The sequence below is a fragment of the Providencia sp. genome, assembly GCF_040396775.1.
Lineage (GTDB): Bacteria > Pseudomonadota > Gammaproteobacteria > Enterobacterales > Enterobacteriaceae > Providencia.
In genome coordinates, this window is sequence record NZ_JBEBNT010000004.1 from 1 (window position 1) to 57671 (window position 57671).

Below are 57671 nucleotides of genomic sequence, written 5' to 3' on the forward strand. Positions count from 1 at the left end.
CTTGCTCTGCTTGTTCTTCCGCTAAACGTGCAGCTTCGGCGGCTTGACGTTCTTGTTCCGCTTGTTCTTCCGCTATGCGTGTGGCTTCGGCAGCTTGGCGTTCTTGCTCTGCTTGTTCTTCCGCTAAACGTGCAGCTTCGGCGGCTTGACGTTCTTGCTCTGCGTGTTCTTCCGCTAAGCGTGCGGCTTCGGCAGCTTGGCGTTCTTGCTCTGCTTGTTCTTCGGCTAAACGTGCAGCTTCTTGCAGTTCACGTTCTGCTTTGTCCTCAGCCTCTTGAATCGCTGCTAAATCGGCTTGACGTTGTTGCTCTGCTGCGTCTTGTGCAGCCTTGACCGCCGCCAATTCAACTTCACGCTGACGCTCCAGCTCTTCTTCCGCAAGGCGTTGAGCGACTTCTTCTTGGCGATCGCGCTCTGCTTGTTCTTCCGCTAGGCGCGCGTCTTCTGCTGCAAAACGCGCTTGTTCTGCTTGCTCTTGCGCCGCTTTAATCGCCTCTAACTGAGCCTTACGTTCAAGTTCTGCTTGTTCTGTTGCAGCTTCTATTGCGGCTTGTTGCGCTTCATATTGGCGCTCAGCTTCATCTTCTGCTGCTTTAATTGCAGCTTGCTCCGCTTGGTATTGACGTTCCGCTTCTGCGGCAGCGGCATCTTCTACGGGGTGTTGATTTTCAACTTCGTTTGCAGTTTCTGCCTGCTGAGCTTGTTGTTTTTGAGTCTCTTCTTCATCTTTACGACCAAAACCTAGCCATGAAAAAAAGCCTTTTTTCTTGTCTTTAGCCATCTGCCACTACACTCCTCGCGGTAAAAATATGGCGCTCGATAATCAAATCGCAATCAAATTACATGCAGTCTATCATTTCATCGCTCTGCAACACATATCTGAACGAAAAATCCTGACAATTTAATCGGAATTTTTATGTTAAAACTGTGAAAACGACACGCTATAATCGAAATTCAGCCAATTAGGGGTAACAACACTGCAACTTCTCCCCTGACAGGTATACAATGGTAACAATCATTTTTAAGTAAACAATAAGCTAAGTAGCAATACACATTATGGCAAAAAAACCACAATCAGCGCCTTTAGGGCAAATTCGTATCATTGGTGGGAAATGGCGAGGGAGAAAGCTACCTGTCCGTGATAGTGAGGGCTTACGTCCAACCACAGACCGCATCAAAGAAACGTTATTTAATTGGTTAATGCCTGTTATTCGGGACGCACGCTGCCTTGATTGCTTCGCAGGAAGTGGTTCATTAGGTTTCGAGGCGCTTTCTCGCTTTGCTCAAAATGTGACATTTATTGAGCTAGATAAACAAAACGCGCAATTGCTCACTGAAAATAAGGCCCGTTTACAAGCGGATGATGCAACCGTTATCACCAACAGTAGCCTGACTGTGTTAAGCCAACAGGGAACCCCTTTTGACGTGGTATTTATTGACCCACCATTTCGCAAAGGCTTACTCAACGAAACAATTCAATTGCTCGAAAAAAACCAATGGCTAGCAGACGAAAGCTGGATATACGTTGAGTCAGAGGCGGAGTCACCACTTACTGACCTCCCTACAAACTGGCAGCTTCATCGCGAAAAAATTGCTGGCCAAGTTGCTTATCGCCTGTTTATTCGAACCTCTCTTTAGGAAAAAAGTATGTTAATTAATGTTGGTCGCCTACTGATGATTTGCGTTTGGGGTTTTATGGTGTTTAATTTAATACACCCATTCCCTAAACCATTGAAATATTTTATGGATATTGCAATGGTCTTTATGATTTTCATGCACGCATTACAAACTATTTTCCTAAAAGCCACTTTGCCTAAAGGTGAAAAAGTTTCTGGTTTAGTGCAAACGCGCATCTTTTTCTTTGGTGTCTTCGAAATGTTAGCGATGCAGAAAAAAACCAAAGCTGCTTTAGAAGAAGCAAAAAAAAATAAGTCAGAACAATAGATTATTTGGGCTCAAAACGAATATACCGCGTTCCTTGTAGAGTAAGTTTACCTTCACGCTCTAGCTCAACTTCGCGGTATTGTTCTTCTGTTACAATGGTTTTAATCACCTCACCGCTGGCTAACGTTTTAAAATAAATTTCGTAGCGGAAAGTTTCAGGTGAAACGACATCCCGTTCGCGAGAACGCATGTTAGGATAAGGGTAATCTTTTTTGCTATCGACCTTAACTAAGTAACTAACAGGCAAAGAATTATCGTTAATTTCATTTTGCTTGCGTTGGTCAAAAAAACGTTTAGTGGCAAGCACGGCGATAATCGCAATAACGATAATTAATAATATTGGCTTATTCATAATTTGTGCATTTCGCTTAAAAAGATCCTAACTATAGTTTATCTTATTTGTAGAAACAGAACACGTTATCTCAGTGAACGGCTTATTACCGTTTCATTTATTGAACTTATAAGGATATGTGTATGATTAGTTGGCCATTTCTCGCAGTACTCTTCTCTGGCTGGTTATATGTCGATGCTGCCTACCGCGGCCCAGGATGGCAACGTTGGTTATTCCGCCCTATTACACTGTTACTATTACTCTTTTGGGGTTGGAGTTCGGATGATTTAAATCTACAAAATTACCTTATTCTTGGCGGATTATTAGTTTCACTGATAGCTGATCTCTCGCGAATGTTTTCAAGTGAACACTTACTAGCTTCTGTCGCCCTCATGTTCCTCAGCTACCTAATTTATGCAATTAGCTTTGGCATGCAATTAAACTTTGGTCTATTTTTACCTTGGTTAGCAGCACCGTTGATTATTGCGGCTATCACACTAGTTCTTATTTGGGGTAAGTTGGAAAACCTACAAGCCATTGTTTTTGCTTCTTTAATCATGTGTATGATTATGGCTTGGGTCGCTGGCGACCAATATTTTGGCCTTGGGCGCGAATATAACTTTTCCATCATGGTGGGGGCATCGTTACTCTTTTTATCTCACTGTGTATGGTTAATTGCCCATTTCCGCTTGCCGTTCAAAGCCTCAAAAGCAGTTGTCGCTGCATTATATTTCCTTGGGCAATTCTTTATTGTCCGCGCAATTTATTTATAATATTTCCTGCAATAAGTGCCAATTGATTAAAAATGCTATCTGAGAATTTTATCAATTGGCTCCCCTCTTTTTGTTTGACTCTGGAGTAGACTCCAAAGTGTAGACTTATCAACAATCAATGATAGAACTCATTATAGTTGGATAAGGGGGCGCTTATGCACTCACACTCTCATAAAGAAAATCATACACATACAAGCTCTTGCTGCTCAAGCACAAGCGCATGCTCATCCACAGTAGTACAAAACAGTACACAGGCAAGTAATGACTCACATACTCATGAGCATAGTGATATAAAGAAACACCCTGATGATGATGAGGAAACTCATCGACACAGTGATAATAGCCATTCAAGTCATGATCATTCGAATCATGATCACCAACATGGTGGAAGCTGCGGGCTAACTGCGGACACAACGAATGAAGTTGAGCCTTTGCAGGCCGCTGGGCAGCGTTTTAGCTGGATAATTCGTGGGATGGATTGCCCAAGCTGCGCCAATAAAATTGAAAATGCGGTAGGCCAAATCGGCGAAGTTAAACAAGCCAAAGTATTGTTTGCGACTGAAAAATTAGTGGTTGATGCAAATACAGACATCAGTGCGGCAGTACGTTCTACCGTAGAAGCTGCTGGCTATGAATTACTCGAAGTCGGTAGTAATAATGCGGCGTCTATTGCCCCACCACAAAGCTTACTGAGTGAAGCTAAACCGGTCATTATCTTAGCAATACTGATGGCAATCAGCTGGGGAATTGAGGCATTTAGTCCAAAAGTCGGGAATATTGCCTTTATTTTAACGACGTTATATGGGTTATATCCAATAGCGAGCAAATCATTACGCTTAATTCGTACTGGTTCTCCTTTTGCCATCGAAACATTAATGACCGTTGCTGCTGTAGGGGCAATTTTTATTCAAGCCACAGAAGAAGCCGCCATGGTTATCTTACTGTTTATGTTAGGAGAAATGCTCGAATCCTACTCGGCAGGTCGTGCTCGTCGCGGGGTCAGCGCATTAATGGCATTGGTTCCAGAAGATGCAATTCTCATTAAAGATGGGCAAAAAACCACCGTCCCTGTTGCACAACTACGCCCTGGGGACATTATTGAAGTCGCGCCAGGCGGGCGTTTACCAACAGATGCCGTGTTAGTTTCAGATTTTGCCAGCTTTGATGAGAGTGCGTTAACAGGGGAATCTGTTCCTGTTGAACGAACTGCTGGTGAAAAAGTCGCTGCGGGTTGCTTATCCGTTGACCGTGCAGTGCAAATGAAAGTCGTTTCAGAGCAAGGCCAGAACGCGATTGACCGTATTTTACAACTGATTGAAGAAGCTGAAGAACGCCGAGCACCCATTGAGCGCTTTATCGACCGTTTCAGCCGTATTTATACGCCAATTATCATGTTAATTTCAGCGTTAGTGATTATTATCCCACCAATTTTCTTTTCTGCACCTTGGGAAACATGGATCTATCGCGGTTTAACATTGCTATTAATCGGTTGTCCGTGTGCGCTTGTGATATCAACGCCTGCAGCAATCACCTCAGCCCTTGCGACAGCAACACGTCGCGGTGCATTGATTAAAGGTGGCGCAGCACTTGAACAGCTTGGCACAATTACCACGATCGCATTAGATAAAACAGGGACGCTGACGGAAGGTAAGCCCCATGTCACTAACTTAGTTCCTGTTGATGGAATGACCGAAAGTGAATTAGTGCAAATCACAGCGTCTGTTGAGGTTGGTTCACACCACCCATTGGCAAAAGCGGTTGTAAATAAAGCGGAAGAGCTGTCTTTGTCAGTGACTGAAGCACAAGACCGCAAGGCACTTGCAGGTAAAGGTGTTGAAGGTGTTCTTAACAATAAACGCATACTGGTTAGTGCTCCAAATCGCTTAGAGATCCCATTAGAAAATGAATGGCAAAGCAAAGTTGAAGCATTGGAAGCTGAAGGTAAAACGGTCATTGTCACATTGGAAGATAACCGCGTTATTGGTTTAACTGCGCTGCAAGACACACTGCGCACAGATGCCAGTGATGCGATGAGCATGCTCAAAGCGCTCAATGTTAATGCCGTGATGTTAACGGGTGATAACCCGCGTGCTGCTGGGGCAATTGCAGGTCAATTAGGTATGGAGTTCCGTGCGGGTTTACTCCCAGAAGATAAAGTGACCGCAGTTATGGAGCTAAACCGCAACCATAGCACCATGATGGTCGGTGATGGCATTAACGATGCCCCTGCAATGAAAGCCTCGAGCATCGGTGTGGCAATGGGCAGTGGTACTGACGTTGCATTAGAAACAGCGGATGCAGCTTTAACTCATAACCGTTTAACAGGCTTACCAGAAATTATTGCGCTATCCCGTGCAACGCGGAAAATTATCCGTGAAAACATTACGATAGCGCTTGGGCTAAAAGGCGTATTTTTAGTCACCAGTTTACTCGGGATCACTGGACTTTGGGTAGCAGTGCTTGCGGACTCAGGTGCTACCGCGCTTGTAACCGCGAATGCTGTACGGTTACTTCGAGTAAAATTACCTCAAGTGAAAAAGTAGTGTTTCATCAACTAAGCAAAGCGCCCAATGAGGCGCTTTTTTTTTCGAATCACAACTTAATATAATAAATTATTACAATTAGTTAATTGTCATCTCATGCGTAATTTTAGGACAAACTTTTTATCTGTGAGTCCGAAAGTTGCGTAAAATTGCCCACGTAAACAAGCTATCTGTTGAGTGGGAAATCGATATGGTAAAACAGCGTAATTCAACACCCCATGACGCCGCCTTTAAAGGGTTTATGTCTAAAGTTGACAATGCGCGTGACTTTTTTGATATCCACCTTCCCACCAATATTAAGCAATTATGCCATTTCGACACATTAGCAATAACCAACACATCTTTTATCGATAAACAGCTGCGTTCGCGTTTCTCAGATGTGTTGTATACCGTCGAAACACAGCAAGGTGATGGGTATATTTATATGTTAGTTGAGCACCAATCATCGCCTGATAAGCTCATGGGATGGCGGTTGATGCACTATGCGTTTTTAGCCATGAATCAGCATCTACAACAAGGCAATAAAGACTTACCGTTGGTTGTGCCTGTATTATTTTACCACGAAAAAGTGAGCCCTTATCCATATGCTCAACCTTGGACGCATTGCTTTCATTGGCCGGATGTCGCATCAGATTTATATAGCAAAACATTTCCCATTGTTGATATCACGGTTATTGATGACAATGAACTCGTCAATCATCGCAAAGTCGCCGTCATGGAGCTTGCAATGAAACATAAGGACTTACGCGATGAGCTTCAACGGGTTGTTCCCTTGTTGGCTCAAGCGCTCAACCAGCACTATAATAATGACGATGACATCATCACGATCCTTAATTATCTCTATTACCGTGGACTCTATTCATTTTGAATATATTGTTCAGCAACTGAGTGAAGCAACAGAAAAACATCAAGGGGTTATCATGAATATTGCGCTGAGATTACAAGAAAAAGGCCGTAAAGAGGGCATTGAAGAAGGTATTGAAAGAGGACGAAAAGAAGCTTATGAACAACAACTTACCACTGCTCAATATCTTTTAAAAAGCGGTATCGACTTGGAGTTAGTCATTAACAGTACAGGCTTAAGCCGTGAAGACCTCATGTCCTTGCAATAACTGAGCAGCATACTTTATTGCAAATTGATTAAGTTAGCCTCAATTCATTTTGAATATAGTGTTCAGCAACTGAGTGAAGCAACAGAAAAACATCAAGGGGTTATCATGAATATTGCACTGAGATTACAAGAAAAAGGCCGTAAAGAGGGTTTTGAAATAGGTTTTAAAGAAGGCTTTGAAATAGGTTTTAAAGAGGTTCATGAAGAATTTCGTAAACAACAACTGACCACTGCTCAAGATCTCTTAAAAAGCGGTGTCGACTTAGAATTAATTATTAACAGTACAGGCTTAAGCCGTGAAGAGATGAATTCGACGTCAAAATAGATTAAGCAATTTAAAAACAATCAATTAAGCTATTTTTGAAAAAACGTTACCTTTCATTGTTTAACTCTATGCATACGCAAAAACAGCTGCCGCCCTTAATGGCAACGGCCGCACTGTTTCTCACACAATAGGCTATAACCCGCTGGCTTTTTTACGCAACAAATAACGGTAAGGGGCGCTTTCCGCTTCAACTGCCAGCAAGTCATGTTCCATAAAACGACAAAAACCGGGAATATCACGGGTCGTCGCGGGGTCATCGGCAATAATCAGTAACGTCTCGCCTTCTGCCATATTCCGCACAGTTTTACGTACTAACATCACGGGCTCTGGGCAGCGTAAGCCAAGAGTATCAAGGGTTTTAGTTGCGTTGGTAAATAAATCAGACATATAAACGACTTCTTAAAGAGATCAATAGATTGATTATATAATAAAACGCGCGTTGATGAATGAACAGTTTTGCTTTTGTTGCGCAACAGGCGTATGATGCGCTACTCCCGATTTAGGGATGAATTTCATGGGTTCCCTCACCCCATTGCGACTAAAAAGGTACAATATGTTTGATTTTACTGTGCAGCAAAAAGCCACTGCGTTAATTTGGCTATCTTTATTTCATATTTTAATTATTACATCCAGTAACTACCTTGTGCAGTTGCCGATTAATATTTTCGGCTTCCATACAACATGGGGCGCGTTTACCTTTCCCTTTATCTTTTTGGCCACTGACTTAACCGTGCGTATCTATGGTGCACCGCTTGCTCGGCGAATTATTACCGCAGTAATGTTGCCTGCTCTGCTGATTTCTTATGTTATTTCTGCGCTATTTTTCCAAGGTGAATGGCAAGGTTTTACCGCACTCTCTGAGTTTAATGTATTTGTTGCGCGTATTGCTGCCGCAAGTTTTATGGCGTATGTACTTGGGCAAATTTTAGATGTCAGCGTTTTCAATAAATTACGTCAAAATGCACGTTGGTATGTTGCACCTGCTTGCGCCATGTTTTTTGGTAATTTAATTGATACCATCGCATTCTTTTTTATCGCCTTTTTCCGCAGTAGTGACCCATTTATGGCGGCAAATTGGGTGGAAATCGCGTTAGTCGATTACGTCTTTAAGTTACTTATTTGCATGCTGTTTTTCTTACCTGCTTATGGTGTTTTACTGAATTTTATCTTGAAATACTTCTTTGCTAATTCAGAAAAAAAACAATTTGTTCGTCAGCATTAAGCATAAAAAAGAGATAGCGAATGCTATCTCAGACTGCTGACAAACCGATAAACCGATTAGGTTTGGCGGCAGATTGAATAGGTTTTGAAAACAAATTAGGAAAATCAATATATTGATTTTCGGCTGATAACACAAAGCAGGAAAAACCACGTTTTTATCCTGCTTTGTTAACAACCTCAGGAGATAGCGAAATGCTATCTCCAACTGGGTTAAACTGAGCTAAAACAAAAAATAACAACCCTACAATTCAGTTAATTATAATGCCCTTGCTAAGAGTGAAATCGGGTGCTCGCATTTTTTACTTGTGGACATCTCTATTTGCCATTTACAGGTTTCACAGTCTGTAATAACCATATCAGCTCCGCTTTCCTCTATCTGACGGAAGAGCCCCGCACCAATACCTTGTGAAACTTCATAATTCTCTTTCTTAAACCCGTAAGTCCCTGCAATACCACAGCACTGGGAATCAAGCACGATCAACTCAACACCGGGTACACGTTTGATTAGTTCTAGCGTGTAGGATGTCCACCCCATTTTTTCCATATGGCATGGCGTATGGTAGGCCACTTTTAACGGGGTATGTTTCAGTTTGAGTTCACGCCCTTGCTCTAACAGGCGATAAATATAGCGTGTTGCGAGTTCAATGTTGTCACGCATTTCTGAAGTGTCTACATCCAATACATGGGTGTATTCATCACGGATTGTAAATGTACACGTCGATGACGTCGCAACTACAGGTATATGTTTTTCGAGGATGGTTTCCTGAAGTGACTCTAAGTTAACATTGGCTTGGCGTTTTGCTTGCTTCATAAACCCGTTAGCAATCAATGCAACACCACAACATTTTTCACGTTTAAGTAGTTGTACACCAATGTTCATGCCATTAAAAACTTTGATTAAGTCTTTCCCTAATTGCGGGTGGTTGTAATTCACATAACAACCATGGAAAAAAGCGACTTGTTCTTCAAATTTAGCTTGCTCTACTGCTTGTTTAGAATACCAACGGCGGAATGTGCCGAATGAATATTTTGGCAGTTCACGGCGATGGTCAATTTTTAATGCTTTATCCAAGATTTGGCGCACTGGTTTTAACCCAGTGATGGTATTTACCACAGGGGCAAACGGCGTAGAAAGCGAGCCCATTAAATCTGTATGGCTGAGGATTGCATCGCGAATTTTCGGTTTTTGCTGGCTGTAGGTATTTCTTGCTCGCGCAATAATATCACCAATTTTCACATCCGATGGGCAAGCGACTTCACAGCGCTTACAATTAGTACAATATTTGAGTGCTTCATCGTAGAGCATGGGGTCTTTTAAGCGTAAACGCTCACCGTCTGGCCCCGCTTGTTTTGGGCCTGGATACAATGGATTCACTTTCGCGACGGGGCAATATGTCGTGCACACCGTGCATTTAATACAGCTTTCAAAGCTTGCATCTTGAATACTCATTGTGCCACCTCCACCTGCATCGCTTTGTTTTTACTCACTTCATGGATGATTTCATTCGCAGCAAATAATGCGCTAATGATTGAAACCCCCGCACCGCAGCCTTGAGTTAGTGGGTCAAAACCCCCGAGTACCGCACCTGCGACATACAGGTTTTCAATCGCTGCACCTGCTTTTTGAGCTCGCAGTTTTTCGTCTGTTTTCACGCCAAAGGCCATATAAGGCTGGGAAGCAAAAAACTCTTTATTGGTCCACTTCGCTCGCTCTGCGATTTCACATAAATCTAAATTCATCAGCGGTTCATACACACGGTCAAACTCAGCGACCAAACCATTATTAAAGAAGCTCCCCGTTGCCAACACAAAGTGTTTAGCCTTGAGCGAAATATCCCCGTGATTACGTGTCTGCACAGATGCAATACGGCCTTCTGAATAATTTACCGATGTCACTTTGTCCCCTGGCATGACAATGCCGCCTTGGCGACGAAACTGGCGTAATAACATCTCATGTAGACGAATACCTAATAATGATGGTGGTAAAGTCGGTAATAAATACAGTTGCTTACCTAACCGTCTCTGTAATTCCAACATCGGTTGTTCGCTGTCCAGTCCTATACAAGCAGGCATAAAAACAGCTTCGGCATCAGTAATTAATGGCGAAATTTCCTCAACGATTTGGTCCATGTTTTCGGGTCTATCGAGCCAGCGAGCGACATTAATCGCTCTAAATTCACTTGGGTTTTCGCGTAGGCGGTCAAGTAGTGGCAAATGCACATAATGGGCACTTGCCTGTAGCCCTTCGCGCTGTAACTCATCAGCCACCATTTGCGGCTGAAAATCCAAGAACCCTTCAATACCGACAACGGCAATTTTGCTGACATCCATTTTTTGATGTAAGCCAACCGTAGGAACTGACTCAGGGCTCAGCCACGTCATACGTTTATGGCCTAACGGTGTGATGCGATAATGATTTTCTTCGCAAGAACCTTTTAAGCGAATTCCCGTTTGCTGCAAGATGGATTCAGCCATTCTAGCCAGTTCGGCAACGTGGTTTTCCCCCATCAAACTATAAGGGTGAAAAGGCGCTTGCGATTTTAACTCACCAAGCATTGTCAGTGGTTTTTCTGCAATTTGGCCATCGGGTAAATGGGTTAACAAATCCAATGAACCCGATGAAAAATGCAGTGCATTTTGCCCTGCACTCACCATTGCGCAAGACAAACCAGACTGGGTTAGGCGAATACCGCAAAGCAGCCCTGCAAGGCCGCCTCCCATCACAACGACATCATATTTCATTATCCGCCTCCTTCTGAGATGCTTTGCCCAATGTGGCTTCATTCATCCCACATAACCCATGATAAACCCAACTGGTAAACTCGCTTTCGCGCAATGCATCCCCCCAAGCAATAGGGCGTACGCCCTTCCAACGCTCATTGAGGAAATGACCAAGTTGCTGCTCAGTTTCATGCGGTGTCGTGACATTAAATCGATTGAGTAAACCCGCGGCCCGACATGCGCACAGCTCCCCTTGGCAAGTTCCCATTCCTACGCGTGTACGGCGGCGTAAATCCAATAAATTGTTTACAGTGAGTGAATTGACGGCATAACGCACCTCTCCTGCGGTTACCGCTTCACATTCGCACACTAAACTTTTATCTAAGCGGTCAGTACTTAAAATGGCAGATGCACGGTCACCGTGGCGGTAAACCGCAGAGCCACGAATTGGCGCAGGAATGGATACCACGTTGCGCAAGGCTTCTTCTGCACTGTGTTGAGAACCTGGAAGTGGTGCTTCAGCCGTTGTGCATTTTGCAGAATGACCGAGTTTTTCACAGACTTTATCCGTTGCCCACTCCGCCATCAGTCGATAAGTCATTAATTTACCACCTGTAATGGTGATAAAGCCTTCCATTCCATCGCGTTTTGCATGATCTAGAAGGACAATGCCTCGGCTAACATTTCGCCCTGAAGGGTCATCATCACTAGCCACTAAGGGGCGAACCCCTGCATAGGCGCGTAAAATGCGCGTTGTCGCCAATGCGGGTGATAACATCGAACCTTCACGAATAAGAATATCGACCTCTTCTGGGGTGACGTACATATTGTCGATTTGGTCATATTCAATATGTGTGGAAGTGGTACCTATTAGTGAAATCGTATCACCAGGCACTAAAATATCCGCATCCGCAGGCTTACGGCAGCGGTTGATCACCATGTTATTTAACCGATGACCTAAAATGAGCAATGCCCCTTTTGCAGGGAACATTTTGATTTTTAGCTCGCCATATTCGGCAATTTTCTGCCCCCAAATCCCACCTGCGTTAACGACAATTTCGGCGTAAATGTCATACTGTTTTTTTGCCTGATGGTCGTACACAGTCACTCCGCGAACAGTATCAGCGTCGCGAATAAGGCCGATAACCTCATGGTAAGTCAGTACCTTTGCACCATGTTCTCTGGCATCTAGCATATTTGCAGCGGTTAAGCGAAATGGGTCAACGGTACCATCCGGTACGCGAACCGCACCAATTAAGGCAGGGTTGACTGATGGCTCAAGGCGGATAGCCTCTGCGGGGTCAATGGCATTTGCGTCAATACCAGCATTTTGGCAAGCCGCAATAAATTTTTGCTGATAATCGAGGCTATCTTCAGGCAAAGTAATAAATAAGCCATCCGTTCGCTCAATACAATGATGGGCGATCCGTTTTAAGATTTTGTTCTCTTCAATACATTCTCTTGCGGATTCGCTATCGGTTACCGCATAACGCGCGCCACTATGGAGCAAACCGTGGTTTCGCCCTGTTGCGCCAGTCGCGATGTCGTGCCTTTCAAGTAAAACGGTTCTTAGACCTCGGCGAGCGCAGTCACGAGCGACTCCTGCACCTGTTGCGCCACCACCGATAATGATGACATCCGTTTCAGTCACAGATGAGCCATTCATGTCGCATCCCTCACATTAATAAACATTTCTATAATCGATAAGTATAGATTCTATTTTTATAATCTATTATTAAATATAGAGCAGAAACGCGATCAATGTTTGATAAGGAACAAAAACGAAAGCGATTTGTACATTTTTAGTGTTATAAAGAACAATATCGTGATGAAAGTCACAAAATAATTAACATTTCTAGTTCCATTCCATTCACAAATGTCATTTACTATGCAACTTCATAAACAAAATCAATAATTGTGCGTTGGATTACAGATAAAATGTTTTCTTATGGATACAATTTAGAGCAATTAAGAAAATAAAAAGCTCTTAAATTACTCGATTGTTTTCGTTTTTGTTACTTCACCAATAATAAACACTCAATCTTTCTCAACATTGAGAGCGATCAAGTGTAAATAAATATTAGCATGCCATCGGAGGCGTATATGTTAAGCATTTTTAAACCAGCACCTCATATAGAGAGGCTGCCAGCTGATAAGGTAGACCCAGTCTATCGTAAGCTTCGTTGGCAGATCTTCATGGGTATTTTCTTTGGTTACGCAGCGTATTATCTCGTCCGAAAGAACTTTGCCTTAGCAATGCCATACCTTGTTGAGCAAGGGTTTTCTAAAGGTGACTTAGGTTTCGCCTTATCAGGGATTTCAATTGCTTACGGTTTTTCTAAATTTATCATGGGGTCATTCTCTGACCGCGCGAACCCACGCTATTTCTTACCCGCTGGTTTGATACTGGCCTCTGCGGTGATGCTGATCATGGGCTTCGTGCCATGGGCGACATCGAGCATCATGGTAATGTTCGTGTTACTGTTCTTTTGTGGTTGGTTCCAAGGTATGGGTTGGCCTCCTTGTGGACGTACCATGGTTCACTGGTGGTCACAAAAAGAACGTGGTGGTATCGTTTCTGTTTGGAACTGTGCCCACAACGTTGGTGGTGGCCTACCGCCATTATTATTCCTACTCGGTATGGCATGGTTTAACGACTGGAAAGCTGCTCTCTATATGCCTGCATTTGCCGCGATCCTTGTTGCCCTAATCGCGTTTGCATTAATGCGCGATACGCCGCAATCCTGTGGTCTTCCGCCAATTGAAGAATACAAAAACGACTATCCAGCTGACTATAAAGCGTCCGATGAAGAAGAGTTAACAGCAAAAGCTATTTTCATGAAGTATGTTTTCCCTAACAAACTTCTGTGGATGATCGCAATTGCCAACGTATTCGTATACTTACTGCGCTATGGTGTGCTTGACTGGTCACCAACTTACCTGCGTGAAGTGAAGCACTTTACGATGGATAAATCCTCATGGGCATACTTCATGTATGAATATGCAGGTATCCCAGGAACACTGCTGTGTGGTTGGATGTCAGATAAAGTTTTCCGCGGTAACCGTGGTGCAACAGGCGTGTTCTTCATGATCCTAGTGACTATCGCCACTATCGTATTCTGGATGAACCCAGCGGGTAACCCGAATGTTGATATGGCATGTATGTTGATCATCGGTTTCTTAATCTATGGTCCGGTCATGTTAATTGGCTTGCACGCACTTGAATTAGCACCGAAAAAAGCGGCAGGTACTGCAGCTGGCTTTACTGGCCTATTCGGCTACCTCGGTGGTTCGGTCGCGGCAAGTGCTATCGTCGGTTATACCGTTGACTACTTCGGTTGGGACGGTGGTTTCGCCGTCATGATTGGTGGTTCAGCCCTTTCTGTTGTTCTGCTGTTCATCGTGATGCTTAGCGAAAGCAAACATAAACGCGAATTAGCGAACTCTCAATAAACACTTCGTTTATGAATAAACGCTAAACCTGAGGGCTATATCATCATGATATGGCCCTTTTTTTATCCAAAAAGTGCCAAGGAGATATAATCATGACCTTTCCATTAAAAACGTTGGTGGCAAGTATGGTTTTAGTGATGTCAGTGTCCGCAGCCGCGCAAGCGACAAACAAGGTGGTCATTGCCCATCGTGGTGCAAGTGGTTACTTACCTGAACACACCTTACCGGCTAAAGCGATGGCTTATGCACAAGGTGCCGATTTTCTAGAGCAAGATTTGGTGATGACGAAAGATAATGAGCTGGTTGTGTTACATGACCATTATCTTGACCGTGTCACAGATGTGGCTGAGCGTTTTCCAGACCGAGCGCGTAAAGATGGTCGTTATTACGCGATTGACTTCACATTACCTGAAATCAAGTCCCTGAAATTCACAGAAGGGTTCGATATTGTTGATGGCAAACAGGTACAAAGCTATCCGAATCGCTTCCCAATGGGTAAATCAGACTTTCGCGTTCATACCTTCCAAGAAGAGATTGAATTTGTTCAAGGTTTAAATAAATCCACGGGGAAAAATATTGGTATTTACCCTGAAATCAAAGCCCCTTGGTTCCATCACCAAGAAGGCAAAGATATCACCAAAAAAACGCTGGAAGTGCTAAAGCAGTATGGCTATGTTGAAAAAGACTCCAACGTTTATCTGCAATGTTTCGATGCGAACGAACTAAAGCGCATCAAAAATACATTGATGCCAGAAATGGGGATGAACCTGAAACTCATCCAGTTAATCGCTTACACCGATTGGAATGAAACCGAAGAGCAAAAACCTGATGGGACTTGGGTTAATTACAATTACGATTGGATGATGAAACCAGGTGCAATGAAAGAAATTGCCACCTATGCAGATGGTATTGGCCCTGATTATCATATGCTAATCAGTGAAGAATCCACGCCAACCAATATCAAAGTCAATGGCATGGTAAAAGAAGCCCACGAAAACAACATGGCAGTTCACCCATTCACTATCCGTGTCGATAAACTGCCTAAATACGCAAAAGATGGGCAACAGCTTTATGACATCATCTACAACCAAGCGGATGTGGATGGTGCATTTACTGACTTCCCAGATTTAGGCGTACAGTTCTTACAAAATCAAAAATAATTTATTTGTCTTGTAAAAACGATAATGCAGCCATTTGGCTGCATTATATAACGAGCTATAAGTTTGATAATCGTTATGCAATCGTGACGGGAAAAGCAATCACATCACTGATCCTTTCGGCATTTAACGCAATCATAATCAAACGATCGACCCCGACAGCAACCCCTGAGCAATCAGGCAAGCCATGCTCTAATGCGGCCAATAAGTGCTCATCAATTGGCTGAACTGATAACCCCATCGCTGCACGCTTACGGTTATCTTGCTCAAAACGTTGACGCTGTTCGCTCGCATCCGTCAATTCATGGAAACCGTTCGCCAGCTCCATTCCTTTATAGTAAACCTCAAAGCGTTCTGCGACACGGTGGTCTTCGGTGCTAATCACCGCTAAAGATGCCTGAGTGGCAGGAAAATGATACACAACCGCCGGTTTTTCTTTACCAATGTGCGGTTCAACACCCATGGTAAATAGCAACTGTAAAAGCGTATCTTTATCTTCTTCGTGATCGGCAATATTGCTTAAATCAAGGCGTGCCGCGACTTCACGCAGCTCACTTTTTTCTGCAGATAGCGGGTCAATATCTAAATGACGTAAAAAGGCTTGCTGGTAGGAAAGTAATTCCGCACTTTCGCATTCCAGCACTTGTTGTAATAAGTCATCGACTTCATTAATTAAGCGATACATATCAAAGTGTGGGCGGTACCATTCCAGCATCGTAAATTCTGGGTTGTGGTGCCTACCCGCTTCTTCATTACGAAAGCTTTTACCAAGTTGATATATCGGCCCACTACCAGCCGCAAGTAAACGTTTCATATGGTATTCAGGACTGGTCATCAGGTAAAGATTGATGCCTTGCGCGGCACCAGGGCCAACAAAACGTGTTTCAAATGGCACAAGATGGAAATCAGTCACAGTAGCCTGACTCATAGCGGGGGTTTCGACCTCTAGTACACAGCGATCAGTAAAAAAACGTCTGATTTCCGCAATAATTTTTGCGCGCTGTAACAGGTTAGCGATGGGGGCGGTTGGCTGCCAATTCGCTATATCACTCATTAAGATGACTCCAAAATAAACATAGTCGTGCAGTGTACCCACCTGTCAAACAACGCACAATGCATTCCTATGCGTAAAAGCACATTTATCTGGTGCGAAACACCACTAGGAAATAATCACGGTTATCCGCACTACAGGTGAGTAAAGATGGCATGATTATCCTCGGCTTTACTCGATTAAGCAAACCTTTGCGAGTGACTGACTTTTTCACTGAAAATAAACAGGTTTAACCCTGCTAACAACTAACGGAGGAGGGACATAAAACATGATTATTTCTTATATTATGTGACTTTTTTGTTAACGATAAAGTAAAACAATTCGCTTTCTCAATAAGTAACAAAGCATAAATTGGAAAATAAAAAAGTGCATTTAAATAAAAAGTGAAGTAAGTCCCAATTTAATATTCAATATGAATTAAAATCTTCACAGCAAATAACAGTATTATTCTCTTGGCACGAATAAAACCTGACCAATTTACTTGGTTTTTAATGCTGATTTTTTATGTAAAAATAATGATAATCATTTGAAATTTCTTTTTATTCATTATTAACACACTAAAAAAACTCTAATTGTAAAAACATTTTACAAAAAGATGATTCACCTCACACTTTAGGGGTAAATTCACCCAAAACCCCCCTCTATATCAAATTTATTTCGAAGACTATTCGTTATAATTCACAGCATGATAAGTCATTATTAGCTATTATATTATTTACTATTAAAAAAGAGAGATTTGACAATTTGACATTAGGTTGAATTGAAAATGACCTAGCTAATTATCAAAAGTATTTAAAAGAATTTATCAATTTACACTTGAACAATGGAGAAGCGCAGTGCAAACCTTCAATGCCGATTTAGCGATTATCGGGGCCGGGGGCGCAGGCTTACGTGCAGCGATTGCTGCCGCTGAAGCAAATCCCAACATCAAGATTGCTCTGATCTCGAAAGTATATCCAATGCGTAGCCACACCGTGGCAGCAGAGGGTGGATCAGCCGCAGTTACTCAGGCTCATGATTCCTATGACTATCATTTTAATGATACTGTCGCGGGTGGGGACTGGCTGTGTGAGCAAGACGTCGTCGATTATTTCGTCGAGCATTGCCCAACAGAAATGACCCAACTCGAATTATGGGGTTGCCCGTGGAGCCGTAAACCAGATGGTTCAGTTAACGTTCGCCGCTTTGGTGGGATGAAAATTGAGCGTACATGGTTTGCAGCCGATAAAACCGGCTTCCACATGCTCCATACACTCTTCCAGACATCATTAAAATACCCTCAAATTCAACGTTTTGATGAGCATTTTGTTCTAGATATCATTGTTGATGAAGGTCAAGCTCGTGGACTCGTTGCACTCAACATGATGGAAGGTACGAAAGTTCAGATTCGTGCAAACTCTATCGTGATGGCAACAGGCGGTGCAGGCCGTGTTTATCGTTACAACACCAATGGTGGTATTGTTACGGGTGATGGTATGGGTATGGCGTTCCGCCATGGCGTGCCACTGCGTGACATGGAATTTGTTCAATATCACCCAACTGGGTTACCAGGTTCAGGTATCTTAATGACCGAAGGTTGCCGCGGTGAAGGTGGTATTTTGGTTAACAAAGATGGCTACCGTTATCTGCAAGATTACGGAATGGGCCCTGAAACACCACTGGGCAAACCAGAAAACAAATACATGGAACTCGGTCCTCGTGACAAAGTTTCTCAAGCTTTCTGGCACGAATGGCGTGCAGGCCGCACCATTAGCACACACCGTGGTGATGTTGTGTATCTGGATCTTCGCCATTTAGGCGCAGAAAAACTCCATGAGCGTTTACCGTTCATTTGTGAATTGGCAAAAGCTTACGTGGGTGTTGACCCAGTAACAGACCCAATTCCTGTTCGTCCAACCGCTCACTATACTATGGGTGGTATCGAAACAGATCAACGCACTGAAACACGCATTAAAGGCCTGTTTGCTGTGGGTGAGTGTTCTTCTGTTGGCTTACACGGTGCAAACCGTTTAGGTTCTAACTCACTAGCAGAACTGGTGGTATTTGGTCGTTTAGCGGGTGAAGAAGCGGCACGTCATGCGGCTGAAGCAACCCCTGCCAATGCCAGCGCCATAGAAGCACGTACCCGCGATATCGAAAATGACCTGCAAAAACTCATGAACCAAAAAGGGAAAGAGAGCTGGTCGAAAATTCGCGATGAAATGGGTATTTCAATGGAAGAAGGTTGCGGTATTTACCGTACTCCTGAATTAATGCAAAAAACCGTTGATAAGATTGCCGAACTAAAAGAGCGCTTCAAACACGTCGAAATTACCGACCATAGCAGCGTCTTTAACACTGACCTACTGTACACCATTGAATTAGGCTTTGGCCTAGATGTGGCGGAATGTATGGCTCACTCTGCAATCAACCGTAAAGAATCACGTGGTGCGCACCAACGTCTCGACGAAGGTTGTACTGAACGTGATGATGTGAATTTCCTTAAACATACTTTGGCATTCTATAACCCAGAGGGCTCCCCTCGTTTAGAATACAGTGACGTGAAAATCACGAAATCTCAGCCAGCTAAACGTGTTTACGGTGCCGAAGCTGAAGCTCAAGATAAGGCAAAGAAGGAGCAAGCTAATGGATGATATGAAACACCTAAAAATGGAGATCATGCGTTACAATCCGGAAACGGATAGTGAGCCCCATTTGGTGACGTATGATGTCCCTTACGACGAGCAAACTTCTTTGTTAGATGCATTAGGCTATATCAAAGATAACCTCGCTCCAGACCTGTCTTACCGTTGGTCTTGTCGTATGGCGATTTGTGGTTCTTGCGGCATGATGGTTGATAAAGTACCTAAACTGGCATGTAAAACATTCCTGCGTGAATACCCGCAAGGCATGAAAATTGAGCCATTAGGTAACTTCCCAATCGAACGTGACCTTGTTGTTGATATGACTCACTTTATTGAGCGTTTAGAAGCTATCAAGCCGTACATCATCGGTAATGATCGTAAACCTTCTGAAGGCCCGAATAAGCAAACGCCTGCGCAGATGGCAAAATACCATCAGTTCTCAGGCTGTATCAACTGTGGTCTGTGCTATGCAGCTTGCCCACAATTTGGACTGAACCCAGAGTTCATTGGCCCAGCCGCTATTACATTGGCAGAGCGCTACAATTTAGATAACCGAGACCATGGTGCGAAAGAACGCATGACCTTATTAAATGGGGACAATGGTGTTTGGAGCTGTACGTTTGTAGGCTACTGTTCTGAAGTCTGTCCTAAGCATGTCGACCCTGCTGGCGCTATTCAGCAAGGGAAAGTTGCCAGCGCGCAAGACTTTGTTATCGCCATGCTGAAGCCACGATAAGGAGAATTGAAGTCATGACTACGAAACGTAAACCCTATGTCAGAGAAATGAAGGGCGACTGGTGGCAAAAGCTGGGTTTTTACCGCTTTTACATCATGCGTGAAAGTACCTCCGTCCTTCAGGTCTGGTTCAGTATTTTAGTCCTGTATGGGGTATTTGCGCTAAAAAGCGGTCCAGAATCATGGGCTGGTTTTGTTGGGTTCTTAAGCAACCCAATCATTCTTATCATTAACATCATTACATTGGCTGCGACATTGCTGCACACCACAACATGGTTCAACCTTGCGCCAAAAGCCGTTAGTATTATTGTGAAAGATAAGAAAATGTCTGATGAGCCTATCGTTAAAGGCTTCTGGGCTCTCACGATTGTTGTTACGGCGGCAATCTTAGCAATCGCATTGTTATTTTAATCTAAGGAGAATCTGATGAATCTAACGCCTAAACGTTCCGATGAGCCGATTTTCTGGGGATTATTTGGTGCAGGTGGTATGTGGAGCGCCGTGATTGGCCCTGCAATCATCATTCTGTTAGGAATTTTAATTCCACTGGGTGTTGCACCAGAAATGCTGAGCTACGAGCGCATTATGGCCTTTAGCCAAAGCTTTATCGGCCGTGTTTTCTTATTACTGATGATTATCCTGCCAGTTTGGTGTGGTATGCACCGTATCCACCACACACTGCACGATTTTAAAATTCATGTCCCAGCGACAAAATGGGTTTTCTATGGCGGCTCGGCAATTATTAGTGTGATTGCCCTGATTGGTGTATTTACCTTGTAATCACGCAATAATCTAAAACAAATCAATACCCCATACGTAAAAACGATGGGGTATTTTTTTATGGCTAGGAAATTAAATTTTAATCATAAAAATTTAATAGAAAATAATCCTTAAACTACGCAAAAATAGATATTATCTGTTCTAAAATGGCGTTTATCTTAAATCCAGAATATTCAGACTAACCTTAGTTGTTATAAAAAACCGTCTTGTTATGATAAATGAAAGATAATAAAAAATTAATTTATCTAAATTAAATCAATAAGTTAAATTAATCACATTTACTTAAACAAGTAAGAGACTACCCCTCTCTATTTTTATATCACTCATGGTAAGAGAAAATAAAATGAAATTTAAAGGATTGTTTATTTCGCTGTTTCTTTCTGGAGTCATAATATTACCCGCCCATGCCAATTCATTTTCCACAGGAAATGAAAGCGCGAATGAACTACCAACCGAAAAAGATTTCTATAATGAATGTGTTAGCACAAATACCTACAGTTATTTGCCCATGGCAGGGGAAGCACAATCTTCAGTAGATAAAAAACGGGCAAAGCAACGAGCAGCGGTTGAAAAAAAATGCAAGTGTGTTGCACCGCTTGAGTATAAATTGTTCTATGAGTTAGTGGGGAATAACCCTCAAGCATTCGCAAAAAGAATGCAAGCAGACCAACAATTGGCGATGCAAACGGCACAAAAAGCGGTCGATAGAAAACGCCAAATAGATAAGCAATGCTCTAAATAGTTTTCTATTGTTTAAGGTATGGCTCTGTGCATATTTGCCATACCTTAAATTTAAGATTTAAGCCCTTGAATTAACGCGTCTAAACCAAATAAAAAAGCCTCGGTTCCATCATCATTATCCATGATTTGAAGCACTGATTTTAATAACGGAGGCATTGCATTCTCGTCTGCCGTTTCGCGTTCACTCAGGGCAGCACTATGTTCTTGCTGTTCAAGCACACTTCCCAATGTAAAGTGCCCTACTGCACTGATCGCATATAAACCCTTTTTTAATGAAAAACCGTTATCCACCATAAATTGCAGCTGCGTTTCTACCGTGGAATATTGTTCCTCGCTAGGCCGGGTCCCTAAGTGTACTTTCGCACCATCACGGTAGCTCAATAGCGCTCGACGAAAGCTTAACGCATTATTTCGTAAAAATGCCTGCCATGTTTCACCCTCTTTCGGCAACGAGTGGTCATGGTTTTGTCTTAGCATTTCAACAGATAACTCATCCAATAAAGCCCGCTTATTTTTCACATGCCAATACAGTGTAGGTTGTTCTACGCCTAGCTTTTGAGCTAGCTTTCGCGTTGTTACCCCTTCCATACCGACTTCGTTCAACAAGTCTAAAGCGGCTGTAATAATGGTCTCTTTATTTAATCGTGCCATAAATCTCACCTTATTTTTTATTGACACTCTATCACTGATAGGGATATATTCCAACTCTATCACTGATAGAGAAATAAAAAATGAATAAATTCGCCATTACAGCTCTAGCTATTACCGCCCTTGATGCTATGGGAATTGGGTTGATCATGCCTGTATTGCCTGCATTATTGCGGGAATATGTGTCTGCTGAGAATTTAGCCAATCATTACGGTATCCTACTGGCGCTATACGCCATCATGCAGGTTTTTTTCGCCCCTATATTAGGGAAATTATCAGATAAACTGGGGCGTCGCCCGATATTATTGCTCTCTCTCGCAGGTGCCGCTGTTGATTACACCTTGCTCGCACTTTCTAGCACATTGTGGATGCTGTATTTAGGACGGTTAATTTCAGGGTTAACTGGCGCAACAGGCGCAGTCGCAGCCTCCGTAATTGCGGATAATACCGAATCTCATGAGCGCACGAAGTGGTTTGGGCGGCTAGGTGCTGCTTTTGGTGTTGGTCTTATCGCAGGACCCACGATTGGTGGATTTGCAGGTGAGTACTCCCCCCATTTGCCGTTTATCATTGCCGCCATTTTAAATGCTGGAGCTTTTATCGGAACCTTTTTGATCTTCAAGGATAGAAAAGCTCAAAGAGAACAAGAAAATGCCTATAGTACTCCGACAATATCCAACTCATTTATACAAGTTATGAAGCCAATCATATTGTTAATATTTGTCTTTTTTATGGCGCAATTGATAGGCCAGATCCCCGCGACAACTTGGGTATTATTTACCGAAAATCGCTTTCAATGGGGCAGCATGGAAGTTGGGTTATCGTTGGCGGGACTTGGTGTGATGCATGCGTTATTTCAAGCTTTCGTCGCGGGGGCAGTAGCGAAGAAATTTAGCGAAAAAACAACGATTTTACTGGGCTTCATGGTAGATGGCTGCGCATTTTTGATTTTATCACTGCTCACACAAGGCTGGATGATTTACCCAACGCTAATTCTGCTAGCCGGGGGCAGCATCGCCCTTCCTGCACTTCAAGGGCTAATGTCTACGCAAGTGAGCCAAGAAAACCAAGGTAAACTGCAAGGTATTCTTGTCAGTTTAACCAATGCCACAGGCGTTGTTGGCCCACTGTTGTTTAGCTTTATTTATGGCCAAACATTATCGTTTTGGGATGGCTGGGTGTGGTTAATTGGGGCGTTAATGTATTTATTTTTGATCATCGCTTATTTACTTTTTCAGCAAAAAGTAACCTATAGAACCAAGAAGGCCATACTTTCAATGGACTAACTTTTAACACATCGCCTTTCAATGCTATGATGCATTATTCCTACTGTTTTTTAGAACAAGACATTAAGAGACAAACCCAATGACACAACCACCTAAGAAGCCAAGAACAAAACCTGCAGAAGAACGGCTTGATGACCTGATGAATGCAGCGGAAGAGCTCTTTCTGTCTAAAGGGTTTGTCAACACAACTGTCAGTGAAATTGTGCGCTCTGCGGATGTGGCGAAAGGGACGTTTTACCACTACTTCCAGTCAAAAAATGACATCATGGAAGCCTTACGCACTCGCTATATGGATTGGTATTTAGGAAATATTGATGACGCGCTCGCCCTGCAAAAAAGTGCGGCGCATAAACTCCAGTCTTGGTGCGAAAACAGTGTCAAATATTACGTTGAAAAACAACAGGTTCATGACATGCTGTTTCATGATGAATATCACGGTCGCAGTAATGACCATGAAACGCGCGCAGTCCTGCAAATCAAAGCAATTTTAACCCTTGGCGAAAAAAACCAAGAGTGGTCAGCCCTTCCTCCAGACCTTCTTGCCACCATGATTTACCACTCTATGCATGCCGCCGTGGACAACCTCGCCAATAGCCATGAATATACTCAACAAAATTTAGGCGAAATTTTGTATAAGCGATTTAGCCAACTGATTAAATAAAAAATACAGCGAGTGAATCGCCCAGACGAGCTCGCGTTGTTTTAATCTCACAAAAAAAATATTTCGAGCGCTGTCATATTTACTTTTAATATCAATACGATAAATAATTTCTCACTCACCCTACGAATTATCCCCCCCAACATTAAATGCAAATGATTATCAATCATATTGACTGATGGTCAGTCGTTGGTCTATGCTAGTGACATAAAATTTCACTTTTACTTTATTGGCTAAAATTGCATGCATAATTTCTCTCATCGAACCTACTCGCTTTCCACGCTAAGTTTATTGGTCTCAGCATTGATTTGCCCAAATACCGCAAATGCAAAGCCTAAAACAGACATTTTGCTCGTCACCGCCGCAGAAAGCCAAGGCCAAGAACCTATTGGCTATGCCAGTAAAACTCAATCTACTGCCACAAAAAGCTCAGCCACCTTATTGGAAACGCCGCAATTTGTTTCGGTGATTAAACGCGAGCAAATGGATACTCTGCCTTCTGAATCAATCAGCCAAGCCTTACGCTACAGCGCAGGTGTAACCAGTGAGAAATTTGGCGCCTTTGGTGGCGGTATCGATTTTTCAAAAATTCGTGGTTTCGATGCTGATTACTACTTGGATGGATTACGGGTTATCGGCAACAGTGGGATCTGGGGACCGCAAGTCGATTCATGGACACTCAATAGTATTGAAGCCGTTCATGGGCCGTCATCTGCACTGTATGGTCAAGGAGGGGCTGGGGGGGTTATCAATATGCAATCACGCCGCCCAAGTGCCAATGAATCACATCAAATTCAGTTCCAAAAAGGCAATTTTGATAACAATGCCGTCAAATTTGATACCACTGGCGCCATGAATGACGATGAAACATTGCTATATCGAATGAATGGATTAGCGCTGTCAACGGATTCACAAGTGAATTCCTCGAAGCAATCTCGCTACTTGCTGGCCCCTTCTATCACATGGCAACCCAATGAAAAACTCAATTGGACAGTATTAAGCCAATATCAACATGACCCACACATTGGCCACTATAATACCTTGCCCGCTCAAGCAATTGGCTTGCTACCGAACCCAAATGGAAAGCTGGATTTCACTCAAAACTACAGTGACCCCAAACATGAAAAATCCACACGTACACAGTGGTCAGTGACCTCATTAGTTGACTACCAAGTCAGCTCGTCCGTCACACTGAAACAAAATATGCGCTACTCTGATGTAGATACCCACATTAAACGAGACTTCACGCGCGGCTTCTTAGCGGGAGATCGGCTACTCACTGCGGTTTACCAAGATTCACCAAGCAAATCAAAAACCTTTGTGGCTGATAACCAACTGGTTTATAAAGTTAAAACAGGCGATATTCGCCACGAGTTACTCACTGGGTTTGATTATCAAACCGGAAAACTGGATAAAGACTGGTGGGGCTCGCAAACCGTCAGTTTCGATCCATGGGTGAAACCTCATCACCCTGAGTTTAAACCTTACCCCGTTTCCCGCACATCAACGACCCAACATTTTGATCGCTATGGGGTGTATCTACAAGACCAACTTAGTTGGCAGCAATGGGATTTGATCCTCAGTGGGCGCTATGATTGGTCTTATTTAGATACGGATAATAACCTATCTCACACAACGCAAAAAAATGACACTTCCGCTTGGAGCCAACGTGTTGGGCTGACCTATGCTTTTGAAAATGGCTTTTCGCCATGGATCAGTTTTTCCGATAGCTTTGACCCCGTTTTAGGGACGGATGCGGATGGAAAATCCTTTATCCCAACTGAATCAAAACAAGCCGAAGTGGGGCTTAAATACCAATCGGGTAACCTCATGGCAAGCGTGGCCGCGTATGAATTAGAACAAAAAAATGTCACCACCCATAACCCACTAAACCCAGATTACTATAATCAAACTGGGAAAATTCGCTCCCGCGGGGTGGATTTTGAAAGCCGTATGGCGTTAACACCTTCAGTAAATGTCATGGTGAATTATGCCTTTACTGACAATAAAATCACCGAAAGCCAAGACCTTTCAGTCTTAAATAAACACCCTGTTCAAGTCCCTAAACACAGCGGCTCCGCATGGGTTGACTACCGTTTTCACTCCCCTTACCTAGAAGGCGCTTTAGTCGGCGTTGGCGTGCGTTATCTAGGTGAAACATGGGGTGACAACACCAACACATTTAAAGTACCAGCAGTCTGGCTTGGCGATATCAGCGCAAGGTACCAAATGGATGCATTAGTCCCTGAACTCACGGGGATGGAACTGGGCTTAACGGTCAGTAATGTGACCAATAAATCCTATGTTGCCAGCTGTACCAGTTCCACCTATTGCAGTATTGGCACGAATAGAACGTTACTTGCCACACTTAATTACTACTTTTAATTCAATAGGTAAGCCAATTATGGAAAGCGCTAAAAGACGTTTGATCAAAGCTGGATTAGCGATGGCGACGTTAAGTGCAATTCCTTGCCCTGTTGTCGCAGCCGCAATGCCCGAGGTGACAGATATTCTTGGGCGCTCTATTGCTTACCCAGAAAATGCACAGAGAGTTTATTTGGCTGACCCATCACTGGTTTTTCTCTTTGCCACATTGGGAATGCCCGATTTTGTAGAAAAACTTGTCGCTGTTCCCAGTAACTTTCGTACTGCTGATTTACGCAGCTACCAACAATACTGTGCGACGTTTCCTAAGATTGAACAGTTACCCCACCTCCCCGCAATTGGCGGTGCTCAGGCTAATTTGGAAACAATTTTAGAGCTCAAACCTGACATTATTTTTACGACAACGAGCACATTTTCGGGTCTACAAGCCAATGGGTTTCTCACGCTTTTACTGCGCGCTAATGTCCCTGTGATTGCCCTTGATATGAGTGTTAATCCACTCACCAATACGCCGAAAAGTATTGCGATTATGGGGGAAATCTTTGGTTTACAAGAAAGGGCTCATCGCATCAATCGATTTATTAAAACGCAACTAGATAATATAAAAACTCGCCTCGTTAATGTAAATCCTATAAAACCAAAAGTACTCCTTGAGCGTGCTGCAGGTTTTACTGAAGAGTGTTGCTTAGCCTACGGAAACGGAAATTTTGGTCAGTTTCTCTCGTTTGCGGGTGGAGAGAATATTGCTAACCAATACATTCATGGAACATATGGTGTTCTAAACCAAGAGACGATTATTCACACCCAAGCTCAAATGGTGATTGTCACCGGCACCGATTGGAGTGGCTATAACCCGAAAGGCAATTGGGTAGGATTAGGCCCTGGAGCGGATTTACTGATTGCGAAACAAAGGCTTAAAATTTTAATGCAACGTAATGCCTTTAAAACATTGCATGCAGTCAAACAGCAGCATGTCCATGCTATTTGGCACACTTTTTACGACAGCCCATTTGGCTTTATCGCCACGCTAAAATTTGCGACTTGGTTGCACCCTCGCTTATTCCCTGATCTGGATGTTAATGCGGTTTTCAAAGATTTTATTGAACAATTCTTACCCATCAAGTGGCAAGAAGGCTACTGGGTTTCCCTTTAAAACAGAGGTTTATGATGACCACAATTTATTCCCCTGATCCACTACGAACCCAAGTTGAAAAACAAAGCCATGGGCAACGAACCATTATTTATAGCCCTAAAGGGCAGCCTAACTATGTCTTTATCGTACCTCAATTTGATTTACAAGAAATTAGCTCCTCTCTAGGCACAGGTATCCATCCTGCTTTTATTATTAATGAGCACCCTATTGATGCCTTTTTCTACGCCTGTTACAGCGCAAGTTTGCGAGATGGTGAATTAGTTAGCCAGCCCAATCAACCACCTGCATGCAACCTAAATTTAGCGCAATTTCAATCATTAGCGCAGCAATCAGGTAAAGGCTGCCATATCAGTACTAACGCAGAGTGGAGTGCCATCTCAGCCTTAACCAATCAATATAATTACCTTGTTCAAGGTAATACGGATTACGGCCGTAATTACTTTAGCCATGATGAATTTATTCCACGAATTGACGGGCAAGCTACAGGAGATTTGCAAGGCACCCCGACAACCCCAACCAATGCACAATGGGAAAGCTGGCACCATAATCACCAACTTTCAGGGGTAAGCGATTTGGTTGGTAACCTTTGGGAGTGGCAAACAGGTGCACGCCTAGTCGCGGGAGAAATTCAAATCATAAAAAACAATGATGCCGCAATTAATGTTGATGACGCATTGTTAGATTGGCGAGCTATTGATATGAGCAGTGGTGAGTTAATCCCCCCTAATAGCCCATCAAGTGCAAAATATGATTCACCAATAGCCAAACTTGATGGCAATGCTGGCACGCCGATAATCTCGACACAGATCCATCATTTTAATGGTGACCCAACGGATTCAGGCTACCCACAGGGCCTGTTAGATAGCCCGTTTCGATTGGTTGGAACGACCGAAGGTGAACAAATTCCGTCTTTATTGAAGGTATTAGGCCTCGCCCCTTACAAAATTAAACAATCAGATGATCAAATCTATCTGCGTAACTATGGTGAACGTGCCTTAATGCGTGGTGGTGCGTGGTATTCACAACATAGCGCAGGCATTGATGCATTTTGCCTTAGCCATACTCAATTACATAAAAGCACCACCGTCGGCGCTCGAACAGCATGGGTTTTGTAGTGGTCTTGTTATTCTAAAAAATAATGCTCATCCCCTCATTCAACTCATTGAACGAAGGGATGAATGGAGAAAAAGCTAAGTATGAGCGTGCTTTGGTAATAAATAGGCAATAAAATACGATAACCCGCAAACAGCGATAAATGCCCCAACGTAAGCTAGGTGATATTGGCTGAGGTAACTGACAATTAAAGGCGTGATCCCCCCAAGAGAAGCCGAAGCACCGTTATAACCAATGCCTAAAATTGCCGCCTGCCCATTTGACTTACTGATGAGAACTGCTGATAAATTACACAATATCATTGCTGAATAAACAGACATTATTAGTTGAGCTATTAGTACGAGTAATAAGTTATTCGTTTGCAATATGAGATAAAGCGGTGCAGAACAGAAAACCATTAATATGACGCCAATATTAAAAATCTGCTTAGCTGAACTGTATTTATCCGTTAGCCAACCGCATATTAACATGAGGAGTAAAAGTAAACTTGACGATAAAATTGCGTAATAGTTTTTTATTTCTTCAATCTTTAATTGCTCTATTATCAATGATGTTGATAGGTTTTGAGAATAAAATGTAACAGTTCCAGGAATTGTGAATAAAAACACCCAAAACACATTCTTCCAATTAATTGATTGTTTATCTTTATAAATCACTTGATAATTTGGAAGATTAAACCTAAACCAAAAACTCATTAAGATATTTGCGACTCCAATGAATAAAGGGATTCGCCAACCTATTGATTGCATCACATCTTCATTCAGTGTGTTTTTTAACACCAAAACAATACCTAAAGAAGCTATAACACCAAGTAAAGAACTGCCAACAATAATAGACGAGACTCTAGCTTGCTCTCTAACATGTGCATCTTTAAATAAATAGGTAATTAAAGATGGATACTCCCCTGCAAAACTAAATGACAAAGCGAGTTGTAATATTAATATAGCAACTGGTGTATAGTTACCTAATAGTTCAATAGGTAATATAGCCATCATTAATGTTGCAATACCTGTAATTAAACTTGTTAATATTAAAGCAGGTTTTTTCCCAACCGTATCTGCATAGCGCCCTATAATATATCCGCCTAAGGGCCGTATTAAAAAACGTAGTGCAAATATCCCCCAAACCATTTCTGTTGCTTGCTCATAACCTAACTTTGTTAGTTCAGCGCTCAAATAAGTTGATATTGCAGCAAATACAGCAATATCATAGTATTCAAGTGCATTACCTGCGACGGCACCAAACCTGAATTTCCATTTCATCTTTTTATCCTTATCATCCCTAAGACTTTATACGCCAGCTATCTTATGCATTGAAAATTAAGGATAATTGACTAAAGTTTCTAAGCAAGCGAGTGTAATTCCATTTTCTTTTAATGCACTAAATAAGCCACTTGAAGATGCATGAGGGCAAGAAAGTTTCTCTTTAATCCTTTGAATTCGTTTGTGTTCACACACCTCTGAACATCCCTGCGCATAACTAATTTCTTTTACTTTACAATGGGATAGCAAAAGTCTTATTGTAATAATTTCTTTTCGAGTAAAGCGAATATTTCCAAAACGCATATACTGATGAATATCTAAAATTTCACTTTCTAAGTCATTAATACTATTCTTACCTTCTATTGGTATATCTAAACGACTTCTTAATGGTAAATAATTTTCATCACTTTGTTTCCATACTCCGTGAGTATAATCAGAAATAATAGGTCGGCATTTATATATTGCCATTATATCTTTTATCGATAACTTTCGTTTAGAATTAATTGACGTAATTTCATATACACTTCCATATTTAGCACAAAAATCCACTTTTAGTTTACACTTATCTGTTCTTAATAAGGTGTTCATATATTCTTTTGAGTAGTTACTCCAGTACTGTATCCCTGTCGATAGCCGCTCACCAATCGCTTTATCCAAATCCGCATCCCAATACATCAAAACCCAATCATAATTACTCGATGTAGTATAGACCTGCCTATTTAAAACATCTACTTTTGAAAAAGACAAGTCAATATCATTCCAATCAAAATAATTAGCAAAAGTACTTTTTAAACCCGAACACGTATTTTCTAAAAGGTCGCCCTTAACATCCATAATAATTCCTTTTAATATAATTAAATGTTAATGAAGAACAAAAATCAAAAGATATATATGACTATCACAGAATAAAAAACATTCAAAGTATAATTTAATAATAGTATTAAAAAAAGAAAATAAAAAATACAGTAATATTAATCTAAAAGCGAATAGATATTAATTAATCAATAACAACTGGAGATATTATGAAAAAAGATTGGCACCCTGCTGATATCATTGCAGCAATAAAGAAAAAGGGATCTTCTCTTTCCGAAATATCACGTTCTGTTGGCTTAAATTCGTCCACATTGAACAACGCACTTTCAAGACGCTGGCCAAAAGGAGAAAGAATTATTGCTGAATTTTTAGGTGTCACGCCAGCTGAAATTTGGCCATCTCGCTATCATGACCGAGAGCAAAAGGACTAAGTATTTTATGCCTGACGATGTATCCAAAAAACAGTAAAGGCGGTTGGCTTATAACCTCACCGCCTGTTTTTATATTAAATCATTAACTCGATACTTTGAGACCAATTAACCCAGTGATAATCAAGGCAAGGCTTAATAAGCGGAATATATTGGCGGATTCACCAAGGAAAATAATCCCGACAATTGCTGTACCCACTGCACCAATCCCCGTCCAAATTGCGTAAGCCGTTCCGACAGGTAAATCGCGCATTGCATAGGCTAATAAACCCATACTGGCTATAATCGCGATAATCGTAATAATACTGGGTGTTAAGCGTGTAAAGCCATGGGTATATTTTAACCCTACAGCCCAAACCACTTCGAGTAAACCTGCGAATAAAAGGACGATCCATGCCATGGTCGTTGCTCCCATGAATAACTCGGGGTCGTCCCCATAATTAAATGACGTGATTCAGGTCGTCCTGAATACGTGTGATGTGTCTCTCATTATAAACATTCGCCAGCACAGACTCAAGCAACGAAAAATAACAAATAAGCGTAAATTAACGATCTTCTTTAACCTATTTATTCTGTTTTTCGCCAATAAGCATCATTGTCATCGCACTTAGCGTCTAGCAAAGGTAAAGTAGGAAATCTTATCGGCCCTATTCATCGAGAAAATAGCATGAGTTTCAAAGACATATTACTTGCCCTCTGTGTGGTAATCATTTGGGGCGTTAACTTCGTGATTATCAAACTGGGTGTAACCGCGCTTCCCCCATTACTCCTTGGGGCATTACGCTTTGTTTTTGTTGCCTTCCCTGCCATTTTTATTTTCAAGCGGCCTAAAATTCCGTTCAAATTATTATTGTTGTACGGCTTGACCATCAGCTTTGGCCAATTTGCCTTTTTATTCTGCGCTATCCGCGTTGGTATGCCAGCGGGGATCACCTCCGTTATTTTGCAATCTCAAGCTTTTTTCACCTTATTGCTTGGGGCCATGATTTTAAAAGAAACGCTACAACCAACACACTTTATTGGCATGTTTATCGCTATCGCAGGGCTGACCGTGTTAGCCAATGGTGCAACAGCAGGTGGATTAGATGATATCCCAATGCTCGGCTTAGCCTTCACATTAATTGCTGGTTTATCATGGGCTTGTGGAAACATTACCAACAGAATTATCATGCAACACGAAGGGACAGAAAAATGCAGTGCTTTGTCACTCGTGAGCTGGAGCGCATTGATCCCCATTATTCCATTCCTAATTAGTTCATGGATCCTTGAAGGTGAAGATGCCATTGTCGACGGGCTATCTGGCTTTAATTGGTCTGTATTCGGTGTGATTTTGTATTTGGCGTATTTGTCCACGTTTGTCGGCTATGGCTTGTGGGGCGTACTGCTTGGGCGCTATGAAGCATGGCGGGTTGCACCGTTTTCATTATTGGTGCCCGTGTTCGGTTTAAGCAGCAGCGCATTATTCCTCGGTGAGCACATTAATGGCATACAAGTCGCTGGTTTAATTTTGATCATGTTTGGTCTTATTACGACGCTTTTTGGCAAAAAAATCATCCAACGTTTAAGACACGCCTAAGATAATGCATTTGATTACCGAAGGTTTTTCACTTTCGGTAATCAATGCCCTCACGTATTTTCACCCGCTGACTTTCTTTTCTCTCTCCAGCATATAATACTAATTAAAAACCATAATCCAGATAACCCGCTAACCGATCAGCTATTCGCTAGTCCAAAACCAAATAAAATCCAATAAATAATCTTAGATTAGTGATATTCACTGCAATTCTCGAATTTATCTCAAATTTCAATTAGGTGTCTCGTTTTAGCTACTTTTTCTTTAACTTAACTATGGCTATATCTTCCTCAGTTTTACTTAAATAAATAACTAATATCATTCATTGAACAGATGGGGATGGCTATGGGTAAACAATTTATTTGGATTGCGCTCGCTCTGCTCGGTGCTTTTTCACTCGGCTACATCGCCTTGTATCGTGGCGAGCAGATCAATGCGCTGTGGATTGTCGTCGCAGCCGTGTGTATTTACTTGATTGCATACCGCTATTATGGGCTGTTTATCGCGAAAAAAGTCCTGCAAGTTGACGAAACGCGCATGACTCCCGCAATTCGCCATAATGATGGATTGGATTACGTACCAACGGATAAAAAAGTGTTATTTGGCCACCATTTCGCAGCGATTGCAGGCGCAGGTCCTTTAGTTGGCCCCGTGCTTGCTGCGCAAATGGGTTACCTGCCGGGTATGCTGTGGTTACTTGCTGGGGTAGTATTAGCAGGTGCCGTTCAAGACTTTATGGTGCTGTTTGTTTCTACGCGCCGTGATGGTCGCTCGCTTGGCGAGTTAGTCAAAGAAGAAATGGGCAATACTGCTGGTGTGCTGGCGCTAATTGCCTGCTTTATGATCATGGTGATCATCTTAGCAGTACTCGCGATGATCGTAGTAAAAGCCTTAACTCACAGTCCATGGGGAACCTACACGGTCGCCTTTACTATCCCCTTGGCGATTTTTATGGGAATTTATACCCGTTATATTCGCCCAGGTCGCATTGGTGAAGTGTCTATTATCGGGCTCGTGTTCCTTGTTTTCGCCATTATTTCAGGTGGATGGGTTGCTGAAAGTGAAACATGGGCACCGTACTTTGACTATACGGGAGTGCAATTAACGTGGATGTTAGTCGGATATGGCTTTGTAGCTGCCGTTTTACCCGTTTGGTTGCTGCTTGCACCTCGTGACTACCTTTCGACATTCTTAAAAATCGGAACCATTATTGGCCTCGCAATTGGTATTTTAATTTTAAACCCGAACCTGCAAATGCCATCACTAACGAAATATATTGATGGTACAGGCCCTGTGTGGGCGGGTGATTTGTTCCCATTCTTATTTATTACGATTGCCTGTGGGGCGGTTTCAGGCTTTCACGCACTGATCTCTTCCGGCACAACGCCGAAAATGTTAGCCAATGAAAATCAAGCTTGTTTCATCGGTTACGGTGGCATGTTAATGGAGTCATTTGTTGCCATCATGGCGTTAGTCGCAGCGTGTGTGATTGACCCAGGTGTCTATTTCGCCATGAATAGCCCAATGGCGATGTTAGCACCAGCAGGCACTGAAGATGTAGTTGCATCTGCCGCGCAAGTGGTGAGCAGTTGGGGCTTCCAAATCACCCCTGAGCAGCTCAATACCATTGCCAGCGAAGTAGGTGAAACCAGTATTATCTCCCGTGCCGGTGGTGCGCCAACGCTTGCCGTTGGGATGGCCTATATTCTGCATGGGGCGCTTGGTGGGCTGATGAATGTCGCTTTCTGGTATCACTTTGCGATTTTATTTGAAGCCCTGTTTATCTTAACCGCCGTTGATGCAGGAACCCGTGCAGCACGCTTTATGCTGCAAGACTTACTGGGTGTCGTTTCCCCATCGCTAAAACGGACCGATTCCTTACCCGCAAACTTAATTGCAACTGCGCTGTGTGTGCTCGCGTGGGGATATTTCCTTCACCAAGGCGTTGTTGACCCGCTCGGCGGTATTAATACCTTGTGGCCACTGTTTGGTATCGCAAACCAAATGCTGGCAGGTATGGCATTAATGCTGTGTGCTGTGGTACTGTTCAAAATGAAGCGCCAAAAATATGCATGGGTTGCTCTTGTCCCAACGGCTTGGTTATTGATTTGTACCATGACCGCTGGCTGGGAAAAGACCTTCAGTGAAGATGCCCGTGTTGGTTTCTTAGCTGTGGCGAATAAATTCCAAGCGATGATTGATAGCGGCAATATTCCAGCACAATATACGGAATCTCAGCTCACACAGTTGATTTTCAATAACCGTTTAGATGCTGGCTTAACGATTTTCTTTATGATTGTTGTGGTTTTACTGGCTCTGTTCTCCATCCGCACCGCGCTTAAAGCGTTAAAATCAAGCGAACCAACCGCGAATGAAGTGCCATACGAGCCAATGCCAGCCAACTACGAAGAAATCGTGGCCAATACGCGCCATCATTGATTTTTGCAGAAAAGCTTGTCACTGTTTAGGACATATACTCTTTCTCCAAAATAATTCACGTTGGAGCAAGGCGGCAAAGAAGATAATCCCTAGGAGCATACTCCAGTATGTGACTAGGGTTAGCGAATGAAGCCAACGCAGCAACAGCGTGAAGTATGAAGGAGAAACTAGGAGCATACATAACAGTATGTGACTAGGGTTAACAAGTGAAGCCAACACCGCTACAACACAAAATATGACGAGGATTTATGTTTGGAAACTTAGGAAAGGCTGCAAAATACCTCGGCCAAGCGGCAAAAATGATGGTCGGCGTTCCAGACTATGACAACTACGTCGCCCATATGCAGCGGACTCACCCTGATCAAACTCCGATGACTTACGAGGAGTTTTTTAAAGAACGCCAAGATGCACGTTATGGTGGAAAAGGTGGGTTTAAGTGCTGTTAGGCCTGAAAAAAATGCAAAAAAAGCCGTGGCACTCGACCACGGCTTTTTATTTTTAACGATCCCGTATAGGATACGCCATTATTTTACGCGTGAAACGTATTCGCCTGAACGAGTATCAACACGGATAACTTCACCGATCTGAACAAACAGAGGAACCTTAACAACTGCGCCAGTGCTCAGTGTTGCAGGTTTTCCGCCTGTACCTGCGGTATCACCTTTCAGGCCTGGATCAGTATCGGTAATTTCTAACTCAACAAAGTTAGGTGGCGTTACCGCGATAGGACGACCGTCCCACAGTGTTAAAATACATTCTGCTTGGTCAACTAACCATTTTGCGTTATCGCCAACGGTTTTTTCATCCGCTGCTAATTGTTCGAAAGTTTCGTTGTTCATGAAATGCCAGAACTCACCGTCGTTGTACAGGTAAGTTAAGTTCATATCCATGACATCTGCACCTTCAACAGAATCAGTAGATTTAAAGGTTTTTTCCAACAGTTTGTTAGAAATCAGTTTACGGATGCGCACACGTGCGAACGCTTGACCTTTACCCGGTTTTACGAATTCGCTTTCTAAAACGACACAAGGCTCGCCATCTAACATGATTTTAAGACCTGAGCGGAATTCATTGGTACTATAAGTAGCCATGGTGATCCTCTAATTTATAAACTAAAAATGGCATAGCCAAAAAATGGTCGATATTGTAACTCAAAATACCTCATCCAGAGAAGTCTGGATACAACAACTTGCTGAAGCAATCACTAATCCAGATGAATTGCTGCAAATACTTAACTTGGAAAATCATCTTGCTTCGCAAGAAGGCCGCGAGGCACGTCAATTATTTCCATTGCGTGTCCCTATGCCATTTATCTCACGAATGAAAAAAGGCGATCCACTAGACCCGCTGTTATTGCAGGTATTAACTGCAAAAGCCGAGTTTGATGTACATCCTGGTTTTTCTACCGACCCGCTGGAAGAGCAGGATAATGAGATCCCAAGCTTACTGCATAAATACCACAACCGCGCATTACTGCTCGTTAAAGGTGGCTGTGCAGTGAACTGTCGCTACTGTTTTCGCCGGCATTTTCCTTATGAAGATAACAAAGGAAATAAAAATAACTGGTTGATGGCTGTGGATTATATAAAAAACCACACCGAACTCAATGAAATCATCTTCTCTGGTGGTGATCCGTTAATGGCAAAAGACCATGAACTCGATTGGTTGATCAGCCAATTGGAGGATATTCCCCATATCAACCGTTTAAGAATTCATACGCGTTTGCCTGTTGTTATCCCTGAGCGGATCACGGATGCATTATGCGAAAGACTAGCACGCTCACGCTTACAAGTGGTTATGGTCACGCATATCAACCACGCTAATGAAATTGACGAGGCATTTACAAGGTCAATGCAGAAGCTCAAAAAAGCGGGTGTGACGCTATTAAATCAAAGCGTTTTACTACGCCAAGTGAATGATAACGTGACGGCGCTGATGAATTTGAGTAATGCCTTATTTGACGCAGGAATTCTGCCTTACTACTTGCATGTATTGGATAAAGTGCAAGGTGCTGCTCATTTTTTGGTCAGCGATATCGAAGCGCGCCAATTGATACAACAATTATTGAGTAAGGTATCAGGATATCTCGTGCCTAAACTTGCACGGGAAATTGGTGGAGAGCCAAGCAAAACACTGCTCGATCTTAATTTAAAGCAGAGCTAATCAGCAAAACGCCCAAATAACCATTATTTGGGCGTCGCTAATTCATTTTAGGGGCATTTATAGACTTGGCCAACCATTTTGCTGTCTAGCGGGATAAAGCTAGATAACACGGTTTCACTTGGGCTCGTCGCGCCAAAAATCACGTTTCCGCCCATTTCAGCCGCTCTATTACGCAAATCATTCGCTGCGCTACGCATGGAGCTGGATTCATTATTTACGCCACTCAACCAGTTGCTTTGTGTCCCTGCAACTTGACCGAGAAGTTGGCAATCACTTCCAGGTTGATTCTCAACAAAACGAACTTGTGAGCCTGCCGCAGTCAAGTTAGTTGACGTTGAACAACCCGCTAAAAGCAGTAATGCAGCAGCACCAAGCAAGACTTTAATTCGCATGTTTTCCCTCATTTTTCATTGTGTTTTTGCAGCTGGTTTGAAAAATTATTAGCCTAATACGGTATTGATAGCAATCTATCATAAATCGCTAGGAGGTGATCCGCATACTGCGCCACAATTGCCGCACATCACCAGCCGAATAGAGTCTACCACAAATTAATCAAGAACCTGCCCTATTCTTTGCTAATTCAAACCACTTACCTTACGTTAAATATAACCCGCTAAGCAACGTTGACGCAAAAATAAATCGTATATCGCATCAAATAGACATTCATTCTAAGTATTCATTATTTACAATAAAAAAACCGGCACGACGAGATAAACTCACCGTACCGGTCTTATTCAGGCTATATCACGAATTATCGTGATTAGAGCGTGATGTTTGCCAAATGGCTTACATCATACCGCCCATTCCACCCATGCCGCCCATTCCAGCGCCACCTAAGTCAGGTGCATCTGATTTTGGCAGGTCAGTGATCATCGCTTCAGTGGTGATCATCAGGCCAGCGATAGACGCTGCAAATTGCAGAGCAGAACGTGTTACTTTAGTTGGGTCCAGGATACCCATGTCGATCATATCGCCATAAGTGTCAGTTGCTGCGTTGTAACCTTCGTTACCTTTGCCTGCTTTAACTTGATTAACAACCACAGACGCTTCTTCTCCTGCGTTAGTCACAATTTGGCGCATTGGAGATTCCATCGCGCGCAGAGCAACACGGATACCGACAGTTTGGTCTTCATTGTCGCCTTTCAAACCTTCCAGTTTCGCTGCAACGCGAACCAGTGCAGTACCACCACCAGCAACAACACCTTCTTCAACCGCTGCGCGAGTTGCGTGCAGAGCATCGTCAACGCGAGCGCGTTTTTCTTTCATTTCAACTTCAGTTGCTGCACCGACTTTAATTACCGCAACACCGCCAGCTAATTTCGCTACGCGCTCTTGCAGTTTTTCACGGTCGTAATCTGAAGAAGATTCTTCGATTTGTTGACGGATTTGAGCAACACGACCTGCGATCGCCTCTTCTTCACCGATACCATCAATGATAGTCGTGGTGTCTTTGTTGATCACGATACGTTTAGCTTGACCTAAGTCTTCTAATGTTGCTTTTTCTAACTCCATACCGATCTCTTCAGAGATAACAGTACCGTTAGTCAGTGTTGCGATATCTTGCAACATTGCTTTACGACGGTCACCGAAGCCTGGCGCTTTAACCGCTGCTACTTTGACGATACCACGCATGGTGTTAACCACTAATGTGGCCAGCGCTTCACCTTCAACATCTTCAGCGATGATCAGCAGTGGTTTGCTTGCTTTCGCAACGCCTTCTAATACTGGCAGTAATTCACGGATGTTAGAAACTTTTTTGTCAACTAACAGGATGAATGGGTTTTCTAACTCAACTGCACCAGTTTCTGGTTTGTTGATGAAATAAGGAGAAAGGTAACCGCGGTCAAACTGCATACCTTCAACCACATCCAGCTCATCTTCCAGACCTGTACCTTCTTCAACGGTGATAACGCCTTCTTTGCCGACTTTATCCATTGCTTCTGCAATTAAACGACCAACGGTTTCGTCAGAGTTCGCAGAAATAGTACCAACCTGTGCAATCGCTTTGGTGTCTGAACATGGAACAGACAGTGCTTTCAGCTCTTCAACCGCAGCAACAACCGCTTTATCAATACCACGTTTCAGGTCCATTGGGTTCATACCCGCAGCAACCGCTTTTAAGCCTTCAGTGATGATAGCTTGTGCTAAAACTGTCGCAGTTGTTGTACCGTCACCTGCAGCATCGTTTGCTTTAGAGGCAACTTCTTTGACCATCTGCGCACCCATGTTTTCGAATCTATCTTCTAATTCGATTTCACGTGCAACAGAAACACCGTCTTTAGTGATAACTGGGGAGCCAAATGATTTGTCTAAAACAACATTACGGCCTTTAGGACCTAAGGTTACTTTAACTGCGTCTGCCAGAACATTCACACCACGAAGCATTTTCGTACGTGCATCACTACCAAATTTAACGTCTTTAGCTGCCATTATCTCTTTCCTTCAAATTCTTTTCGTTCGTTGAGAAGTTTTAAGTGAAAATTACGCTTCAACAATTGCCAGGATGTCACTTTCGGACATGATCAGGACTTCTTCATTGTCGATTTTTTCAGCTTTCACGCCATAACCGTCGTTAAAAATAACGATATCGCCAACTTTCACATCCAGCGCTTTAATTTCGCCATTTTCGAGGATGCGGCCTTGGCCTACTGCCAGAACTTCACCACGCGTTGATTTGCCTGCCGCAGTACCGGTCAGGACAATGCCACCCGCAGATTTAGATTCTACTTCTTTACGTTTAACGATAACACGGTCATGCAATGGACGAATTTTCATTAATAGTTCTCCTATAAATAAAGTCCACACTAGGTAAAAGGACGATACCAGCATGTCTTAAATAAACTAGTACCATGTTTGAGCAGATTGGGGCTAGACAGAGGGACTTCAAGGGGGGAGATAAAAAATTTTTCATTTTTATCTCCCTACAAATATGAAGGATTTACGGTTTCGGACGGTCGTCTTTATCTGATGAGTCTGATTTATCAGTGTTATCAATGGTAAAAGACGGGTCGTCTTGTTTACGTTGGAATTCGCCATCAAACGTATTACCGTTTTGATATCCGCCATTTCTTGGCTGATTAAAACCCGCACCGGGTTGGTAAAAACGAATATGCGGGATTAATCGCATAACGATAAGCTTTTGTATCGGTGGAAGTAATAACAATAAACCAATAAAGTCAGTGAAAAACCCTGGCACGATAAGTAAAAAGCCCGCTAAAACGAGCGCAACGCTTTTGATCATTTCTGCCGCTGGGCTTTCACCAGACGCTAATTTTTGTTGGATTTGCAGGACATTTTTCATGCCTTGGTTTTTCACCAAAGACACCCCTAAACAGGATGTTAAGACCACCAGAATCAGTGTCATCAAAACACCGACCTCAGAAGCCACTCTCACAAAAATGACGGACTCAATGTAAACGAGAATACATATCAGAATTAGTGGTAACCAGCGCACAAGTTCTCCTTTATTTCAATAAGCTATCAACTATTTTACGCCCCTCGGAAAACCTTTGTGAACTGCATCTAAGAGACAACTATCAATATTCGCTTTTTTCTTTAGTATAGCCATAATAATTGGGGCAAAGATAACGCTTTTCAACTCACTGATATTTTTGATTAGCCAGACTTAACTGTGACGAACATCACACAACGTAAAATCTGTTGCATAAATCAAACTATATAGTGATCTAGGTTCAAGGCATTGTTTCTTTAAAAGCATATCATCTACCCATAAATCAGTAGATCATAATGCTGACAACGTAGTAGAAGGTGTTAATCGCTTGTAAAGTTTTATTTTACAATATTAATCACCTGTGAAGTTTTGTTTTACGATATATGGATTTTTTAAAAGCGCATAAACGGACAGTAACTGTAATCTAATTAAGAAGGTTCTCATGTCAAACAATACTCGTATCGAAGAAGACCTGTTAGGTAAAAAAGAAGTTCCAGCCGATGCCTATTATGGTGTTCATACTCTGCGTGCGATTGAAAACTTTTATATCAGCGACCGCACTATTAACGATGTCCCAGAATTTATTCGCGGCATGGTTATGGTTAAAAAAGCGGCGGCTTTAGCCAACAAAGAACAACACACCATTCCACGTAACATCGCGGAAACCATCATCAAAGCATGTGATGTTGTTTTAAATGAAGGCAAATGCATGGACCAGTTCCCTGTTGACGTATTCCAAGGTGGTGCGGGCACATCACTGAATATGAATACCAACGAGGTTCTTGCAAATATCGGTCTTGAACTGATGGGTCATAAAAAAGGGGAATATGAATTCCTAAACCCAAATGACCACCTGAACAAAAGCCAATCCACTAACGATGCTTACCCTACTGGGTTCCGTATCGCAGTGTATAACTCTGTACTGAAGTTAATTGAATCTGTTGAATACCTGAAAAAAGGCTTTGAAGCTAAAGCTGAAGAATACAAAGACATTCTGAAAATGGGCCGCACCCAGTTACAGGATGCCGTTCCAATGACCGTCGGCCAAGAATTCCATGCTTTCGCTACCCTTCTGAAAGAAGAAGAGAAAAACCTGAAACGCAGCATCGAATTACTGCTCGAAGTTAACTTAGGCGCAACGGCTATCGGTACTGGCCTGAATACCGCACCAGGTTATTCAGAACTGGCAGTGAAGAAATTAGCCGAAGTGACGGGTTTACCATGCGTTCCTGCTGAAGACTTAATCGAAGCAACTTCTGACTGCGGTGCTTACATCACTGTTCACGCGGGCTTGAAACGTCTGGCAATGAAACTGTCTAAAATCTGTAACGACTTACGCCTGTTATCTTCTGGCCCTCGTGCAGGTCTTAAAGAAATTAACTTACCTGAGCTACAAGCAGGTTCTTCTATCATGCCAGCAAAAGTTAACCCAGTTATTCCAGAAGTGGTTAACCAAGCGTGTTTCAAAGTTATCGGTAACGATATCTGTGTAACAATGGCTGCTGAAGCAGGCCAATTACAGTTAAACGTAATGGAACCTGCAATCGGCCAAGCGATGTTCGAATCCATCTCTCTGATGAGCAACGCATGTCGCAACCTGCAAGAAAAATGCATCAGCGGCATTACTGTGAACAAAGAAATCTGTGAAGCGTTCGTCTTTAAATCAATCGGTATTGTCACTTACTTGAACCCATTCATTGGCCACCATAATGGTGACATCGTGGGTAAAATCTGTGCAGAAACCGGTAAGAGCGTCCGTGAAGTTGTTCTTGAACGCGGTTTACTGACTGAAGCTGAGCTGGACGATATCTTCTCTGTTGAGAACTTAAAACACCCAGCTTACAAAGCAAAACGTTTTGATGACTAAAAATTTATGTTTATCATAAATAATACTTAAAAATAAAGGCACGCCTCTCATCGGAAAGCGTGCCTTTTTTGATTCATACACACACAAATAATTAACATAACAGTTTCATAATTTTAATTTTCATTTTGTCGAGGAGTAAACACTATGTTAGCCGTAGAATTTATTATTGTTCTGCTGGCCATTTTTTTGGGGGCCCGTCTTGGTGGGATAGGTATCGGCTTTGCCGGTGGCCTTGGTGTACTGGTACTCGCTGCAATTGGCGTGAAACCAGGGACCATTCCATTTGACGTTATCTCCATCATCATGGCTGTTATCGCCGCTATCTCTGCAATGCAAATTGCAGGCGGTTTAGATTATTTAGTTGCTCAAACAGAAAAATTACTGCGCCGCAATCCTAAATACATCACCATCCTTGCCCCTGTTGTCACTTACTTTCTGACACTCTTCGCAGGTACGGGTAATATCTCTTTAGCTACATTGCCTGTTATTGCAGAAGTGGCGAAAGAACAAGGCGTTAAACCTTGCCGTCCCTTATCAACTGCGGTCGTTGCAGCTCAAATTGGTATTACTGCATCACCAATTTCTGCTGCGGTTGTCTATATGGCATCAGTCATGGAAAACCCTGCAATGATGGGCGCAGGTAATACTGTCAGCTACATCACTCTGCTGGGAATTTTACTGCCATCAACCTTCCTTGCGATTATGTTGATGTCATTTGTTATCTCTTGGACGTTTAACTCTAAACTTTCTGATGACCCAATCTACCAGAAACGTTTAGCTGAAGGCTTAATTGAACTGCGTGGTAGCCAAGTCAAAGAAATCAAACCAGGTGCTAAATCTTCCGTTCTGCTGTTCTTACTCGGTGTTATCGGCGTTGTTTGCTACGCTATCATCAATAGCCCAAGCTTAGGAATTGTCGAAACACCATTGATGAACACCACCAATGCGATTTTGATCATCATGCTGACAGTCGCAACGTTGATTACCATTCTTTGCCGTGTCAATACCGATGCGATCCTGAACTCCAGTACCTTTAAAGCAGGTATGAGTGCGTGTATCTGTATCTTAGGTGTTGCTTGGTTAGGTGATACTTTCGTACAGCACAACCTTGAGTGGATCAAAGCCACTGCGGGTGACTTAATCCATGAACATTCTTGGATGTTAGCGGTTATCTTCTTCTTCTGTTCTGCGCTTCTGTATTCACAAGCTGCAACAGCAAAAGCATTGATGCCAATGGCGTTGGCTTTAGGTGTTAGCCCACTGACTGCAATTGCGTCGTTCTCTGCAGTTTCTGGCCTGTTTATCCTGCCTACTTACCCAACATTGGTTGCGGCGGTACAAATGGATGACACAGGGACTACACGTATTGGGAAGTTTGTCTTTAACCACCCATTCTTTATCCCAGGTACTATTGCCGTCGCATTAGCCGTCACTTTCGGCTTCTTGTTCGGTGGAATGATGCTCTAGTCCTATTCATTAAATTGAGTAGACTAAAAACCCGTGAAATCATTCACGGGTTTTTATTGTCATTCTAGTGACAATAATGAATATGGATCAGCAAGAAGTATTCATCAATATTATTAATGATTCATATTGCGAATTTGAATTTCAATTTAATAAAATATGTAAATATATAAATCATAGTAATTTTATATATATTCAATATTTCAAATTTAAGTATGAAAAAAGAATAAAAAAACCAAATCTTTCCAATGAAACATTTATATTAATAATCTCAATATAAGTGTAACAAGCAATGTACATATTGATTGAAATTCAGTTTAATCCTGCAAAATGCGCCAAAAAACAACAAAAAATATACAACCAAGTCAATTGAAATTTTAAGCATATAACTCCGCAATTATAAGTTTTAAATAAAAAAACAGAAATAAAACTCCAAGAAACGAATAAAACATACTCCTTTATTGTGTATTGAAAATAGGCGCCATCTATTAATCCGCTTAAATCCATCCGCCATAAATATTGGTAATAATAAACCTATCCTTGTCTAATTGGTATTAGAAAACCATTCAGGTTCTCTTTTAACCCCCGTTAAACGAGCGCTAAATATAGAATAAGTTTATTACTTAAAATAATTTACCTCGTCAGCATTAGTTTATTTGGAGGAGGAATGCTAAGTACTCAACGAAATGATAATACCGATGTTTCCATTTATATTGGAACTTATTTAAAACGCCGTAGAAAAGCCGTTGGTTTAACAGGTGCGCAATTAGCATCACGATTAAGTATTAGCCAACAACAAGTTTCTCGTTACGAAAGGGGTAAAAATGCCATCACCATACAAGGTCTATTGGATATTTTACAAGCTCTTGAGTTAAGAAAGCACGATGTCGATGATTTTATGAAGAAAATCTTTCAATTTTACTATATCGATGTTGCACTAGAGGCGAATTTGATTAACTAAGGCTCCAATCTAAATTTGAAATAGCACATTAATTTAGGTTCAGGGGGGATAATTCCCCCTCCTGTATTTCATGTTTAATATCATTCTATTTCATAAAAAATGGCAATTCCCCAAGCTACGTACCTTCCCTATTGATGTCTTACTCGCAAAGTAAACCGCTATAATTCAGCATTGATCATTGCTATGATGAAAAAAATAGACCTCATGGTGATGGAGTTCACAATGCCTATCCAACGCGAAACGATTTTAAGCCATGCATTAAACCAATTGGAAATTCAGGGTTTATCAGCATCAACAGAAAATTTGCTCAGTGAAATTGAATCTGATTTTTCGACCATTCGTCAATTTTGGCCTGATGATGAAGCACTTGTTTATGATTGCCTACGTTTTCATGGGCAGCAGATTGAAATTTGGCAGCGCCAAACCCTCCTAGATGAAGCACTAGGCCCACATCAGAAACTAATGGCGCGTTACCAACAGCTTTCAGAGAAAGTGAGTGAGGGGCGTTTCCCGGGCTGTTTATTTATCTCTGCCTGTAACTATTACCCAGATTCCGCCCACCCTATTCATCAGCTTAGCCGTCTGCAAAAAGAGAATTCTTTCAACTTTACCAAAGCGTTATTAGACGAGCTTGATATTGAAGACTCTGAGCTTGTTGCCAATCAAATGGAGCTGGTGCTTGAAGGGTGTTTAAACCGGTTATTAGTCCAACGTGACATTCAAGATGTCGAAACCGCACAGCATCTTTCAGAAGATATTTTGACAATCGCATTGTGTCGCAAAAAAGGAGCGCTAAGCTAAAAAGTCGCCATTCGTGCGCTAAACCACCATCTTTTGCTGAAAAAGAAAACACTCAGCAAAAAAATGCGTTTTTTTATGAAAAACTCATTGACGCAAACAGCTGAATACGGTTTAATGCGCCCCGTTGCCCGGATAGCTCAGTCGGTAGAGCAGGGGATTGAAAATCCCCGTGTCCTTGGTTCGATTCCGAGTCCGGGCACCACTATTTAAAGAACCCGCCCAAAAGGCGGGTTTTTGCTTTTCTAGAGATAGAAAATCCACACCACCTTTCTAAGTTGTTCCTTGTCGACCCAAGCATAAAAAAGCCCATCATATTGACTATGATAGGCATTAAGCTAAAGGCGTTAGGCAAAAAATTATCGATATGAAAATAAAACATTAACCGTATTACTAAAGGGACCTGGTTTAATCACCCCATTACTTTTATTTGATAACTCAGCGCTATACTGAAAATTTCCAGGTTTTTGTTGGGAAATCTGCCCTTTGTAATAATACTGATCAAAATTGATTTCTTGTCCTAAGCTTTTATCCGTGATCGCGATTTGCAATCCATTATCAAACATCAGATATTTTTTATTGACAACACCACTGTTGCTTTGAAAAGCAACACTGACCTCAAGAGCTGCTTCACACGTCGAAATCGGCGTTAATGCCAAGTTGAAGTTTTCTTTAACTGTCTTTCCTTTATCAAACTGCTCAGGAGTTAACTCTTTAAAATCAACAACTTTATTACTCATGGTTACAATCGGCGTAGGGCAATAATTAACTAATTTACCAACAATCTGCGCACGGTAGATATCGCCAAAACCTCGCCCTGTCCCATCTTCATGAGTTCCCACGGTAAACAAACCTGTGTCAAAAGATTTTAATGGTCCAACTCCCCTTCTCAGGGTATAGATATATAAAAAACTAATAGAGAATTGCCCTTGGTTCCAATAGCCGACCTTAATTCTTGGCGTACTTGAGGCAGTAATTTCGACTTCTTCATTTTGATATATATGCTGATACAGCCGCACACCATTTGACAACATGTAAGCCTTCGTCGATGCAGGAGTTTGATTGCGAAAATAAACCGTCCTATCTGCAACTGACCCACTAAAATTACACTTCCATGAGAAAAAACCTGTTGAGGCACTACCCAGAGTCGTGCCTGCGGGTATTGAACCTAGAGTGGTATTCATATCAATATTTATCAGTGGCGCAGGATTCCAGCCATGCCCTCCGTTAGGGGTACAATTCGCCCCAGCGTAAGCATAAGTACCAAAGACCAAACATAGTATTCCCAATATACCTTGTAGCGCTTTTATTCGTGCTTGCTTCTTGTGATTTTTCATTGGCTTTTCACCAATGGTTGCAACTGACAAGATTGAGATCCATCACATTGATATTTATTAAATTTTAACCCACCAAAATCATCAATATAACCCACTTCAAAACTATTCCATGACGGATTTTTTAATGCCACTGTAGCATCGCTAAATGGCGCAACAATTGTCTCAGGGAAACTATTGTCTTTGCTTCTATCCACATTAATATTCGTCACGATGATATTAAATGGTGTCGGGTTGGTTAGCTTAATGCTCCCGCCCTGCTTAGCCACTTTCATATCACGTTGAAAATCTTTATCTGCTAAGACTTTGTAATTAATACCTTTTGGACGATAAAATAGCTTTAAGCGTGACTGGATAGTAAATTGAACCGCATTTGCTTCTTTACCTTGAGGCGGAATGCCTAATACGTTGAAATAAAGCAGACTTTCTCTATCTGTCGGTAATGTGTTTTGCCCATCCATATACGCTATTTTGATTTGTTTTTTCTGCTTAGGGCCAATTTTTTGTAAGAAAGGTAAAGCAACTAGCGAATTCTCCAGTTTTTCACCCTTTTGGTTTTCTATCCAAGTTTGAGCTAAAAATGAAGAAGCAGGGTCTTGGTTGTCAACAACGACACTTGTTCCCCCCTCTGATTCATTAAAAATAATGCGGGTTCTATCTAACCCAAGCACTGCGTATGCTTGGCTCATTACGCTTGATAGCAAAACAATGGAAAATACTTTTTTAAATAATGTCATTTTTTCACCCATTTAAATCACATTAGTGACCACAAATAATTGAATCGCTGCTTTTGGCAAGGAGACTGTCAGCCAGAAATGTACACGCTTGTGCATCCCCCCAATTGACACTAAGTTGATCGCCCATGTTCAACCCAGTTAAGTACACGATGCCAGATTCAGCAATAATGCCTGAAACTTTATCCGTTACGTTATTTTTCACCACTGAACCTAACGGCGGGTATTGGCCATTAGTGAGTTTAATTCTTGTTATTAATGACTTGCCAATATCCGCATCCATTTTAATGTAGCCTATTGCACCATCTGTTAGTGTAGACTCTAAAACGCTCTCATCAATATTGACGGTATTTGGAAGGTTATTCACATCAACCTTATATTCCATATTATAGTAGGTTGGTACATTACTGATGGTCGCTAACCCACGATTATTCGTTGTTGCATTGCCATTTTCGATAACAATACCTTTCGCATTTGGTACATCAACCACTAAACGAGATTGGTCACGATACGTTAAGCGGTGAGCTGAAATACCGTGTTGTGTTGCAGTGACTGAACCACTCATTGTCATGCTGAGTGAATTCATCGAGTCTGATAACGACCCCGTCACTTGAACTTGCCCTGTATCACCACTGTGTGAAATGTAGGAGCTAACCATTCCTTCTGATAACCCATCTTGTGTTGATGCCGTAACATTGTAATTCGTATCTTTGTCGACATAGCGGCTATAGTTAACGTTGTTCGTATAGCGCTTATTATTATCACTATAAGATGCAAAGTAAGATATTGACGCATTTTGGTTTTCAGAACTTAGTGGTTTACTTACCGACAAATAAATCTGATTATCTGTTTTATCATTCGATCCGCGGACTTGGTTTAAAGAGAGTGATATGTTGCCGCCTTTCATGATACCTTCATCAAAAAACTTATTTAATCCCACACTGAAATAGTTGTTTTGCTTACCATTCCAATAGGTCTTACGTGATGCCGTGATATTCGCGCTCGCATTGATAACACGTAATTGCTGAGCATAAGATAAGGAGAAAACATGCTTATCTTTATTTATATCAATGTCTTGCTTATCTGCAAAGTTTTGCTCAACAAAATTGGATAATGAGTTAAAGGTTTTGTCTGCAAAGCGGTACCCTGTTAATGTCAACTGCCCATCAATACTGGGTAAATCTTTTGCATAGTTAATACGGTAGCTTTTTCCTTTCTCACGCCCCAGCAAGGTATCCGCATAAGATTGCGTGATATCTACCGAAAAAGCGCCTAAGAAACCGATGTTTTGACCAATACCGACGTTAATTGCTTGGTATTTGTTCCCTGATGTCGCCACTACCCCACCAAAGACAGAGGTATGATTGAATACCCCAACAGAGCTTTCGACAGTCATAAAATTATCGTCAGCATAAGTCCCATTTTTAGGGGACAACTGGCCTAAATTCAGGGTGTAGCGAGCTTGGCCTTTACGGGTCAAAAATGGGATATTGGTTGTTGTAAACTGAAACTTCGTTTCTTTACCGTTATCCTCAGCCACTGTAACGTCGATGGTTCCCATAACTGATTGGCTTAAGTCTTTAATGACAAAAGGACCCGCTGGGACTTTCACTTGGCTGATAATACGGCCATTTTGTGATAATGTGACGGTTGCATTTGAGGCTGCAATCCCTGTAATTTGAGGTGCATAACCTCTGAGATTAGGCGGCATCATGCTTTCATCGGTAAAAACGCTCACACCTTTGAAACGCACACTATCAAACAAGTCTGATTTAACAAAAATTTCCCCTGCAAATAGCTTCGCAGATAAACTCGCAATGTCCCTAAAGGCATAGACTTGGTCCCAATCTAAACTACGTTTCTTACCACTGCGCTCTTCTTTTCCTACTAATTTATTTTCATATTGGTAATTTGCGCGTAAACGCCATTGAGCTAAATTTGCCCCCACGTCGCCAAAAGCATATAACTGATTACGTGTTTCTTCATTTTTACGAACTAAGTGATTATCGCTAATTGTGTAATCTAAAATGAGACCTGCAATACCGTAATCACGCATATCAGGGCTAACCCATGAAGAGTCACTTAATTCCATGTATTTTTGTGGAATAGAAATAACAAGAACTTGCTCACTATCATTAAAATCGATAGTCACATTTTTATCGAGAGACAATAAGTTAATACAATTATCTTCTTGAGAAGAAATTAATTTTTCTTTAGCCTCTTCATTTAAAGGAAAACGTTTTATTAACTGTGCAGTAATACACGGTTCAATAATTCCATCATTACTAATAAACTTAATTTTTTCGCCACGAATGATTTTTTTATCATTTAAGATAATATCCGATTCATATAAACCTTCACTTAAATTATTTTTTTCAAAATAGCTTAAGTCAATATTATCGCCGGCAGACAAATTAAGCGCATTAATATTAAAAGTTTCAGCGTTAGAATACCCACCACACATAATAAGTGAGATAATATAACCTATATTTTTTTTCTTAAAATACATGTTTTCACTCTTATGGTAATAGAAGGGGATACAAAGCTTTACGCTAATACGCGTAAAGCTTTTGATTAGGCATAATGACTATTTATTCGTAGCTTAATACATAGTTTGCTACAGAGCTTATGCTACCTGAAGTCGCTGCACCTGTTGATTCTGCTTGAGCAGATAAAATAATAGTCGTTTCAGATGCTTTCAGATTTTGTTCTAAAACATCACCTGGTTTGATTGTTTTTCCTGCATTATCAAAGAATGCAACAGCAACGTTATCTGCACTACCTGCGTTTGCCCATAATGTGGTTTTAGCTGCATCTGGTTGGCCATTAAATGCAATTTTAACTTTAGAGTACGGAGAACCCGAGGTGCCCGAATCTAATTGGCAATCTTGTAATTTTAATTCAAACGTATTTAATGGACCAGTTTTACCCACAGTCGATAAATTAGCTACTGAAATACTGCCTAATTGAACTTCTTTATTAATATCAGAAGGAGCAATTGTACAAGCACCGCTATTTACAGTGCCTTTAAACGTAATTTTACCAGAACCTGCATCCGCAGCCATTGCAGAAATAGAAGTCGTCGTTAATGCTAAGCATAATGCAATTAATGTTTTATTCATTTTGTCTACCTTATATTAAAGAGTAATTTAATTAAAAATTTTTATCTGTTGTGAGGAACGGAAAAAATATTACCCATAAAACTCTTACGTAGATATACATAAAGTATGTATTTAGCCTGTAGAATGCAACCAAATAAGATTAAGCTAATTAATTGATATATATATGAAAATATAAAAATAATTATTTCCATTATATTTTATAACCAATAAAAAAAACCAACAAACCAATACAAAAACCTAAAATAAACTAAATTATTAAAATTTAACCACGGAAAAGTAAAAAACACACCAATACTCATCTTGTGAGTATTGCTATGGTTTAATATATCATTTCTACGCATAATTAGAGTTTATTAGATATTTACTTACATTCACTCGCAAGTTTGTAATACATTTATAGGAAAAATAGTGCCAATCGAGGAAGACTATTCACAAAAAATTGTTTTATATGCACTTTGCTTCAATAAAAAAAATCATATATTATTATTTTCCTTCCCTAGGTTTATTAAACAAGTCCAACAAATAAGAATAATCTATAAATCAATAAATTAGCATTTTTTCCTTCACCCTATTGGGCATATCAACGGTATTATTATTCCTACTCGTTTAGATAAACCAATAAGGGATGGATGATGGAACAAAAACAATATTCTAATAAATGGCAAAAGCGCTTTGATTTTTTTAATACCCACGGAGCACCTAACACACCTGAGTTCAAAGCCGCGTTAAAAGCAGAGTCTTTCGGTGGGCGACTTCTGATAAACATGAACTTTTTTGCCTTTTTCTTTGGCATTATTTATTTTTTAATTTTAGGTTTATGGAAAAAAGGTTTAGTCCTGTTAGGTATTTCCATTGCCTTAGGTCTGGTGCTTAATATTATTGATTTTATGATTGGTGGCACCATCCCTAATGGAGCATACACAGGGCTATCTGTCGGTATTTCCGCACTTTGGGCGATGATTGCGAACTACGCTTATTATATAAAAGAAACCAAAGGGCTAGATGGCTGGAACCCATTTGAAGGGATCCGTATGGTATAAATAAGTTTTACCCATTATTTAAATTGCTTAGCCTAGAAATACTTTTTAGGCTAAGCACCTTCAGCAAAGCCTTATTAAATTCATCACTCACATTTAGCTTTACTCCACTGTAATGTGAATACCTATCTACATAATGACAAAAATCTCCGCTTTATCTTTATCAATGAACGTTGATAGAAGAAGACCCCCCAATACACTCACATAATGAGTAATGCAAGGGGTATTGTTTCACTATACTATATAAACATAAGTTTTTATTTTAATAATAATGAATATTATTACAAAAAAAATCACAATATCATTTTTTATTTAAATCTATTGTGATACAAAAATATTCAAATACAATAAGAGTAAATAATTTAATAAAAAATAAAATAAAAACCATTCATAAGAACAATCAATAAAAACCGCCCCTTAAATATAAAAGCCAAAATTAAGGAATACCTTATATCCATATAAGATAAGAATGGTCATAATTTCATAAAAACATGGCTTTACCAAACAGGAATAATGAGAGAAATATCAAAATGAAAAAGAAAACCACTACATATTACATCAGCCAATTAGTGGGGAAATGCTTACAGGAGTACAGGCTTGAACTAGGAATCAGTGGTAATAGCATTGCAGCTAAGCTAGGGATCAGTCAACAGCAATTATCTCGTTATGAACGAGGTGAAAATGCCCTCACTGTCGATGTTTTATTTAAATTTATTCTTATTCTTGGTATTAACTTCCCAGAATTTTATCATCGGTTATTCTATATTATTAGCCGCCATCCAAAGTTATCCCGCTACATATCAAATTTAGATGGTTTTGGTTGGGGACTAGATGACTTAAAAGACTATTATCAGTCAACAATTGTTTAACTTTTAGAAAAATAATCATTGTTCAATTTATATTTTATATTATGATGGAAATCATGGAGTTTGCCTATAATCATTGAGAATAGCGCCATGACTAATTCCTCTTCAACCGCATTTTCGCGAATAACACGTACCTCAGGGCGCACTAATAGTATATTAACGGTAGCTCTTCCTCTCCTGTTTATTCTCATTGCAACTCTAGTTTGGAGTGCAGAACGAATTGTTCAACAAGAAACTAAGCGGCTCGAGGTAGATTTTAGTACACTTATTGGCTATATACTTGAACAAGAAAAATTTTTAATTGCACTAAACCATCAAAATCAAGACTTATCAGAGCTAGTTGAAAGCCGAACTTTCTCAATAAATTACCAAACGCCCCCTAAAAAATGGCCTTTACGATTACTGGAAGGTAAAGAATCGATTGTTGCGATGCCATTCACCTTAGGGTGTAATGAAAGTTTAGAGTGCTCCCAAGTACCGAGCATACTCTTTTCACTTGGCGCATATTTAGCAGATTTTTATTCTACATTTTGGGGAGGATCATATTACCCAGCGGCTGCTGTATTCTTTATTAATGAACATGACCATATAAGTATCAGCGTTCCTTCCGTTGGTACAATTATGGGAAATGAATCAATATCCCCTGAATTATTCCATGCGGTCACTGACAGTATTCGCATCAACCTTCCCTCAATCAAAAAGCAGCTTGAAGATGCACAAAAAAATCATGAAAAAGATACTGTTATTTGGATAAGACAATCCGATTCTACAAATAATCTTATCGGTGTGATCCCAGCTGGTTTCGATACACATTTGTGGAAAAATGCGCAATTATCACCTAAAGATATTTATACAGTTTCTTTACTAAGCCAAGTCAGAATTAGCGTTTTTGAAAAAATACTAAACCCAACACTGACGCATCAATTTTGGTTAACTCATAATGAATTTGGCCAACTATTAGGCGATACAAAAATACCAAATGATACTAATGAAGGACTTTCTTATACCAAAGATGGCCTTGTACTTAAATTAGCCTCTAAAAACGAAGAATGGAATGGGTATTACAGAATTAGCTACGCGGCATTTTTTGAAGATAATATGTGGTTACCCATTAGTCTTATAACAGCTCTTTTCTTTAGCTTTTTTTGTGGTTGGGGCTACCACCGTTGGTATCAACGGAAAATTCTACAACCCGCCGTTAAGTCCCAACAAATCATTTTAGACAACGAAGCTTTTAATCAGACACTTATTGCCACTACGCCTATTGGCCTATGTGTTATTGATAGGGAAACTCAGCAACTGCGTTTCGCGAATGAACTTGCACAATATTGGCTTAAAATCTCCGACCTCGCTCAGCCTCATAACTCTAATGAATATCAAGAACTTCTCAGGCATGTTATTACCAAGAAAAAAGATGTCAAAACAACACTAAAATCAGGAGATCACGTTCTATATATCGTGAGTACAGCAACAAATTATCAGCAACGTTCTGTCATTTTATGTGCATTTACGGATATAACGATACAGGCAGAAACTGAGAAGCAGTTAGATGATGCTAAACGGTTAGCAGAAGAGGCCAACCGAGCTAAATCGTCATTTTTAGCAACGATGAGCCATGAAATTCGAACGCCACTTTATGGACTGATTGGTACGTTAGAATTACTTTCTAATACCGCATTATCTTCTCAACAAATTAATTTTATTAATCGCATGTCCACAACATCACAATTATTAATGCAGTTAATCGGAGATATTCTAGATATCAGTAAAATCGAAGCTAACCAGATTCAAATTCAAAATCAACCATTCGATCTTTTAGAATTAATACAACAAACAGTTCAATTATATCAAGGCTTAGCACAACAAAAAGAGCTAGCCCTCTTTACGATTATAGACCCTAGCATTCAACCCAATAGAGTTGGAGATACTGCAAGACTACAGCAAATTATTGGGAACTTACTCAGTAATGCGATTAAATTTACGCAAAAAGGTAGCATTATTGTCGAACTTAAAACAAGCACTAATGACAACATATTAATTCGCGTTATTGACTCTGGTGTTGGTATTAATTTAGAGCAACAAAAAAAACTATTTGAACCCTTTTATCAAGCACACTCAGAACCTCATACATACGGAGGTACAGGCCTAGGCTTATTTATTTGCTCAAATCTAGTCAAATTAATGGATGGACAAATAAGTTTGCAAAGTAAACTTGGGCATGGGAGTTCTTTTCTTATAACTCTGCCTCTTAAGCTTGGAAAACAAGAGGCTATTTGGGCTGATTTAACCAATACACACATTTGGATTCAAACCGTCAATCCATTACTCACCAAAAACCTCGCTCAATGGTTTAAAAAATGGGGAGCTACCGTTTATTTATCACAAAATAGCTTACCAGAGGATACCTCATCTATTATCGCAGTTGGTGTACTAATAGAGCAGGTTTCTTTACCTGAAAATTGGGCAGGAAGAACATGGTTCGTCTCTGAAAACCATTTCAGATTACTCGAACTCAACCAGCAATTATTTTTATTAAAAACGAATAAACACTTAACAACCTCATTAATATGTCCAATCCCCCGTGCTCAGGCACAAATTGACCTATTCCCATTAAAAGTATTAATTGCGGAAGATAACCCAATTAACCAAGTCGTTCTTCAAGAACAGCTTGAACGACTTGGTTGTCACGTTTTTACAGCCAGTGATGGTGAGGAAGCTTTAGTCATTTGGGATAATGAAGTCGTTGATATTATTCTTACAGACGTCAATATGCCATATCGCAACGGTTATGAACTCGCAAAACAACTGCGCCTTGAAGGGGAAACCTGCCCAATCATCGGTGTAACTGCAAACGGCCTAAAAGAAGAGGAAGAGCGTTGTCTACAAGCAGGAATGGATGCTTGGATTGTAAAACCAATAGAATCAGAAACTTTAATTCATCTTTTTAATCGCTTTTTTCCTATCTACCATTCCTCTTTTTCTGAAGATGAAGTAATCAGAGCCATTAATCCACTTCATGGCTCTGATAAGAAAAATGTTATTTTACAATTTAGCACTGACATTCAAGCTTTAAACCAAGCTATAGATAACCAAGATATTGAAATAGCAAAGCAGCTCTCACATCGACTGCGCGGAGCATTAATTACGGTAGAAGAGCACGAGCTTGCTAATAAACTTTTAAAATTTGAAAAATCATTAAATTTAGAGACGACAAATTCAAGTAAGTTTGACCTGAGTATTTACCATGATTTAATAACTTGGCTCAACAAACTTAATCAAACAGATGGTGAGTCACACAGTAGCTAATTAAAGCCTGATTATTATCAACACCTAATTTACGCATCGCCGCATTTTTTTGTAAGCTAATTGTTTTATCACTTCGATTTAATAGCTTAGCAATTTCAACAATGGGTTTGCCTTGTACAAATAGTCGTAATACCTCTAACTCACGAGGTGATAACGTTTTTACGCGTTCATCAAGGGTTGTCGCATTACGGCTTTTTAATGTTGTGGTTAAATCAGCAACTGGCCTGCGGTATTCTTGCCCCTGCCCCGCTAGCTTTATTGCTTTCATCAAATCCTGCAAAGGGGCCTCTTTTGAAACAACAGCACTTACCCCACGGTCATACAACATCTGTATGAGCATGGGGTTAGAAACCATTGTTAAAACGACTAAAGCGATGCTTGGATACTTACGACGTAAAAACTGAATATAATTTTGGCCGTCACTTGATAGTGTATTATTTGGCATCATATAGTCAGTCACAATAACATCAACAGTGTTGTGTTTTAAAAAAGTAAATAGTTCCGAGTCTTGGGTAAAAGCCCCCATAACAGATAAATTTGATGATTGTGATAAAGTATCTTTCAATCCAGAGAGAACAATTGGATGATCATCAACTAAAACTAATGATAGCTTTTTCATCGATATTACTCGTTATCAGGGTGGTTATAATTGAATATACCACCGTTTATAGAAAGTCAAATTACGAATATCATTTCAAATAAATATTTTAAACTTTAAAACTGCCTATTTTATTTTTATAAATAAAAACAAGTAATTATAGTTTCAGTAAGACACAACAACCCGGATTGTTTTTGAAAATGGCCCTGAACTTATCGTACTCCCTGGGACTTTATTTAAAATCGCCGTATAAGGAACACTTACTGATGATTGAGGTAAAATTTCACCAATCGCATAATTTTGGTTGTAATTTATTTCGGTTGAACCACTTTGTAACATCGTTTGCAACCCATTTCCCATATCAAGATATTTATTACCCAAAATAGTATTATTATTTGGTTCAAAACGAACGGATACATTTAAGCCAGTTGTACAATCAGGGGGAACGGCCATCATTAAATGAAAAGGTCGGCTGATTGAATCCCCCGCGTCCATTTGCTTTGGTGAAACTGTATCAAACTCAATACTACCACCGTGCGATACGGACAAATTAATCGCTGGGGTTGGGCAAAGTAGTGTTAAATTACCGACAATATGAGCATAGACGGGTACCCCAAGGTACTTTGCTTGGTAATCTTCATGATAGCCGAGCATAAAATTCCCCGTATCAAATGGCTTTAAAGCATTAGCGCCCTTATTAAC

Annotated in this window: 51 protein-coding genes, 1 tRNA gene and 2 pseudogenes (1 of these 54 running past the window's edge); 32 read left to right on the forward strand and 22 right to left on the reverse strand. The window is 41.2% G+C overall.

Annotated features, from left to right (window positions below; all coding sequences use genetic code 11):
• Window positions 1-781, reverse strand: a pseudogene (locus ABWP91_RS06465) (signal recognition particle-docking protein FtsY); the annotation flags it as partial.
• 275 nt (window positions 782-1056) lie between these two features.
• Between ABWP91_RS06465 and rsmD the strand changes: the two are divergent.
• Both rsmD and ABWP91_RS06475 read left to right on the forward strand, forming a co-directional pair.
• The gene (gene rsmD, locus ABWP91_RS06470; RefSeq protein ID WP_353242571.1) at window positions 1057-1638 is read left to right on the forward strand and encodes a 16S rRNA (guanine(966)-N(2))-methyltransferase; all 582 of its coding nucleotides are present in this window, start codon (window positions 1057-1059) and stop codon (window positions 1636-1638) included.
• A gap of 9 nt (window positions 1639-1647) precedes the next feature.
• Window positions 1648-1944: a DUF1145 family protein gene (locus ABWP91_RS06475; RefSeq protein WP_353242572.1), complete on the forward strand. Its 297-nt coding sequence runs from the start codon at window positions 1648-1650 to the stop codon at window positions 1942-1944.
• Window position 1945: 1 nt separating this feature from the next.
• Here the strand turns inward: ABWP91_RS06475 and ABWP91_RS06480 are convergent, their stop codons facing one another.
• On the reverse strand, window positions 1946-2296 hold the full coding sequence (locus tag ABWP91_RS06480) for a DUF2500 family protein (RefSeq protein ID WP_273802876.1): 351 nt from the start codon (window positions 2294-2296) through the stop codon (window positions 1946-1948).
• A 122-nt stretch (window positions 2297-2418) separates the two neighbouring features.
• Here ABWP91_RS06480 and ABWP91_RS06485 point away from each other — a divergent pair, with 122 nt between their 5' ends.
• From ABWP91_RS06485 to ABWP91_RS06500, 4 genes and pseudogenes are all read left to right on the forward strand, one after another.
• A complete protein-coding gene (locus ABWP91_RS06485) occupies window positions 2419-3048 on the forward strand; it encodes a lysoplasmalogenase (RefSeq protein WP_353242573.1) in 630 nt (209 codons plus the stop codon).
• Window positions 3049-3203: 155 nt separating this feature from the next.
• Window positions 3204-5591: a zinc/cadmium/mercury/lead-transporting ATPase gene (locus ABWP91_RS06490; RefSeq protein ID WP_353242574.1), complete on the forward strand. Its 2388-nt coding sequence runs from the start codon at window positions 3204-3206 to the stop codon at window positions 5589-5591.
• A gap of 190 nt (window positions 5592-5781) precedes the next feature.
• Window positions 5782-6703 (forward strand): annotated as a pseudogene (locus tag ABWP91_RS06495) (Rpn family recombination-promoting nuclease/putative transposase).
• 105 nt (window positions 6704-6808) lie between these two features.
• Complete coding sequence (locus tag ABWP91_RS06500) at window positions 6809-7027, forward strand: Rpn/YhgA-type helix-turn-helix domain-containing protein (protein ID WP_353242575.1); 219 nt, start codon at window positions 6809-6811, stop codon at window positions 7025-7027.
• A 132-nt stretch (window positions 7028-7159) separates the two neighbouring features.
• Here the strand turns inward: ABWP91_RS06500 and tusA are convergent, their stop codons facing one another.
• Entirely contained in the window at window positions 7160-7414 is a 255-nt protein-coding gene (gene tusA / locus ABWP91_RS06505; protein WP_219244631.1) for a sulfurtransferase TusA, read from the reverse strand.
• A gap of 166 nt (window positions 7415-7580) precedes the next feature.
• On the opposite strand from tusA, the gene ABWP91_RS06510 reads away from it, so the two are divergent.
• Window positions 7581-8249, forward strand: coding sequence for a 7-cyano-7-deazaguanine/7-aminomethyl-7-deazaguanine transporter (locus ABWP91_RS06510; RefSeq protein WP_353242576.1), 669 nt, complete (start codon window positions 7581-7583; stop codon window positions 8247-8249).
• 255 nt (window positions 8250-8504) lie between these two features.
• Here the strand turns inward: ABWP91_RS06510 and glpC are convergent, their stop codons facing one another.
• From glpC to glpA, 3 genes are read right to left on the reverse strand one after another with little or no spacing between them, the layout of a single operon-like run.
• A complete protein-coding gene (gene glpC / locus ABWP91_RS06515; protein WP_353242577.1) occupies window positions 8505-9698 on the reverse strand; it encodes an anaerobic glycerol-3-phosphate dehydrogenase subunit GlpC in 1194 nt (397 codons plus the stop codon).
• Entirely contained in the window at window positions 9695-10990 is a 1296-nt protein-coding gene (gene glpB, locus ABWP91_RS06520) for a glycerol-3-phosphate dehydrogenase subunit GlpB (RefSeq protein ID WP_353242578.1), read from the reverse strand. The genes glpC and glpB overlap by 4 nt, the downstream gene beginning before the upstream one ends.
• On the reverse strand, window positions 10980-12635 hold the full coding sequence (gene glpA / locus ABWP91_RS06525) for an anaerobic glycerol-3-phosphate dehydrogenase subunit A (RefSeq protein WP_353242579.1): 1656 nt from the start codon (window positions 12633-12635) through the stop codon (window positions 10980-10982). The genes glpB and glpA overlap by 11 nt, the downstream gene beginning before the upstream one ends.
• Before the next feature lie 437 nt (window positions 12636-13072).
• Between glpA and glpT the strand changes: the two genes are divergently transcribed.
• Together glpT and glpQ are read left to right on the forward strand one after the other, a co-directional pair.
• Window positions 13073-14422, forward strand: a complete 1350-nt coding sequence (gene glpT / locus ABWP91_RS06530) for a glycerol-3-phosphate transporter (protein ID WP_353242580.1) — start codon at window positions 13073-13075, stop codon at window positions 14420-14422.
• A 92-nt stretch (window positions 14423-14514) separates the two neighbouring features.
• Window positions 14515-15582, forward strand: a complete 1068-nt coding sequence (gene glpQ / locus ABWP91_RS06535) for a glycerophosphodiester phosphodiesterase (protein ID WP_353242581.1) — start codon at window positions 14515-14517, stop codon at window positions 15580-15582.
• Between the two features lie 73 nt (window positions 15583-15655).
• Here glpQ and epmA read toward each other — a convergent pair whose 3' ends face one another.
• Window positions 15656-16633, reverse strand: coding sequence for an elongation factor P--(R)-beta-lysine ligase (gene epmA, locus ABWP91_RS06540; protein WP_275076498.1), 978 nt, complete (start codon window positions 16631-16633; stop codon window positions 15656-15658).
• A gap of 833 nt (window positions 16634-17466) precedes the next feature.
• On the opposite strand from epmA, the gene frdA reads away from it, so the two are divergent.
• From frdA to ABWP91_RS06565, 5 genes are all read left to right on the forward strand, one after another.
• Window positions 17467-19263, forward strand: coding sequence for a fumarate reductase (quinol) flavoprotein subunit (frdA, locus tag ABWP91_RS06545; protein ID WP_353242582.1), 1797 nt, complete (start codon window positions 17467-17469; stop codon window positions 19261-19263).
• Complete coding sequence (locus ABWP91_RS06550) at window positions 19256-19990, forward strand: succinate dehydrogenase/fumarate reductase iron-sulfur subunit (RefSeq protein WP_210840142.1); 735 nt, start codon at window positions 19256-19258, stop codon at window positions 19988-19990. The genes frdA and ABWP91_RS06550 overlap by 8 nt, the downstream gene beginning before the upstream one ends.
• A 14-nt stretch (window positions 19991-20004) precedes the next feature.
• Window positions 20005-20400 carry a fumarate reductase subunit FrdC gene (gene frdC, locus ABWP91_RS06555; protein WP_004258617.1) on the forward strand — a complete coding sequence of 132 codons (396 nt, stop codon included), beginning with the start codon at window positions 20005-20007 and terminating at the stop codon, window positions 20398-20400.
• Window positions 20401-20415: 15 nt separating this feature from the next.
• Window positions 20416-20769, forward strand: a complete 354-nt coding sequence (gene frdD / locus ABWP91_RS06560) for a fumarate reductase subunit FrdD (protein WP_206083482.1) — start codon at window positions 20416-20418, stop codon at window positions 20767-20769.
• A 343-nt stretch (window positions 20770-21112) separates the two neighbouring features.
• Window positions 21113-21511, forward strand: a complete 399-nt coding sequence (locus tag ABWP91_RS06565) for a hypothetical protein (protein ID WP_353242583.1) — start codon at window positions 21113-21115, stop codon at window positions 21509-21511.
• A gap of 50 nt (window positions 21512-21561) precedes the next feature.
• On the opposite strand, the gene tetR is transcribed toward ABWP91_RS06565, so the two are convergent.
• Entirely contained in the window at window positions 21562-22161 is a 600-nt protein-coding gene (tetR, locus tag ABWP91_RS06570; RefSeq protein ID WP_353242584.1) for a tetracycline resistance transcriptional repressor TetR, read from the reverse strand.
• Between the two features lie 80 nt (window positions 22162-22241).
• Here tetR and tet point away from each other — a divergent pair, with 80 nt between their 5' ends.
• The 5 genes from tet to ABWP91_RS06595 all read left to right on the forward strand — a co-directional run bounded on the left by tet (window position 22242) and on the right by ABWP91_RS06595 (window position 28755).
• On the forward strand, window positions 22242-23444 hold the full coding sequence (tet, locus tag ABWP91_RS06575; protein ID WP_353242585.1) for a Tet(A)/Tet(B)/Tet(C) family tetracycline efflux MFS transporter: 1203 nt from the start codon (window positions 22242-22244) through the stop codon (window positions 23442-23444).
• Window positions 23445-23523: 79 nt separating this feature from the next.
• The gene (locus tag ABWP91_RS06580; RefSeq protein WP_206083478.1) at window positions 23524-24105 is read left to right on the forward strand and encodes a TetR/AcrR family transcriptional regulator; all 582 of its coding nucleotides are present in this window, start codon (window positions 23524-23526) and stop codon (window positions 24103-24105) included.
• A 240-nt stretch (window positions 24106-24345) separates the two neighbouring features.
• The gene (locus ABWP91_RS06585) at window positions 24346-26487 is read left to right on the forward strand and encodes a TonB-dependent siderophore receptor (RefSeq protein ID WP_353242586.1); all 2142 of its coding nucleotides are present in this window, start codon (window positions 24346-24348) and stop codon (window positions 26485-26487) included.
• A gap of 19 nt (window positions 26488-26506) precedes the next feature.
• A complete protein-coding gene (locus ABWP91_RS06590) occupies window positions 26507-27640 on the forward strand; it encodes an ABC transporter substrate-binding protein (protein WP_353242587.1) in 1134 nt (377 codons plus the stop codon).
• A gap of 11 nt (window positions 27641-27651) precedes the next feature.
• Complete coding sequence (locus tag ABWP91_RS06595) at window positions 27652-28755, forward strand: hypothetical protein (protein WP_353242588.1); 1104 nt, start codon at window positions 27652-27654, stop codon at window positions 28753-28755.
• A 75-nt stretch (window positions 28756-28830) separates the two neighbouring features.
• Here the strand turns inward: ABWP91_RS06595 and ABWP91_RS06600 are convergent, their stop codons facing one another.
• Window positions 28831-30015, reverse strand: a complete 1185-nt coding sequence (locus ABWP91_RS06600) for an MFS transporter (protein ID WP_353242589.1) — start codon at window positions 30013-30015, stop codon at window positions 28831-28833.
• A gap of 57 nt (window positions 30016-30072) precedes the next feature.
• Complete coding sequence (locus ABWP91_RS06605; protein WP_353242590.1) at window positions 30073-30849, reverse strand: hypothetical protein; 777 nt, start codon at window positions 30847-30849, stop codon at window positions 30073-30075.
• Window positions 30850-31037: 188 nt separating this feature from the next.
• Between ABWP91_RS06605 and ABWP91_RS06610 the strand changes: the two genes are divergently transcribed.
• A complete protein-coding gene (locus ABWP91_RS06610; protein ID WP_219244648.1) occupies window positions 31038-31259 on the forward strand; it encodes a helix-turn-helix domain-containing protein in 222 nt (73 codons plus the stop codon).
• Window positions 31260-31341: 82 nt separating this feature from the next.
• Here the strand turns inward: ABWP91_RS06610 and sugE are convergent, their stop codons facing one another.
• Window positions 31342-31656, reverse strand: coding sequence for a quaternary ammonium compound efflux SMR transporter SugE (gene sugE, locus ABWP91_RS06615; protein WP_353242591.1), 315 nt, complete (start codon window positions 31654-31656; stop codon window positions 31342-31344).
• A gap of 267 nt (window positions 31657-31923) precedes the next feature.
• Between sugE and ABWP91_RS06620 the strand changes: the two genes are divergently transcribed.
• The 3 genes from ABWP91_RS06620 to ABWP91_RS06630 all read left to right on the forward strand — a co-directional run bounded on the left by ABWP91_RS06620 (window position 31924) and on the right by ABWP91_RS06630 (window position 35714).
• Entirely contained in the window at window positions 31924-32832 is a 909-nt protein-coding gene (locus tag ABWP91_RS06620; protein WP_353242592.1) for an EamA family transporter, read from the forward strand.
• Between the two features lie 342 nt (window positions 32833-33174).
• Entirely contained in the window at window positions 33175-35268 is a 2094-nt protein-coding gene (cstA, locus tag ABWP91_RS06625; protein WP_219244651.1) for a pyruvate/proton symporter CstA, read from the forward strand.
• Window positions 35269-35516: 248 nt separating this feature from the next.
• On the forward strand, window positions 35517-35714 hold the full coding sequence (locus ABWP91_RS06630) for a YbdD/YjiX family protein (RefSeq protein WP_353242593.1): 198 nt from the start codon (window positions 35517-35519) through the stop codon (window positions 35712-35714).
• Window positions 35715-35792: 78 nt separating this feature from the next.
• On the opposite strand, the gene efp is transcribed toward ABWP91_RS06630, so the two are convergent.
• Window positions 35793-36359, reverse strand: a complete 567-nt coding sequence (gene efp, locus ABWP91_RS06635; RefSeq protein WP_004258667.1) for an elongation factor P — start codon at window positions 36357-36359, stop codon at window positions 35793-35795.
• Window positions 36360-36402: 43 nt separating this feature from the next.
• On the opposite strand from efp, the gene epmB reads away from it, so the two are divergent.
• The gene (gene epmB / locus ABWP91_RS06640) at window positions 36403-37431 is read left to right on the forward strand and encodes an EF-P beta-lysylation protein EpmB (protein ID WP_353242594.1); all 1029 of its coding nucleotides are present in this window, start codon (window positions 36403-36405) and stop codon (window positions 37429-37431) included.
• A 47-nt stretch (window positions 37432-37478) separates the two neighbouring features.
• On the opposite strand, the gene ABWP91_RS06645 is transcribed toward epmB, so the two are convergent.
• The 4 genes from ABWP91_RS06645 to ABWP91_RS06660 form a co-directional block, all read right to left on the reverse strand.
• A complete protein-coding gene (locus tag ABWP91_RS06645) occupies window positions 37479-37823 on the reverse strand; it encodes a DUF4156 domain-containing protein (RefSeq protein WP_282560536.1) in 345 nt (114 codons plus the stop codon).
• A gap of 394 nt (window positions 37824-38217) precedes the next feature.
• Window positions 38218-39861, reverse strand: coding sequence for a chaperonin GroEL (gene groL, locus ABWP91_RS06650; RefSeq protein WP_353242595.1), 1644 nt, complete (start codon window positions 39859-39861; stop codon window positions 38218-38220).
• A 51-nt stretch (window positions 39862-39912) separates the two neighbouring features.
• Window positions 39913-40206: a co-chaperone GroES gene (locus tag ABWP91_RS06655; protein ID WP_206083465.1), complete on the reverse strand. Its 294-nt coding sequence runs from the start codon at window positions 40204-40206 to the stop codon at window positions 39913-39915.
• Window positions 40207-40369: 163 nt separating this feature from the next.
• Window positions 40370-40885, reverse strand: coding sequence for an FxsA family protein (locus tag ABWP91_RS06660; RefSeq protein WP_353242596.1), 516 nt, complete (start codon window positions 40883-40885; stop codon window positions 40370-40372).
• A 439-nt stretch (window positions 40886-41324) separates the two neighbouring features.
• Between ABWP91_RS06660 and aspA the strand changes: the two genes are divergently transcribed.
• The 5 genes from aspA (at window position 41325) to ABWP91_RS06685 (ending at window position 46177) form a co-directional block, all read left to right on the forward strand.
• Window positions 41325-42749 (forward strand): aspartate ammonia-lyase, encoded by a 1425-nt coding sequence (aspA, locus tag ABWP91_RS06665; protein ID WP_206083463.1) that lies wholly within the window; start codon window positions 41325-41327, stop codon window positions 42747-42749.
• A gap of 144 nt (window positions 42750-42893) precedes the next feature.
• Window positions 42894-44216 carry an anaerobic C4-dicarboxylate transporter gene (locus ABWP91_RS06670; RefSeq protein WP_353242597.1) on the forward strand — a complete coding sequence of 441 codons (1323 nt, stop codon included), beginning with the start codon at window positions 42894-42896 and terminating at the stop codon, window positions 44214-44216.
• A 664-nt stretch (window positions 44217-44880) separates the two neighbouring features.
• Complete coding sequence (locus ABWP91_RS06675; RefSeq protein WP_353242598.1) at window positions 44881-45174, forward strand: helix-turn-helix domain-containing protein; 294 nt, start codon at window positions 44881-44883, stop codon at window positions 45172-45174.
• Window positions 45175-45402: 228 nt separating this feature from the next.
• Window positions 45403-45975 carry a division control transcriptional repressor DicD gene (gene dicD / locus ABWP91_RS06680; protein ID WP_502935794.1) on the forward strand — a complete coding sequence of 191 codons (573 nt, stop codon included), beginning with the start codon at window positions 45403-45405 and terminating at the stop codon, window positions 45973-45975.
• A 126-nt stretch (window positions 45976-46101) separates the two neighbouring features.
• Window positions 46102-46177: transfer RNA gene (locus tag ABWP91_RS06685), tRNA-Phe, on the forward strand.
• A 154-nt stretch (window positions 46178-46331) separates the two neighbouring features.
• Here the strand turns inward: ABWP91_RS06685 and ABWP91_RS06690 are convergent.
• The 4 genes from ABWP91_RS06690 to ABWP91_RS06705 form a co-directional block, all read right to left on the reverse strand.
• Complete coding sequence (locus tag ABWP91_RS06690) at window positions 46332-47339, reverse strand: fimbrial protein (protein ID WP_353242600.1); 1008 nt, start codon at window positions 47337-47339, stop codon at window positions 46332-46334.
• Window positions 47306-48043: a fimbrial biogenesis chaperone gene (locus ABWP91_RS06695; RefSeq protein ID WP_353242601.1), complete on the reverse strand. Its 738-nt coding sequence runs from the start codon at window positions 48041-48043 to the stop codon at window positions 47306-47308. Before ABWP91_RS06695 ends, ABWP91_RS06690 begins: the two co-directional genes overlap by 34 nt.
• Before the next feature lie 22 nt (window positions 48044-48065).
• Entirely contained in the window at window positions 48066-50549 is a 2484-nt protein-coding gene (locus ABWP91_RS06700; RefSeq protein ID WP_353242602.1) for a fimbria/pilus outer membrane usher protein, read from the reverse strand.
• 82 nt (window positions 50550-50631) lie between these two features.
• Window positions 50632-51162 carry a fimbrial protein gene (locus ABWP91_RS06705; RefSeq protein ID WP_353242603.1) on the reverse strand — a complete coding sequence of 177 codons (531 nt, stop codon included), beginning with the start codon at window positions 51160-51162 and terminating at the stop codon, window positions 50632-50634.
• A gap of 632 nt (window positions 51163-51794) precedes the next feature.
• Here ABWP91_RS06705 and ABWP91_RS06710 point away from each other — a divergent pair.
• The 3 genes from ABWP91_RS06710 (at window position 51795) to ABWP91_RS06720 (ending at window position 56371) form a co-directional block, all read left to right on the forward strand.
• Window positions 51795-52202 (forward strand): DUF2628 domain-containing protein, encoded by a 408-nt coding sequence (locus ABWP91_RS06710; RefSeq protein WP_353242604.1) that lies wholly within the window; start codon window positions 51795-51797, stop codon window positions 52200-52202.
• Between the two features lie 527 nt (window positions 52203-52729).
• Complete coding sequence (locus ABWP91_RS06715) at window positions 52730-53068, forward strand: helix-turn-helix domain-containing protein (RefSeq protein ID WP_353242605.1); 339 nt, start codon at window positions 52730-52732, stop codon at window positions 53066-53068.
• A gap of 87 nt (window positions 53069-53155) precedes the next feature.
• Window positions 53156-56371 carry an ATP-binding protein gene (locus ABWP91_RS06720; RefSeq protein ID WP_353242606.1) on the forward strand — a complete coding sequence of 1072 codons (3216 nt, stop codon included), beginning with the start codon at window positions 53156-53158 and terminating at the stop codon, window positions 56369-56371.
• Here the strand turns inward: ABWP91_RS06720 and ABWP91_RS06725 are convergent.
• The gene (locus tag ABWP91_RS06725) at window positions 56337-56990 is read right to left on the reverse strand and encodes a response regulator (RefSeq protein WP_353242607.1); all 654 of its coding nucleotides are present in this window, start codon (window positions 56988-56990) and stop codon (window positions 56337-56339) included. The two genes, ABWP91_RS06720 and ABWP91_RS06725, sit on opposite strands and share 35 nt — an antisense overlap.
• A gap of 144 nt (window positions 56991-57134) precedes the next feature.
• Window positions 57135-57671, reverse strand: the 3' portion of a protein-coding gene (locus tag ABWP91_RS06730; protein ID WP_353242608.1) for a fimbrial protein. It continues 447 nt past the right edge of the window; only the last 537 of its 984 coding nucleotides appear in the window; its start codon lies off the right edge, out of view; its stop codon occupies window positions 57135-57137.

Coding starts and splice junctions, on each gene's coding strand:
- ABWP91_RS06715 (WP_353242605.1), top strand. CDS start 52,730: ATGAAAAAGAAAACCACTACATATTACATCAGCCAATTAGTGGGGAAA.
- ABWP91_RS06510 (WP_353242576.1), top strand. CDS start 7,581: ATGTTTGATTTTACTGTGCAGCAAAAAGCCACTGCGTTAATTTGGCTA.
- epmB (WP_353242594.1), top strand. CDS start 36,403: ATGGTCGATATTGTAACTCAAAATACCTCATCCAGAGAAGTCTGGATA.
- ABWP91_RS06675 (WP_353242598.1), top strand. CDS start 44,881: ATGCTAAGTACTCAACGAAATGATAATACCGATGTTTCCATTTATATT.
- cstA (WP_219244651.1), top strand. CDS start 33,175: ATGGGTAAACAATTTATTTGGATTGCGCTCGCTCTGCTCGGTGCTTTT.
- ABWP91_RS06695 (WP_353242601.1), bottom strand. CDS start 48,043: ATGACATTATTTAAAAAAGTATTTTCCATTGTTTTGCTATCAAGCGTA.
- efp (WP_004258667.1), bottom strand. CDS start 36,359: ATGGCTACTTATAGTACCAATGAATTCCGCTCAGGTCTTAAAATCATG.
- ABWP91_RS06710 (WP_353242604.1), top strand. CDS start 51,795: ATGGAACAAAAACAATATTCTAATAAATGGCAAAAGCGCTTTGATTTT.
- ABWP91_RS06585 (WP_353242586.1), top strand. CDS start 24,346: ATGCATAATTTCTCTCATCGAACCTACTCGCTTTCCACGCTAAGTTTA.
- tusA (WP_219244631.1), bottom strand. CDS start 7,414: ATGTCTGATTTATTTACCAACGCAACTAAAACCCTTGATACTCTTGGC.
- ABWP91_RS06605 (WP_353242590.1), bottom strand. CDS start 30,849: ATGGATGTTAAGGGCGACCTTTTAGAAAATACGTGTTCGGGTTTAAAA.
- ABWP91_RS06700 (WP_353242602.1), bottom strand. CDS start 50,549: ATGTATTTTAAGAAAAAAAATATAGGTTATATTATCTCACTTATTATG.
- sugE (WP_353242591.1), bottom strand. CDS start 31,656: ATGGCATGGATCGTCCTTTTATTCGCAGGTTTACTCGAAGTGGTTTGG.
- glpB (WP_353242578.1), bottom strand. CDS start 10,990: ATGAAATATGATGTCGTTGTGATGGGAGGCGGCCTTGCAGGGCTGCTT.
- frdC (WP_004258617.1), top strand. CDS start 20,005: ATGACTACGAAACGTAAACCCTATGTCAGAGAAATGAAGGGCGACTGG.
- ABWP91_RS06475 (WP_353242572.1), top strand. CDS start 1,648: ATGTTAATTAATGTTGGTCGCCTACTGATGATTTGCGTTTGGGGTTTT.
- ABWP91_RS06500 (WP_353242575.1), top strand. CDS start 6,809: ATGAATATTGCACTGAGATTACAAGAAAAAGGCCGTAAAGAGGGTTTT.
- frdD (WP_206083482.1), top strand. CDS start 20,416: ATGAATCTAACGCCTAAACGTTCCGATGAGCCGATTTTCTGGGGATTA.
- ABWP91_RS06485 (WP_353242573.1), top strand. CDS start 2,419: ATGATTAGTTGGCCATTTCTCGCAGTACTCTTCTCTGGCTGGTTATAT.
- ABWP91_RS06720 (WP_353242606.1), top strand. CDS start 53,156: ATGACTAATTCCTCTTCAACCGCATTTTCGCGAATAACACGTACCTCA.
- ABWP91_RS06620 (WP_353242592.1), top strand. CDS start 31,924: ATGAGTTTCAAAGACATATTACTTGCCCTCTGTGTGGTAATCATTTGG.
- tet (WP_353242585.1), top strand. CDS start 22,242: ATGAATAAATTCGCCATTACAGCTCTAGCTATTACCGCCCTTGATGCT.
- ABWP91_RS06550 (WP_210840142.1), top strand. CDS start 19,256: ATGGATGATATGAAACACCTAAAAATGGAGATCATGCGTTACAATCCG.
- tetR (WP_353242584.1), bottom strand. CDS start 22,161: ATGGCACGATTAAATAAAGAGACCATTATTACAGCCGCTTTAGACTTG.
- epmA (WP_275076498.1), bottom strand. CDS start 16,633: ATGAGTGATATAGCGAATTGGCAGCCAACCGCCCCCATCGCTAACCTG.
- ABWP91_RS06590 (WP_353242587.1), top strand. CDS start 26,507: ATGGAAAGCGCTAAAAGACGTTTGATCAAAGCTGGATTAGCGATGGCG.
- ABWP91_RS06705 (WP_353242603.1), bottom strand. CDS start 51,162: ATGAATAAAACATTAATTGCATTATGCTTAGCATTAACGACGACTTCT.
- ABWP91_RS06725 (WP_353242607.1), bottom strand. CDS start 56,990: ATGAAAAAGCTATCATTAGTTTTAGTTGATGATCATCCAATTGTTCTC.
- ABWP91_RS06480 (WP_273802876.1), bottom strand. CDS start 2,296: ATGAATAAGCCAATATTATTAATTATCGTTATTGCGATTATCGCCGTG.
- ABWP91_RS06610 (WP_219244648.1), top strand. CDS start 31,038: ATGAAAAAAGATTGGCACCCTGCTGATATCATTGCAGCAATAAAGAAA.
- ABWP91_RS06490 (WP_353242574.1), top strand. CDS start 3,204: ATGCACTCACACTCTCATAAAGAAAATCATACACATACAAGCTCTTGC.
- ABWP91_RS06630 (WP_353242593.1), top strand. CDS start 35,517: ATGTTTGGAAACTTAGGAAAGGCTGCAAAATACCTCGGCCAAGCGGCA.
- glpA (WP_353242579.1), bottom strand. CDS start 12,635: ATGAATGGCTCATCTGTGACTGAAACGGATGTCATCATTATCGGTGGT.
- glpC (WP_353242577.1), bottom strand. CDS start 9,698: ATGAGTATTCAAGATGCAAGCTTTGAAAGCTGTATTAAATGCACGGTG.
- ABWP91_RS06595 (WP_353242588.1), top strand. CDS start 27,652: ATGATGACCACAATTTATTCCCCTGATCCACTACGAACCCAAGTTGAA.
- rsmD (WP_353242571.1), top strand. CDS start 1,057: ATGGCAAAAAAACCACAATCAGCGCCTTTAGGGCAAATTCGTATCATT.
- ABWP91_RS06645 (WP_282560536.1), bottom strand. CDS start 37,823: ATGCGAATTAAAGTCTTGCTTGGTGCTGCTGCATTACTGCTTTTAGCG.
- groL (WP_353242595.1), bottom strand. CDS start 39,861: ATGGCAGCTAAAGACGTTAAATTTGGTAGTGATGCACGTACGAAAATG.
- ABWP91_RS06565 (WP_353242583.1), top strand. CDS start 21,113: ATGAAATTTAAAGGATTGTTTATTTCGCTGTTTCTTTCTGGAGTCATA.
- glpQ (WP_353242581.1), top strand. CDS start 14,515: ATGACCTTTCCATTAAAAACGTTGGTGGCAAGTATGGTTTTAGTGATG.
- ABWP91_RS06655 (WP_206083465.1), bottom strand. CDS start 40,206: ATGAAAATTCGTCCATTGCATGACCGTGTTATCGTTAAACGTAAAGAA.
- ABWP91_RS06670 (WP_353242597.1), top strand. CDS start 42,894: ATGTTAGCCGTAGAATTTATTATTGTTCTGCTGGCCATTTTTTTGGGG.
- glpT (WP_353242580.1), top strand. CDS start 13,073: ATGTTAAGCATTTTTAAACCAGCACCTCATATAGAGAGGCTGCCAGCT.
- ABWP91_RS06580 (WP_206083478.1), top strand. CDS start 23,524: ATGACACAACCACCTAAGAAGCCAAGAACAAAACCTGCAGAAGAACGG.
- ABWP91_RS06600 (WP_353242589.1), bottom strand. CDS start 30,015: ATGAAATGGAAATTCAGGTTTGGTGCCGTCGCAGGTAATGCACTTGAA.
- aspA (WP_206083463.1), top strand. CDS start 41,325: ATGTCAAACAATACTCGTATCGAAGAAGACCTGTTAGGTAAAAAAGAA.